Raw genomic sequence first — 57,227 nt, 5'->3', positions numbered from 1 at the left:
GTGGCCAGCGCCCCCCGGATCAGATGCTCGTCGTCGGCCAGCAGCAGCCGCACCGACCCGCTCATACGGTGACCTCCCGCACACCCGCCCCCGTCAACGGCACCTCCGCCACCAGCCGGAACACCTCCTCGTCCACACGACCGGCCTCCAAGGTGCCGTCCACCGCGGCCAGCCGCTCGCGCAGCCCGGCGAGGCCGGAGCCCCCACCCCCGTCGGAGGCTCCGGCAGCCCCGTCGTTCTCCACCGTCAGCACCACACGTCCCTCGCTCACCCGCACTCCCACCGCACACCGCTCGGCGTTCCCGTGCCGCAGCACATTCGTGGTCGCCTCGCGCACCACCCAGGCCAGCGCCGACTGCACCTCGACGGGCAGTCCGGCCGCCTCCCCGGTGACCTCGCACGCGATCCCCGCCGCAGTCAACACCCCTTGCGCACCCACGAGTTCGACCTCCAGGTCGGCCTCCCGGTACCCGCGTACGACGTCCCGCACCTCGCGCTGAGACTCCTGCGCGATCCGCTGCACCTCGATCATCTGCTCCACCGCCTCGGGCCGCCCGCGCCGCGCCAACTGCACGGCCAGTTCGCTCTTCAGGGCGATGACCGCGAGGTTGCGCCCCATGACGTCGTGCAGATCCCGCCCGAACCGCAGCCGCTCCTCGGCGACGGCGAGCCGGGCGCGGGTCTCGCGGGCCTCGTCGAGCTCGAAGACGGACCGGAGCAGCCAGACGGAGAAGACGGCGGTGAAGGCGAGGAAGCCGCCGCCGAGCAGCACGACCAACGCGGTGACCAGCGCGCCGAGCGGTGACCGGGTCATCACGAGCACGATGACCCCGGCACCCGCCGCGAAGCCCGAGACGACGGCGTACACATGCCTGCGCGCCTTCACGCCGAGCGCGATGATGCCCGCCCCGAAGATCATGGTGACTCCGAAGACGCTGCCCGCCGCCGAGTCGACGTCGCCGCCCTTCGGGCCGTACTCGGCGATGGCGAGAGCCGTGACGGCGACCGCGGCGGTGGCCGTGGCGAGCGTCCACATCAGGCGTACGGGCTGCTCCCGCCGACCGCGCACCCAGTCCACCGCCCGTGACACGGTCAGCAAGCAGGTCGCCGCGTGCGCGCACACCAGGAGGATCAGCCAGGCACCAGGCCCACCCCCGATCTGACCGGCGACCGGCAGCCCCGCCCCGGCGACCTCGATCACCGCGAAGAAGTGGAAGGACCCCCTCGTGTACGTCTCCACCTTCGCCGGGGTGCTCTTCCCCCGCCACCACGTTCCCGGCCCGCGCATCCGCCGCTCTCCCCCTGGATCAACGCCGTGGTTCCCAGCGGAACCACCGCCGTACAGCAAACACGCCCAGGACCGTCCAGACCAGCGCGACGAGTACGGCGCCCAGCGCCTCGGACGCCGACAGGTCGCCGGTCCAGCCACCCCGCAGCAGGGTGATCGCCGGGGTCAGCGGCAGGAGCTCGCACACCGACGCCACCCGGTCCGGCAGCATCTCCAGGGGGATGAACATCCCGGAGAAGATCATGGAGAGGAACACCACGGGCAGTGTCGTGACCTGCGCACTCTCGACGCTGCGGGTGAACGACGCGGTCACGGCGCCCAGCGACGCGCACAGGACGAGGCCCAACAGCAGGCCCAGCACGGCGAGATGGGGAGCGCTCGGCGCGCCCACGTCGAGCAGGACGGCGCAGCCGACCGTCAGCACCAGGCTCTGTGCGATCCCCGTGGCCACGGCCGGCAGCGCCGCCCCGGCCAGGATCTCCGCGTCCTTCAGCTCGCCCGTGCGCAGCCGTTTGAGGACGAGTTCCTCACGCCGGGCGGTGTAGACGGAGACGAGCGTCGCGTACACCGCGTAGAGCAGTGAGAAGCCGATCGAGGCGGGCAGGACGACGGTGCCGAGGGAAAGGCCGGCCTCCGCCAGGTCCATCCCCTTCGCCGCCTCCCGCACGCTGAAGGGCAGCAGCAGCGGCACGAACAGCGCCGCGAACAGCGTGCCTCTGCTGCGTCCGAGCAGCGTCACCTCCGCGCGGGCCAACGCCGTCATGCGTCCCACCGGGGTGGTCATCGCCGTACTCATGCCGCGTACTCCTTCTTCTCGGCGGCGCCGGCCGCCTCCCGCGCGATCCCCAGGAACGCCTCCTCCAGCGACGCCGCCCGCACGTCCAGCCGCCGCAGCTCCACCCCGGCCCCCTCGGCCCACACCAGCAGCCGGGTCGCCGCCCGCTGGAGCTGATGGGTGCGCAGCCGTACGACCCGCCCGTCGACCTCGTGCCCGCTCACGCCCAGCTCACCGAGCGGCGGCAGGTCCCCCAGGAAGTAACCCTCGGGCAGCTCGAAGACGATCCGCGACGGCTGGGCCGCGGTCACCTCGGCCGGCGTCCCGGCGGCCGCGATCCGCCCCTGGTGCAGGATCGCGAGCCGGTCGGCGAGACCCTCGGCCTCCTCCAGATAGTGCGTGGTCAGCAGCACGGTCGTACCGGCGTCACGCAGTTCCCGCACCAACTCCCAGGTGTCCCGGCGCCCTTCGGCGTCGAGCCCGGTCGTGGGCTCGTCCAGGAACAGCACCTCGGGATCCCCGAGCAGCGCGAGCGCCAGGTCCAGCCGCCGCCGCTCACCCCCGGACAGCTGCTTCACCCGTACGCCGGTCTTCCCGCCCAGCCCGACCCGGTCCAGCACCTCGCCCTCGGGCCGCGCCCCGCTCACGCACCCGGCCCACATCCGGGCGGTCTCGCCGACGGTCAGCTCGGACGGGAAGCCGCCCTCCTGCAGCATGACCCCGGTCCGCGGCCGTACGACGCCCCGCTCGGCGTGGGGATCGTGCCCGAGCACCCGTACCCGTCCTCCGGCGGGCTCGGCGAGCCCCTCCAGCAGTTCGACGGTCGATGTCTTGCCCGCGCCGTTGGTGCCGAGCAGTGCGAAGACCTCGCCGCGGTCCACGGAGAAGGTGATGCCGCGCACCGCCTCGAACCCGCCCCCGTACACACGCCGCAGGTCAGTGACCTCAATCACGTGTTCGTGTTCGTTGAAGTTCATGCACTCAGCGTCCCCGCGGCCGGAGCCCGGGAGCAGTGCGCGCTGTCATCACTCGGCATGACAAATGTCAGGCGGACAGGCATGGCACAAGAAAGACCCCGGTCCATTGGACCGGGGTCTCTATCAAGAGCGGACGACGAGGCTCGAACTCGCGACCTCAACCTTGGCAAGGTTGCGCTCTACCAACTGAGCTACGTCCGCATTGCCCCCGACCGGCTCTCACCGATCGGTGCGAGCACCAGCCTACCTGATCCACATCTGTGGTCGGACCGGCGGTGCAGAGCGGGTGACAGGAATTGCACACTGCGCCTTCCCCCTGGAAGGGGGATGTTCTGCTACTGAACTACACCCGCATGCTCGGCGAGCTGGGCTTTTCTGCCCCGCCCGGCGGCGTGCTCCAGACATTAGCTGATCAGCAGGGGGGTAGCGCAAGTCGGTTGTCGCACCGGCCCAAGTCCGCGGTCCTCAAGGCCCGCTGACGGACCCTGAGGACGCGCTCCTCGCGGGGCACCTCACTGCGCCGAGGCGAATGCCTCGTAGACCTTCTTGGGGATGCGGCCGCGGGCCGGCACCTCCATCTTGTTGGCCTGGGCCCAGGCCCGGACGGCCGCCGGGTCCGGGGCGACCTCGGTCTGCTTGTACGCCTTGCCTGACTTCGACCGCTTGCGGCCGGCGTCCACGTAGGGCGCGAGCGCCTTACGCAGTTTCTTGGCATTGGCTTCATTCAGGTCGATCTCGTACGACTTGCCGTCGAGTCCGAAGGCGATCGTTTCCGCCGCTTCCGAGCCGTCGATGTCGTCAAAGAGAGTGACCACGACCTTCTGCGCCACGAATATCGGTCCCTTCGTCCGGCATGTCATACACCTCAGCTGGGATGACGTACCGAGTCTCGGCTATTTGCCAATTCATTTGTACAGTGCCCGGCAATGCAATGTGAAGCCCGACTAAATCTGTCCGCGTGTCCGAGCGCAATACCTATCTGCGGCTGATCGGGGATCTTTCCCGTAACTTTTCGTGAACGCACCCCTCCAGTACCTCATCGTGATGGCTGTCACGTAGCTTCCTACAACTCTACCCGCGTAGAAATTTTGTGCGGGTAGTCTGAAGGAACCTGCTCAGCACCACACACCGGGAGTGCCAGTGGCACGCGTCGTAGTCGACGTCATGCTCAAGCCGGAGATCCTCGACCCCCAGGGCCAGGCGGTGCAGCGCGCACTGCCGCGGCTGGGATTCGAAGGTATCTCCGACGTACGTCAGGGAAAGCGTTTCGAACTGGAAGTTGACGGGCCGGTCGACGAGGCCGCGCTCGCCCGCATCCACGATCTTGCGGAATCCTTCCTCGCCAACACCGTGATCGAGGACTTCACCGTCAAGGTGGAGGAAGTCGCGGAGGCCGCGAAGTGACCGCTCGTATTGGCGTCGTCACTTTCCCGGGGAGTCTCGACGACAGGGACACCCAGCGTGCGATCCGCCTCGCGGGTGCCGAACCGGTCGCCCTCTGGCACAAGGACAAGGACCTCAAGCAGGTCGATGCCGTGGTGCTGCCCGGCGGTTTCTCCTACGGCGACTATCTGCGGGCCGGCGCCATCTCCCGCTTCTCGCCGGTGATGGACACGGTCATCGAGCAGGCGAAGGCCGGCCTTCCGGTCCTCGGTATCTGCAATGGCTTCCAGGTCCTCACCGAGGCGCACCTGCTGCCCGGCGGGATGCTCGGCAACGACCACCTGCACTTCATCTGCCGCGACCAGAAGCTGCGGGTGGAGAACGCGCAGACCGCCTGGACCAGCGACTACGAGAGCGGGCAGGAGATCCACATCCCGCTCAAGAACATGGACGGCCGCTACGTCGCCGACCAGTACACGCTGGACAAGCTGGAGGCCGAGGGCCGCGTCGCCTTCCGCTACCTCGACTTCAACCCGAACGGCTCGCTCAACGACATCGCCGGCATCACCAACGAGGCCGGGAACGTCGTGGGCCTGATGCCGCACCCGGAGCACGCCGTCGAGCCGCTCATCGGCACCGGCCGCACCGACGGTCTCCCCTTCTTCACCTCGATCCTCAAGAAGCTGGTCAACGCATGAGCCGGACGCCTCTGGACACGGTCGAGCACGCGGCCGCGACCCCCGACGTCGAGCTGCCCTGGGCCGAACTCGGTCTGAAGAAGGACGAGTACGAGAAGGTCGTGGAGATCCTCGGCCGCCGGCCCACCGGCGCCGAGCTCGCCATGTACTCCGTGATGTGGTCCGAGCACTGCTCGTACAAGTCGTCGAAGGTGCACCTGCGCCAGTTCGGCGAGAAGGCCCCCCAGTCCGATGCGCTGCTCGTGGGCATCGGCGAGAACGCCGGTGTCGTGGACGTCGGCCAGGGCTACGCCGTGACCTTCAAGGTCGAGTCGCACAACCACCCGTCGTACGTGGAGCCCTATCAGGGTGCGGCCACGGGTGTCGGCGGCATCGTCCGCGACATCATCGCCATGGGGGCGCGGCCCGTCGCGGTCGTCGACCCGCTGCGTTTCGGTGCCGCGGACCACCCGGACACCAAGCGCGTCCTCCCCGGCGTCGTCGCCGGCATCGGCGGGTACGGCAACTGCCTCGGCCTGCCGAACATCGGCGGCGAGGTCGTCTTCGACTCCTGCTACCAGGGCAACCCGCTGGTGAACGCCGGTGCCATCGGCGTCATGCGGCACGAGGACATCCACCTCGCGAAGGCGTCCGGCGCGGGCAACAAGGTCATCCTGTACGGGGCCCGGACCGGCGGCGACGGCATCGGCGGCGCCTCGATCCTCGCGTCCGAGACCTTCGACGACGCCAAGCCGTCGAAGCGCCCGGCCGTCCAGGTCGGCGACCCCTTCCAGGAGAAGCTCCTCATCGAGTGCACCCTGGAGGCCTTCCGGGAGAAGCTCGTCGTCGGCATCCAGGACCTGGGCGCGGCCGGTCTGTCCTGCGCCACGTCCGAGCTCGCCTCGAACGGCTCCGGCGGCATGCGCGTGACCCTGGACGACGTACCCCTGCGTGACTCGACGCTCTCGCCCGAGGAAATCCTCATGAGCGAGTCGCAGGAACGCATGTGCGCGGTCGTCGAGCCGGCGAAGGTCGACCGGTTCCTGGAGATCTGCGAGAAGTGGGACGTCATCGCCACCGTCATCGGTGAGGTGACCGACGGCGACCGCCTGGAGATCTACTGGCACGGCGGCAAGATCGTCGACGTCGACCCGCGGACCGTGGCGCACGAGGGCCCGGTCTACGAGCGCCCGTACGCCCGCCCCTCCTGGCAGGACGAGCTCCAGGCCGACGACGCGAACAAGCTGCCGCGGCCCACGACTTCGGCTGAGCTGAAGGACCAGGTCGTGAAGCTGGTCGGCTCCCCGAACCAGGCGAGCAAGAAGTGGATCACCTCGCAGTACGACCACTTCGTGCAGGGCAACACCGTCCTCGCCCAGCCCGAGGACTCGGGCATGATCCGCATCGACGAGGAGACCGGCCTCGGCGTCGCCATCGCGACGGACGGCAACGGCCGGTACGCCAAGCTGGACCCGTACACGGGCGCCCAGCTGGCCCTCGCCGAGGCCTACCGCAATGTGGCGACGACGGGTGCCAAGCCGCTCGCCGTCTCCGACTGCCTGAACTTCGGCTCGCCCGAGGACCCGGCCGTCATGTGGCAGTTCGCGGAGGCGGTGCGTGGACTCGCCGATGCCTGCCTGCAGTTGGGCACCCCGGTGACCGGCGGCAATGTCTCCCTCTACAACCAGACGGGCGAGGCGGCCATCCACCCGACCCCGGTGGTCGCGGTCCTCGGCGTCATCGACGACGTGGCCCGCCGCACGCCGGTCGCCTTCCAGGAGGAGGGCCAGCTGCTGTACCTCCTCGGTGACACGCGTGAGGAGTTCAGCGGCTCGGCCTGGTCGCAGGTGGTGCACGACCACCTCGGCGGCCTTCCCCCGAAGGTCGACCTGGAGCGTGAGCGCCTGCTCGCCGAGATCCTGATCTCCGCCTCCCGCGACGGCATGATCGACTCCGCGCACGACCTGTCCGACGGCGGTCTGATCCAGGCGGTCGTCGAGTCGGCGCTGCTGGGTGAGAAGGGCGCGCGACTCGTCGTACCCGACGGCCTGGACGCGTTCACCTTCCTCTTCTCCGAGTCGGCGGGCCGCGCGGTCGTCGCCGTGCCGCGCTCCGAGGAGCTCCGCTTCAACGACATGTGCGGGGCGCGGGGGCTGCCCGTCACCCGCATCGGTGTCGTCGACGGTGACGCCGTGGAGCTTCAGGGCGAGTTCGCGCTCTCCCTGGAGGAGCTGCGCGAGACCCACGAGGCGACGATTCCGGCGCTGCTGGCGTAGCCGGCGGTACGACTCGTACGACCCTCAAGCCCCCGCCCGGTCCGCCGGGCGGGGGCTTTGGCGTCTGCGCCCGTGTCGCTTGCACGTAATTACGTAGTTCCGTAATATCGAAGGGTGGATCTCGAACAACGCGTCGCCGACCTGGAGCGACGGCTCGCCGCGCTGGAGAGCGCGCAGCACACCGCCCCCCGCCTCGGCGACGGCGACTTCTGGGCCCTGCAGGGGTTCAAGGACCAGCTGACCGAGCTGGGGGCGGCCGACGGAGGCGTCCTGTTCACCGGGGCCGTACGGCTGCCGACCGGGGAGCAGTACGAGTGGCAGCACGGCGCGCTGACCGAGGGCCTGCTGGACGGGGACTGGGCCGAGCCCGCCGAGTCGTTCGCGGCGCTCGGGCACCCGGTCCGGCTGCGGCTGCTGCGCGAGGTCATCGGCGGCCGGCGCACCGCGGCCGAGCTCGCCGAGCTGGAGGAGATCGGCACGACCGGCCAGATCTACCACCACCTGCGCCAACTCACCGCCGTGGGGTGGCTGCACACCACCGGCCGAGGCCGCTACGAGGTGCCGCCGGGGCGGGTCGTCCCGCTGCTGGTGGCGCTGTCGGCGGCCCGGCCGTAAGTCATCGAAACAGGGGGAACAGTGTCCGCACGCAAGCTCGCCATGATCGCCTTCCGGCTCCTGCTGGTGGCCTTCTTCGCCGTGATCATCGCCGACGCCTGGCTCGACCTCGGGTATCCGCACTGGTGGAACTTCCTGCCGCTGGTCCTGGCGTACACCCTGGTCGCCGTCGTCAACCGGTCGGGCCGCACACCCGACGGCCCGCTGAAGGAGCGCGAGCCGATCGAGGTCGCCCCGCCCGTCACCGGCCGCTGGTCGGCGCTCAACAGCCCGGCCGACCGCACCCCGAGCCATGGCACGCACGCCTACGGCCAGACCTACGCCATCGACATCGTCGCCGAGCCCGAGCCGGGCGCCCGCCCCGGGTTCCGCGCGGTGTGGCCGCTCGCCCGCAGGAACGCCGACTTCCCGGCCTTCGGCGCCCCGCTGCTCGCGGTGGCCGACGGCACGGTCGTACGGGCCGACGACCGGCAGCGCGACCATCTGAGCCGTACCTCGCTGCCCGGGCTGCTGTATCTGATGCTCTTCGAGGGGGCGGTGCGCGAGATCGGCGGCGTCCGGCGAATCGTCGGCAACCACGTGATCCTCGACCTCGGCGACGGCACCCACGCCCTCTACGCCCACGTGCGCCGGGGCTCGCTCACCGTCCGCGAGGGTGACCGGGTGCGCGCCGGCCAGGAGCTCGGCCGATGTGGCAACTCCGGCAACTCGTCGGAGCCGCATGTGCACTTCCAGCTGATGGACGGCCCCGACCCGGACACCGCCCGCGGCATCCCCTTCACCTGGCGGGGAATCGGGGTGCCCCGCAACCAGGAGGTCTTCGAGTCGCCCACGACCGCCTCCCAGCCCGCATAGGCTGCCGCTCATGTCCCCGGCCAAGAAGCGCGCCCGCACCTACGACCCCGCCAGAATCCGTACCGCGGTGCTCGCCCAGTTCGGGCATGTGCGGCAGGCCGTGGGCACCCTCACCGACGAGCAGCTCGCCCTTCCCACCCGCCTGGCGGGCTGGACCGTCCGGGACCTGGCCGCGCACGTGACCATGGCCGTGGCGACCGTCGGCCGCAACCTCGACCGCGACGAGCCGGCGAAGGCGGAGCTCACCCTCCTTCAGTGGCCCTTCGCCACCGCCGCCCGCGCCCGCGACATCGCCGACGGCACCCGGGACCTCGCCGCGGCCAACCCCGACGTCGACGCCCTGTACGCCGGCACCGAGGAACGGCTCGCGCGGAACCTGGCGGACGCACCCGGCGACCGCCTCCTCGCCACGCGGACCGGCGCCATGACCCTCGCCGACCACCTGGTCACCCGCACCGTCGAACTCGTCGTCCACACCGACGACCTCAACGACGCCGTCCCCGCCCTCGACATCCCCTACGACCGCCAGGCCCTCGCCGCCTGCACCCGGCTCCTCGCCGACGCGCTCGCCGCGAAGGCGCCCGGCGGTTCGACCGAGGTGCGGATCCCGCCGTACGCGGTCGTGCAGTGCGTCGAGGGGCCGAGGCACACCCGGGGCACCCCGCCCAACGTCGTCGAGACCGACCCGCTGACCTGGATCCGGCTCGCGACCGGGCGGCTGGCCTGGGCGGACGCCCTCGCGGAGGCCAAGGTGAGCGCGAGCGGGGAGCGGGCGGACCTGGGCGGGCTGCTGCCGCTCATGGGGTGACAGGCGACGACCGCGGACCGTGGCCGAGAACCGGAATCGAGCGGAACCGGTCCCGCGTCCCTCCCGTCCCACCGGCATGGACACACTCGGCATGGACACCAAGCGACTGACCGCACTCGCCGCGCTGACCCTCCTCCCGCTCGCCGTCGCCTGCGGCAGCGAGGACGCGGGCAGTGACACGGTCGGTGCCGGGGCGGCGGCCTCCGTCACCGGCGTCCACTGGGCCGTCGACGACGTCACCGTCGACGGGAAGAAGAGCGCCGCCCCGGTCGGCGCCTACCTGCGCATTGCCGACGGCGGCAAGGTCAAGGGCAACCTCGGCTGCAACCACTTCGGCGCCGACGCGGCCTTCGCCGACAGCCACGTCACCTTCGACGGGATGCAGTCGACCGAGATGGCCTGCGAGGGCGTCCCGGCGGACTTCGAGCAGACCCTCGCCCGCACCCTCGCCGACGGCGACCTCACCACCGAGGTCGACGGCGACAAGCTGATCCTCACCACGGGGAACGGCGACCGGGTGGCCCTCAGCAAGCAGGAAGCCGCCCCGCTCAAGGGCACGAAGTGGACCGTCACCAGCCCCGACGCCGACGGCAAGGCCCACCTCACCTTCGACGAGAAGACCGGAGAGGTCAGCGGAAGCCTCGGCTGCAACAAGGTGAAGGCCACGGCAACGATCCGCGACGGCAGCATCACCCTTGGCACCGCGTCCACCACGCGAATGATGTGCGACACCTCACTCATGAAGACGGAGAAGGCCCTCCTCGGCCTCTTCGACGGCACGGTGAAGTACGGCATCGATCACCGCAACCTCACTCTGACCAGCGAAAACGGCGAGCAGGTGAACGCAGCCGCCGCAGAGTGATCGTTTACAGGCGCGTATCCCCAATTCGGACCAGTGGTCGATCTCGCCTACACTCGGTGCCGTGCCACGTGGTGACGGTCGACTCAATCACGATCTGCTCCCCGGCGAGAAAGGCCCCCAGGACGCTTGTGGCGTCTTCGGTGTCTGGGCTCCGGGCGAAGAGGTCGCAAAGCTCACGTACTTCGGGCTCTACGCCCTCCAGCATCGGGGCCAGGAATCCGCGGGAATCGCGGTCAGCAACGGCTCCCAGATCCTCGTCTTCAAGGACATGGGCCTCGTCTCCCAGGTCTTCGACGAGACCTCGCTCGGATCGCTCCAGGGTCACATCGCAGTGGGCCACGCCCGCTACTCGACCACCGGCGCCTCCGTGTGGGAGAACGCGCAGCCGACGTTCCGCGCCACCGCGCACGGGTCCATCGCGCTCGGCCACAACGGCAACCTGGTCAACACGGCCCAGCTGGCCGAGATGGTCGCCGACCTGCCCAAGCAGGAGAACGGCCGCACCCCGCGCGTCGCGGCCACCAACGACACCGACCTGCTCACCGCGCTGCTCGCGGCCCAGGTCGACGAGGACGGCAAGCCGCTGACCATCGAGGAGGCCGCTCACACGGTCCTTCCGCAGGTCAAGGGCGCCTTCAGCCTCGTCTTCATGGACGAGAACACCCTCTACGCCGCCCGTGACCCGCAGGGCATCCGCCCGCTGGTCCTTGGCCGCCTGGAGCGTGGCTGGGTCGTCGCCTCCGAGTCCGCGGCCCTCGACATCTGCGGCGCCAGCTACGTCCGTGAGGTCGAGCCGGGCGAGTTCATCGCCATCGACGAGAACGGCCTGCGCACCTCCCGATTCGCGGAAGCGAAGCCCAAGGGCTGCGTCTTCGAGTACGTGTACCTGGCCCGCCCGGACACCGACATCGCCGGCCGGAACGTCTATCTCTCCCGTGTGGAGATGGGCCGCAAGCTCGCGAAGGAAGCCCCGGTCGAGGCCGACCTCGTCATAGCGACCCCGGAATCCGGCACCCCGGCCGCCATCGGCTACGCGGAGGCCAGCGGCATCCCGTTCGGTGCGGGTCTGGTGAAGAACGCCTACGTGGGCCGGACCTTCATCCAGCCCTCGCAGACGATCCGCCAGCTCGGCATCCGGCTGAAGCTGAACCCGCTGAAGGAAGTCATCAAGGGCAAGCGCCTGGTCGTCGTCGACGACTCGATCGTGCGCGGCAACACCCAGCGCGCCCTGGTCCGCATGCTCCGCGAGGCCGGCGCGGCCGAGGTCCACATCCGGATCTCCTCGCCGCCCGTGAAGTGGCCCTGCTTCTTCGGCATCGACTTCGCCACGCGCGCCGAGCTCATCGCCAACGGCATGACCATCGACGAGATCGGCACCTCGCTCGGCGCCGACTCCCTGTCGTACATCTCCATCGACGGCATGATCGAGGCGACCACCATCGCCAAGCCGAACCTGTGCCGCGCCTGCTTCGACGGCGAGTACCCGATGGAGCTCCCGGACCCCGAGCTGCTCGGTAAGCAGCTCCTGGAGACCGAGCTGGCCGCGGGTCCCGCAGCCACGGCCGCGGCCGACGCGATCCGTCGCCCGTAAGCCTCGTAGAAACCAACCCGAAAGATCCCAGGCAATGTCTGAGACTCATGCTGCTTCCGGTGCTTCCTACGCGGCTGCCGGCGTCGACATCGAAGCGGGCGACCGCGCCGTGGAGCTCATGAAGGAGTGGGTGAAGAAGACCCAGCGCCCCGAGGTCCTCGGCGGCCTCGGCGGTTTCGCCGGCCTCTTCGACGCCTCCGCCCTCAAGCGCTACGAGCGCCCGCTGCTGGCCTCCGCCACCGACGGTGTCGGCACCAAGGTCGACATCGCACGCCAGATGGGCGTCTACGACACCATCGGCCACGACCTGGTCGCGATGGTCATGGACGACATCGTGGTGTGCGGCGCCGAGCCGCTGTTCATGACCGACTACATCTGCGTCGGGAAGGTCCACCCCGAGCGGGTCGCCGCCATCGTCAAGGGCATCGCCGAGGGCTGTGTGCTCGCAGGCTGCGCCCTGGTCGGCGGCGAGACGGCCGAGCACCCGGGTCTGCTCGGCGAGGACGACTTCGACGTCGCCGGCGCCGGTACGGGCGTCGTGGAGGCCGACCGACTGCTCGGCCCCGATCGCATCCGTACGGGTGACGCGGTGATCGCCATGGCGGCGTCCGGGCTTCACTCGAACGGGTACTCGCTGGTCCGGCACGTCCTGCTCAACCAGGCCGGTCTCGCGCTGGACGCGCAGATCGAGGAGTTCGGCCGCACCCTCGGCGAGGAGCTGCTGGAGCCCACGAAGATCTACTCGCTGGACTGCCTGGCCCTCACCCGCACCGCCGATGTGCACGCCTTCAGCCACATCACCGGCGGCGGCCTCGCGGCCAACCTGGCCCGGGTGATCCCCGACGACCTGCACGCGATCGTCGACCGCTCCACCTGGACCCCGGCCCCGGTCTTCGACCTCGTCGGCAGGACCGGTCAGGTCGAGCGCCTGGAGCTGGAGAAGACGCTGAACATGGGCGTCGGCATGATGGCGATCGTCCCGGAGGAGTCCGCGGACGTGGCCCTGGCGACGCTGGCCGACCGAGGCGTGGACGCCTGGATCGCAGGCGAGATCACGGACAGGGGCGAGCACACCACTGGCGCCGCCCTGGTCGGCACGTACTCAAACTGAGCGCGCCGCGGGCTCAGACCGCGAAAGGCAGTGCAAAACCCGGTCCGGCGGTAGACCGCTCAGGACCGGGTCAGGCACTGCTGGATAGTCAAGCGCCGCGGCGTTGTTGCGACGTGGGACCGGACTCGTCGTCCTCTTCGTCCTCATCGTCGTCGTTGTACAGATCCGCGTACTGGGCGTACGGGTCGTCTTCTTCTTCGTCGTCCTCGAACGGCTCGCCGTTCGGCGGCTGGTTCGAAGTCGAAGCGCCCAGCTCGTTGGCCAGACGCGACAGGTCAGTCCCGCCGCTGTTGTACTTCAGCTGGCGGGCGACCTTCGTCTGCTTGGCCTTGGCCCGGCCGCGCCCCATGGCTCGACCCCCTCGGTGACGGGGCTCGACGGCCCCAGAGTCTTGACACGCGTTCATGATCTGGAACGGGCTCTCCGCGGAGAGACCGGTCCGTAGGGCTTCCACGGTACCTGAGCCCGCGCCCATACGGTACGTCGCCCGCAGCACGTGCCTCGGGCCGGAACCCTCGGGGCGCCCTGTCCCCGCTGGTCAACCCCGATTTTAACCACTTCTTGGCGACCGACCCGCCGACGGACGTGAGAGTTCTCTCTAAGTGTGCGCCGACGGGTACCGGTCAAACCCGTCAGCGCGTCCTGCGCGCCTCCGCGGCCTCGTGCATCCGCTGCTCGGCGATCCGGTCGGCAGCGGCGGCCGGCGGAATTCCATCTGCCTTCGCACGTGCGAATATGGCCAGCGTGGTGTCGTAGATCTTCGCGGCCTTCGCCTTGCAGCGCTCGAAGTCGAAGCCGTGCAGTTCGTCGGCCACCTGGATGACACCGCCGGCGTTCACCACGTAGTCGGGCGCGTAGAGGATCCCGCGGTCGGCGATGTCCTTCTCCACTCCCGGGTGGGCGAGCTGGTTGTTGGCCGCGCCGCACACCACCTTGGCGGTCAGCACCGGCACGGTGTCGTCGTTCAGGGCCCCGCCGAGTGCGCAGGGGGCGTAGATGTCGAGCCCGTCGACACGGATCAGCTCGTCGGTGTCCTTGACGGCCAGGGCATTGCGGTGCCGTTCGGTGATCCGGCGCACCGCCTCCTCGCGCACATCGGTGACGAAGACCTCGGCGCCCTCGGCCATCAGGTGCTCCACGAGGTGGTGGCCGACCTTGCCGACGCCGGCGATGCCGATCCGCTTGGCGCGCAGCGAGGGGTCGCCCCACAGGTGCTGGGCGGAGGCGCGCATGCCCTGGTAGACGCCGAAGGCGGTCAGGACCGAGGAGTCACCGGCGCCGCCGTTCTCGGGGGAGCGTCCGGTCGTCCAGCGGCACTCGCGGGCCACGACGTCCATGTCGGCGACGTACGTACCGACGTCGCACGCGGTGACGTAGCGGCCGCCCAGCGAGGCCACGAACCGGCCGTAGGCCAGCAGCAGCTCCTCGGACTTGATCAGATCGGGGTCTCCGATGATCACGGCCTTGCCGCCGCCGTGGTCGAGCCCGGCCATGGCGTTCTTGTACGACATGCCGCGCGCGAGGTTCAGCGCGTCGGCGACGGCCTCTTCCTCGGTCGCGTACGGGTAGAAGCGCGTACCGCCGAGGGCGGGGCCCAGGGCGGTGGAGTGGATGGCGATGACGGCCTTGAGGCCGCTGGCGCGGTCCTGGCAGAGCACGACTTGCTCATGACCGCCCTGGTCCGACTGGAACAGGGTGTGCAGGACGCCGTGTGTTACGTCGGTCACTGTGGTGACTCCTGAGTACTGGCGGCGGTTGGAGCGAGCTCCCGTACAGGTGGCGGGGGCTGTTGAGCATGAGATTAGACCCGCGAGCGCCCGTCCAACCCGCAGTGCTCAGGATCACCTACTCGCGGAGTACGGCCGTGCGACGATTTGCATAGTTTTCCCGCACGTTTGTAAGCGGGTTTCGCAGGTTTCCCTGGCAGACGGCGGGGGAGGGAGCAGGCGTGCCCAAGGTGTCCTCGGTGATCGTCCCGTACGCGACGTATTTGCGGGTCTATGAACCGCTGGCGGCCTTCCCGGAGCCGGAGCGCGGCCACTGGTCCCGTTACTCCCGCCGCCCGGACCGCCCCTCGTACCAGGACGAACTGCGCCGTTCCCTGGCGGACTTGCTGCCGACCCCGCCCGTCCCGGTGCCGGTGCACGAGAGCGGCGACGCCTTCGTGCTGGAGATCGACGGGGTGCTGTGCGTGTGCCCGTGGCGCACCCGGCTGCGCGGCTGGCAGGCGCTCGGGGAGCTGGCCGACGAACTGCCGGGGCCGGTCCTGGAGGCGGTGCTGCCCGAGTTCGTACGGCGCCAGGCGGCCCAGGACTACGAGCGCTGGCTGGCCCGCAATCCGGACGCCCGGCCGTGGATCCGCACCTCGACCTGGCAGGTGCCGCTCCACTGGTTCGTGCTGGTGTCGGACGAGGAGCGGCGGTTCGACAAGGGCTCGGGCGAGGTTCCCCCGATGCTGCGCTACCGCACACCGATGGTGCAGGCGCGGCGGCGGGTGGCGCGGGCCCTGAGGACGCTGAAGGACACCATCGACGAAGGGCCGCTCATCGACGGCCTGGTGGACGTCGGGCGCTGGCTGGAGGAGTTCCATCCGCGCTCGCTGGTCGAGTTGGACTACGGCGGTCTGGTGCACACCCTCCCGGCCGGCGAGCTGGAGGACGACCACTCGGCGGCCGACGTGGCCGACGGCATCGAGGCGCTGCGGCAGGGCGACGGGGCGGGGGCCGGGGAGGCCTACGCCCGGCTCGTGGAGCGGTGGCGGTCGGTGCGGGACCGGCGCTCGGCCAACTGAACCCCCGCGAAGTGACCTGGAGCACTCCGGTCGGAGTGATCTGACGCCCTGTGTGACGTAACGAACTGGCGTTTGACGGGACGCCCGTTTTGGGGTTTCGTGCTCGTTCTGAGGTCCTTGATGTCTCGTCAACAAGGGACGTAGGTCCCGATCCGGGCGTATGCATCAAGGATGTGTCAACACCCGCAAGCGTGACGGAATGCACGTACGCGGCTCTTGCGCCCCGAACCCCCCCTCGTGCCAAAATAGGACAAGGAGTCCGGGGAGGACTCCATCTCGACATTGCACTATTTGGGGGGTCTTGAGACTCCTGCACGTCACTGTGACTGATCGTCACAGCGGCGTGACTGTCCGCTATGGCATGGTCCATCGGCTTCCGTCGCTGATGAACACCTGGAGGGGCAATTCCATCGGTTTGGCCGACGCGGCTGGACAGATGGTGTAGTTGTAGTGCCGAGGACAAGCCGTTCGTCCTATAACCGACTCGACTCGCGTCCGCCATTTCGGGCAACGCGGGTCAAGGTGCAGAATTTAGAGGAAAGAACCGAGAAGGTTCGGTTCTCCCGAGGAGGCCGCTCATGACCGCTCGCACCCCTGATGCCGAGCCGCTGCTGACCCCGGCTGAGGTCGCCACCATGTTCCGTGTCGACCCCAAGACGGTCACGCGGTGGGCGAAGGCCGGGAAGCTTACTTCCATCCGCACGCTCGGCGGTCACCGCCGTTACCGCGAGGCTGAGGTCCGTGCTCTGCTCGCGGGTATCCCGCAGCAGCGCAGCGAAGCCTGAACAACTCCATAACCGGGCAAAACGGCTGTTCCCCCAACTTGCCGTGGCGCCCGAACCTTAGCTACAAGCGACGCGGGTTCTGCCCCAACAGAGCTCACGCCCAAGCCGACAGAGCACTTCAGGCACGCAGCAAGGGTGCGTCGTAGATCGCGCTGGACTCCGCCGGGTCCAGCGCGATCTTTTTTGTGTGCGGAGTGTGCGCCGGCGGGGCTCCTGTGAGCGGGCTTGTCGGAGTCTGGGGAGGGCTGTCGGATCTCCTGTGGACTCACTCTGAGTGTTCGCCGGGTGTGAGCTGTGTGCGCGCCGGGAACGGGGTGGGTGGGTGCCGGACGAGTCCCGGAACCTACCCCGATGCTGGTGCAATTGCACATATTAAATTGACCAGTTGTAGGAGAGGTGTAAGACCTACTCCCCAGGAAACTTATGCGGTGACACCCGTCACATGCACCGGTGCTTGTTGCCTCCGGCACATGTGCGCTAAAGGGAGTCCTGCCCTCCAGCGGCCCATGATCGGGCGGCAGTTGGCGGGGTGGCAGTCACGCCGAGTACGGGGCCTCGTCCTGCGCGACCTCGTCCGCAACCACCGGCTGGTAGCCACGTGTGCCGGAGTCCATCGCCAGGCGCAGCAGGCGCAGGCATATCGGGCAGTGGCGGGTGCGATGCCGATAGGAGGAGGCGGCCGCCAGGTGCGCGCGGAGCAGCGCCCGCGTTTCGTGCCTAGCCGATGCCGCCATACGCCACCTCCAGGGGGCCACAGGGGAAGGGCCCTGATTTCTGGGTACCGAGCGAATGTGACTCCGTCAAGGCGGCAGGGCCGGCGCCCGGCGGCGGAGAGCCTGGCCGGGAGCACGAGAAAGGGCCCGCATCCTCATCGGATACGAGCCCTTCACTCACTGCGGTCCTGACGGGATTTGAACCCGCGGCCTCCACCTTGACAGGGTGGCGAGCACTCCAAACTGCTCCACAGGACCTGGTTTCGCTGCGCCATTCGTGCGTTGCGCTGCGAGAAGAGACTGTACAGGAGCGCGAGCCCCCTGGTCGAACTCACTCAGCGTGCACGGACCGTTACGGCGCCAGCGCGTCGATCGCCTTCACGATCCGCTTGTCGGAGACGGCGTACGCCGTGCCGAGCGCGTGGGCGAAATAGCTCACGCGGAGCTCCTCCAGCATCCAGCGCACGTCCAGGACCGGCTGCGGGACCGGACGCCCCTGCGGCATCTGCTCCAGCAGCCAGGCGTACTCGTCCCGCATCTCGTGGACCTTCTCCATGCGCGTCGTGTCCCGCTGGACGTTCGTCGGCATCTGCTGGAGCCGGCGGTCCACCGCGATCAGATAGCGCATCAGATCGGGCAGCCGGCGCAGGCCCGCCGCCGTCACGAAACCGGGCTTCACAAGGCCGTCCAGCTGCGCCCGCACGTCCGCGAGGTTCGCCAGCAGCGCCGGGCTGCGTGTGGCCTTCAGACGGCGCTCGGCGGCCTGCCAGGCGGCGAGGACCTGCTGCACCTGGCCCACCGCACGGACCGTCGTGTCGACGATCTCGGCGCGCACCTTGTCGTACAGCTTCCGGTACGACTCCTCGTCCCACGCGGGCCCGCCGAAGTCCCCGATCAGCTTGTCCGCCGCCGCCATCGCGCAGTCGTCGAAGAGGGCCTGGATCGAGCCGTGCGGGTTCGCCGACAGCGCCAGCTTCTGGGCGTTCGTCAGCTTCTCGGAGGCGAACTTCGACGGGTTGACCGGGATGTTGCGCAGGATCAGCCGGCGGGTGCCCTTCCACATCGCCTGCTGCTGCTCCGCCTCCGTGTCGAAGAGGCGCACCGACACCGTGTCGCCGTCGTCCACCAGCGCCGGGTACGCCTTGACGGGCTGGCCGGCGCGGCGGGTCTCGAAGACGCGGGTGAGGGTGCCGATGGTCCAGTCGGTCAGGCCCTTGCGCTCCAGGGACTCGCCGCCCTCGCGGGAGGCGGTGGCCGCCGCGGCCTGGGAGAGGGCCTTGCGCGCCTTCGGCTTCAGCTGGAGCTTCAGGGCCTCCAGGTCCTTGTCCTCGGCCAGCTTGCGGCGCCGCTCGTCGACGATGCGGAAGGTGATGCGCAGATGTTCCGGGACCTTCGCCCAGTCGAAGTCGTCCGCCTCGAAAGGCACGCCCACCATGCGCTTCAGCTCGCGGGCCATGGTCACCGTCAGCGGTTCCTGGAGCGGGGACGCCGAGTCCAGGAAGCGCCCGGCGAAGTTCGGCGCCGGTACGTAGTTCCGGCGGATCGGCTTCGGCAGGGAACGGATCAGCTCCGTCACCAGCTCCTCCCTGAGGCCCGGGATCTGCCAGTCGAAGCCCTCGTCCGTGACCTGGTTGAGCACCTGGAGCGGGACATGGACCGTCACACCGTCCGCGTCCGCGCCCGGCTCGAACTGGTAGGTCACCCGGAACTTCAGCTGCCCCTGGCGCCACGAGTCGGGATAGTCGGCCTTGGTGACCGCCTCCGCCGACTCCCGGATGAGCATCTCGCGCTCGAAGTCCAGGAACTCCGGCTCCTCGTGCCGCTTGTGCTTCCACCACGAGTCGAAGTGGGCGCCGGAGACGACGTGTTCGGGCACTCGCCGGTCGTAGAAGTCGAACAGCGTGTCGTCGTCCACGACGATGTCCCGGCGCCGCGCCCGGTGCTCCAACTCCTCGACCTCGCTGAGGAGTTTGCGGTTGTCGGCGAAGAACTTGTGGTGGGTGCGCCAGTCGCCCTCCACGAGGGCGTTGCGGATGAACAGCTCGCGGCTGACCTCGGCGTCGATACGGCCGTAGTTGACCTTGCGCTGGGCGACGATCGGGACGCCGTACAGCGTGACCTTCTCGTACGCCATCACCGCCGCCTGGTCCTTCTCCCAGTGCGGCTCGGAGTACGTGCGTTTGAGGAGGWGCTCGGCGAGCGGCTCGACCCACTCGGGCTCGATCCTGGCGTTGACACGGGCCCAGAGGCGGGAGGTCTCGACGAGTTCGGCCGACATCACGAAGCGCGGGGGCTTCTTGAACAGGGCCGAGCCCGGGAAGATCGCGAACTTCGCGTTGCGGGCACCGACGTACTCGCCACGCCCGCCGTCCTTGCGCGCGCCCGGGCCGGAGTCCTTGGACTCCTTCACGTCCTTCATCCCGATGTGGGAGAGCAGACCGGCGAGGAGGGAGACGTGCACCCGGTCGGCGGGGGCGTCGTCCTCGTTGAGGTGGATGCCCATCTGCTTGGCGACCGTGCGCAACTGCGTGTAGATGTCCTGCCATTCGCGAATGCGCAGGAAGTTCAGGTACTCCTGCTTGCACATCCGGCGGAACGACGACGAGCCCCGCTCGCGCTGCTCCTCGCGGACGTAGCGCCACAGGTTGAGGAAGGCGAGGAAGTCGCTGGTCTCGTCCTTGAAGCGGGCGTGCTGCTGGTCGGCCTGGGCCTGCTTGTCGGCCGGCCGCTCGCGCGGGTCCTGGATGGACAGCGCCGCCGCTATGACCATGACCTCACGGACGCAGCCGTTCTTGTCGGCCTCCAGGACCATGCGGGCCAGGCGCGGGTCGACGGGCAGCTGGGCGAGCTTGCGGCCGGTGTCCGTGAGCCGCTTGCGTACGTCCTTCTCGGCCGGGTCGATCGCGCCGAGCTCCTGCAGGAGCTGGACGCCGTCGCGGATGTTGCGGTGGTCCGGCGGGTCGATGAACGGGAACTTCTCGATGTCCCCGAGCCCGGCCGCGGTCATCTGGAGGATGACGGAGGCGAGGTTCGTCCGGAGGATCTCCGCGTCCGTGAACTCCGGGCGGGCCAGGAAGTCGTCCTCGGCGTACAGCCGGATGCAGATGCCGTCGCTGGTACGTCCGCAGCGGCCCTTGCGCTGGTTGGCGCTGGCCTGGGAGATCGCCTCGATCGGGAGCCGCTGCACCTTCGTGCGATGGCTGTACCGGCTGATCCGGGCGAATCCGGGGTCGATGACGTACTTGATGCCCGGGACGGTCAGCGACGTCTCGGCGACGTTCGTCGCCAGAACGATCCTGCGGCCGGTGTGCTGCTGGAAGACGCGGTGCTGCTCGGCGTGCGAGAGGCGGGCGTAGAGGGGCAGGACCTCGGTGAAGCGGTAGTTCTTCTTCACGAGTGCGTCGGCGGTGTCCCTGATCTCCCGCTCTCCCGAGAGGAAGACGAGGATGTCGCCCTTGCCCTCGGCCTGGAGCTCCTCGACGGCATCGCAGATCGCGGTGATCTGGTCGCGGTCGGAATCCTCCGAGTCCTCCTCCAGCAGCGGCCGATAGCGCACCTCCACCGGATACGTCCGCCCGCTGACCTCGACGATCGGGGCCTCGCCGAAGTGCCGGGAGAAGCGCTCGGGGTCGATGGTCGCCGAGGTGATGACGACCTTCAGGTCGGGCCGCTTCGGCAGCAGCTGCGCCAGATACCCGAGCAGGAAGTCGATGTTGAGGGACCGCTCGTGGGCCTCGTCGATGATGATCGTGTCGTAGGCGCGCAGCTCGCGGTCGGTCTGGATCTCGGCGAGGAGGATGCCGTCCGTCATCAGCTTGATGAAGGTGCCGTCGGGATTCACCTGGTCGGTGAAGCGGACCTTCCAGCCCACGGACTCACCCAGCGGGGTGTCCAGCTCCTCCGCCACCCGCTCGGCGACCGTACGGGCCGCGATACGGCGGGGCTGGGTGTGCCCGATCATGCCGCGCACACCGCGTCCGAGCTCCAGGCAGATCTTGGGGATCTGCGTCGTCTTTCCGGAACCGGTCTCACCGGCGACGATCACGACCTGGTGATCGCGGATGGCGGCCGCGATCTCGTCCTTCTTCTGGCTGACCGGCAGCTGCTCGGGATATGCGACGGCCGGCACCCGGGTGCGCCGGGTGGCCATACGCTCCTCGCCCTTGGCGATCTCCGCCTCGATCTCGGCGAGCACGGCGTCCCGCGCCTCCGGCTTACGGATCTTGCGCGCACCTTCGAGCCGCCGCCCGAGCCGGTGCGCATCGCGCAGCGACAGCTCGGTCAGGCGGGGGGCGAGGAGCGTATGGCCACCCGGCGCACCCGGGTGCCGGCCGTCGCATATCCCGAGCAGCTGCCGGTCAGCCAGAAGAAGGACGAGATAGCTGCCGGTCAGCCAGAAGAAGGACGAGATGGGCGGGGGCGGSGTGCGTAGACATACGGGATCCAGGATCTCATCCCGGGGAAACAAGGGGCGAATGCTTTTGGGCGGCCATCCGTGCCGCCCACGCCTCCCACTGCGCGTCACCACGAAGATGTCCAACTGGGCACGCCGCCCCAGAATGGCGTTATCAGCTGTTTTGTGCGCTGGATCGGAGACGCCATGAAGGACCTCAAGATCGAGCAGAAGCGCTCGCTGTCCCGCCTTGAGGCGGCTGATCAGCTCGCGGCACTCGCGGCCGCGTTGAGGCAGGGTGAGGACGCCGAGCTGGAACTCGAGCCCTGGAAGCTGAGCCTGCGGATCCCGGCCGACCTTCGTGGCGAAATAGAGCTTGAGGTCGGTGACGGGGAGATCGAGCTGGAGATCGAGTTCAAGTGGTCGACCGCACCCGCTGCACCGACCACCAAGCGGACTGCCACGAGGCGGAGCGCCACGAAGCGGACCGCCGCGAAGAAGTCCTGAGCCGCCACACGAAAGAGCCCCTCTCCAGTAATGGTGGAGAGGGGCTCAACCCCTGGTCGGGGTGGTGGTGGCTGGGGCCGGGGTCGAACCGGCGACCTATCGCTTTTCAGGCGATCGCTCGTACCAACTGAGCTACCCAGCCGCGAGGCCTATGACAAGCCTCAGCGGTCCTGACGGGATTTGAACCCGCGGCCTCCACCTTGACAGGGTGGCGAGCACTCCAAACTGCTCCACAGGACCTTGCGTTGCGTACGACAGTGTCGCACACCGTACTGCGTGCCCCCAACGGGATTCGAACCCGTGCTACCGCCTTGAAAGGGCGGCGTCCTAGGCCGCTAGACGATGAGGGCTATCGGCCCGCCTGGGCGCTTCTCAGCGCGTCGGGGACGTGAGAAGCATATGGGATGGCGGGAGGTATCGCCAAAACGGTTTACGGGGACGGGCTGGGTGCGGGAGTCGGGGAGTCGGTGGCGCCCGGCTGGTTCTCCTCGACCAGGTGGCGCCTCACCTCCGCCGTGGTCAGGCCGAGGCCGCCCAGTTCGATCTCGTCCCAGGCCTGCAGGCGGCGGGTCTCGCGGTCGAAGTAGAGGACCGACGTCTGGATGGGGTCGGGGTGCTTGCCCTCGATCGCGCGCAGGCCGCTGCCGCCGGTGGAGCCCTCCAGGCGCAGCCGGGTGCCGAACTGCATGACCTCCATCTCCTGGTGGTGGAGGTGCCCGGCCAGGGCCAGCGGGACCTCGCCGTCGGTCTGGCGGGCCGCGACCGGCTCGTGGGCGATGGCCACGTCGACGGGGGTGCCGGCGGCCGCCTGGTCGCGCAGGGACGTGGCCAGGCGGGCGCCCGCGAGTTCGTTGGCGGCGTCGCCGCCCGGGACCTGGGAGCGGTCGGGGGTGAACTGGGGGTCGCCGATGCCGGCGAAGCGCAGGCCCGCGATGGTCTGTGCCTTGCCGTCGTCCAGGACGTGGACGTTCTTGAGGTCCTCCAGGTAGCGCTGGGTCAGGCCGGAGTCGTGGTTGCCGCGGACCCAGACGTAGGGGGCGCCGAGGTCCTCGATGGGGTCGAGGAAGCCGTTCTCGGCGGCGGTGCCGTGGTCCATGGTGTCGCCGGAGTCGACGATCACGTTGACCTTGTACTGGCTGACCAGCGAGGCGATGATCTTCCAGCTCGCCGGGTTGAGGTGGATGTCGGAGACGTGCAGGACGCGGACGGTGCTCGGGTCCGGCGTGTAGGCGGGGAGCGTGGAGGTGGCGTCGTAGAGCTTGGTCACGTTGGTGACCAGGCGGGCCAACTCCTTTTGGTAGACGTCGAATTCGGTGACGATGCTGCGCGCGTTGCCGACCAGGGACGGGGCGGAGGACAGCAGGCCCGAGAACTTCGGTTCCAGGACCGACTCGGGGTTCCACGTCGCGTAAGCCGTGCCGCCCGACGCGGCCAGGAGGGTCAGGGCCATGCCGCCGGCGGCCAGGGCGCGGCGGGGGCGGCGGTAGACCGCGAGGCCGAGGGCCGCGGCGCCGGTGACTACGGCCACGCAGCTGCGAACGGCGAGGTCGCGGGTGCCGCGGGCGACGTCCTGGGCGACCTCGTCCTGGAGGCCGGAGAGGCGCTCGGGGTGGTCGACCAGGGCCTGGGCGCGTTCGGGGTCGAGCTGGTCGACGTTGACGTCCAGGCGGACGGGCGCGATGTGGCTGTCCAGCTGGAGGGCGCCGAGCGGGGAGACGTTGATCTTCGTGCCGCCGGTGATGGACGGGCGCAGGGTCATCGTCGTGTTCATCGGGCCGACCGGCACGCGCACGTTGCCGACGATCAGCAGGCCCAGCCAGGCGCCCAGCAGGACGACGGTGACCAGGCCGAGGGCGCGCGTCCAGGGGTGGGGCTGGGTGACGAGCTCCAGGCTGGGCAGCGGGCGGCGCGTGGAGTAGCGGCGGGCGAGGGCGCGCGGTGCCCGGGGGATGTGGGCGAGGACTTTCATGACTGCGGCGGGGACGCGGGCCATTGGTCCCGTATGCCCAAGTGCGGGGTCGGATATGCGGGGCCGTTGGTGGCTCCTTTCCCGACCGTGTCGTACCCGACAATGGGCATGTGCTGGAGATGACGCGCGAGGAGTTCGAGGAACTGGTCGCCGAGGCGCTGGACCGGATTCCGCCGGAGCTGACGCGGCTGATGGACAACGTCGCGGTGTTCGTCGAGGACGAACCGCCCGCGGACGATCCCGAGCTGCTCGGCTTGTACGAGGGGACGCCGCTCACCGATCGCGGGGAGTGGTACGCCGGAGTGCTGCCGGATCGGATCACGATCTACCGGGGGCCGACCCTGCGGATGTGCGAGACGCGGGAGGAGGTCGTCGCGGAGACCGAGGTGACCGTGGTGCATGAGATCGCGCACCACTTCGGGATCGACGACGAGCGGCTGCACGCACTCGGCTACGGGTGAGCGAGGGCCGCACTCGGACGGGTGGCCGGGTGGTGCCGCGGGACGCGTGTCCTCTTGTGGGCGGCGGGAGTTGGGCAGGTTGACTTCTTCGCCCGCCACTGGAGGTGGCCCCCGTGCGCCCCTTGTACGTACCTGTCCGTCTGGCCGCCACGGTGGTGGCCGTCGCCGCTGCAGCCGGCTGTATGAGTGTGGGCGACGACGGTGGAGGCGGGAGCGCGAAGCCGTCGCACTCCGCGGGGCAGCGCGGTGGTGAGGCCCCGGACGGGGGGTCGGCCGTGTCGGGCGGTGGGTCCGGGTACGGGGCGCACGCGGACGACGGCAAGCGGGGGAAGGCGAAGGACAAGGCCAAGGGCGAGAAGGGGGCCGTGGCGTCGGCCTCTCCCGCCGCCTCGCCGTCGGCGGAGGTGAGCGCGTCCGCCCCGGCGGGGGGCGGCAGCCCGGACAAGCCGGGGCAGAGCGAGAAGCCCGGTCCCACCCGTACGGCCGAACCGACGCCGACCCGGACGGTGGAACCGGAGCCGACGCCCACCGAGGTGCCGACCACCGTCACGCCGYCGCCCACGGAGGCCGAGCCCTCGTCGTCGGCGCACGAGGAGACGGGGCCGCAGCTGGGGCAGCGGGAGCCGGCGCCGGCCGCGGGGGCGCCGGCGTGACGTTCGGGGCCGGGCGACGTGGTGGTGAGTGACGTTGCCTACACCGGCTTCGGTCGGTTTGCCTTGGGGGGCTGGGGGTGCGTATGGTGGTAGATCGTTTGATCCCATTTGCCCGGCGCCAACGCAGAGCGCGCCGTGTGGCGCGTACTCTCCCTTGCCGTGGCGGACCGCATTGAGGCGGTCGTATTGCGAATCACGGAGTTGACGGGCGCGTGCCGACGAGACTCCGGAAGGTTTCGCATACGCATGTCCATTTCCAGTACTGATCACGTTGTCGTGCCCGAGAACGGCGAGAACGACTCCGTCGAAGAGACCCCCGAGATCACCTTCTCGGACCTCGGCCTCCCCGAGGGCGTCGTGCGCAAGCTCGCGCAGAACGGCGTGACCACCCCCTTCCCGATCCAGGCCGCGACCATCCCGGACGCCCTGGCCGGCAAGGACATCCTCGGCCGCGGCCGCACCGGCTCCGGCAAGACGCTGTCGTTCGGTCTGCCGACGCTGGCGCGTCTGTCCGGCGGCCGTACCGAGAAGCACAAGCCGCGCGCCGTCATCCTCACCCCGACCCGTGAGCTCGCGATGCAGGTCGCGGACGCGCTCCAGCCCTACGGCGACCAGCTCGGCCTGAAGATGAAGGTCGTGTGCGGCGGTACGTCCATGGGCAACCAGATCTACGCCCTGGAGCGGGGCGTCGACGTGCTGGTCGCCACCCCGGGCCGACTGCGCGACATCATCAACCGCGGCGCCTGCTCCCTCGAGCACGTCGAGGTCGCCGTGCTCGACGAGGCCGACCAGATGTCCGACCTGGGCTTCCTGCCCGAGGTCACCGAGCTCCTCGACCAGGTTCCGGCGGGCGGTCAGCGGATGCTGTTCTCCGCGACCATGGAGAACGAGATCAAGACCCTCGTCGACCGGTACCTGACGGACCCGGTCCTGCACGAGGTCGACGCCGCGCAGGGTGCCGTGACGACCATGTCGCACCACATCCTGATCGTGAAGCCCAAGGACAAGGCGCCGGTCACCGCCGCGATCGCCTCCCGCAAGGGCCGCACCATCATCTTCGTGCGCACCCAGCTGGGCGCCGACCGCGTCGCCGAGCAGCTGCGCGACGCCGGCGCGAAGGCCGACGCGCTGCACGGCGGTATGACGCAGGGTGCGCGCACCCGGACGCTGGCCGACTTCAAGGACGGCTACGTCAACGTCCTCGTCGCGACCGATGTCGCCGCGCGCGGTATCCACGTCGACGGCATCGACCTCGTCCTGAACGTCGACCCGGCCGGCGACCACAAGGACTACCTGCACCGCGCCGGCCGTACGGCCCGCGCCGGCCGCACCGGCACGGTCGTCTCCCTGTCGCTCCCGCACCAGCGCCGCCAGATCTTCCGGCTGATGGAGGACGCGGGCGTCGACGCCGGGCGGCACATCATCCAGGGCGGTGCCGCCTTCGACCCGGAGGTCGCCGAGATCACCGGCGCCCGTTCGATGACCGAGGTGCAGGCGGAGTCCGCGGGCAACGCCGCGCAGCAGGCCGAGCGCGAGGTGGCTCAGCTCACCAAGCAGCTGGAGCGGGCGCAGCGGCGTGCCGCCGAGCTGCGTGAGGAGTCCGACCGGCTCGTCGCCCGTGCGGCGCGTGAGCGGGGCGAGGACCCGGAGGCCGCGGTGGCCGAGGCGCAGGCGGCGGCCGAGGCCGAGGCCGTCGAGAGCGTCGAGGCGTCCGTGCCCGAGCAGCCGGCGGCGCAGGACGTCGAGCGGGGCGACCGTGAGCGCGGTGGCTTCAACCGCGACCGCGACCGTTCCTACGACCGCGACCGTGGCGGGCGTTCCTTCGAGCGTCGGGACAACGACCGCGGCGGGTTCAACCGCGACCGCGACCGTGACCGTGGCTTCGAGCGTCGGGACCGTGACGGCGACCGTGGTGGCTTCCGTCGGGACGACCGGGGTGACCGTGGCGGTCGTTCCTTCGACGGTGACCGTGGTGGGTTCCGTCGGGACGACCGGGGTGACCGTGGTGGCCGTTCCTTCGAGCGCCGTGACGGCGACCGTGGTGGCTTCCGTCGCGATGACCGTGGTGACCGTGGTGGCCGTTCCTTCGACGGTGACCGTGGTGGGTTCCGTCGGGACGACCGGGGTGACCGTGGTGGCCGTTCCTTCGAGCGCCGTGACGGCGACCGTGGTGGCTTCCGTCGCGACGACCGGCCGGCCGCCGGGCGTTCCTTCGAGCGGCGTGACGAGCGTGGCGGTCACCGTGGCAGCGACCGTCCCTTCAACCGCGACCGCCGCGACGACCGTCCCGGTTTCCGCGCCGGCGGCCACGAGCGTCCCCAGGGCCGTCGTGACGACCACCGTGGCACCGGCGGCTCGTCCTTCGGCCGCCGCGAGGACAAGCCGCGTTGGAAGCGCAACGGCTGACACGGCCGTGACGGCTGACGCCTGACGCCTCTTGATTGCTGAAGGGCCCGTACGACTCCGGTCGTACGGGCCCTTCGTGCGTCGTGGGACGGCAGAGGGGCAGGGACAGCGCCGGCAACCTCTACCGCAACCCGGGCAAGGGGAACGGGACGTTCGGGCCCCGCGTGAAGATCGCGAGTGGCCGGCAGGGCTGCAAGGGCCTTTTCTAGCCAAGATGTGACGTGTGTCATGCCCCCGTCGGGGGAATTGCTGGGGGCATGACAGATGACGCCATAGCGAGTGGGCGGTCCTCCGGGAAAGTCTCGGACGAAGAGCGGCTGGCCCAGCTCGGCTACACGCAGGTTCTCGCCCGCCGCATGTCGGCGTTCTCCAACTACGCGGTCTCCTTCACGATCATCTCGGTCCTGTCGGGCTGCCTGACGCTCTACCTGTTCGGGATGAACACGGGCGGCCCGGCGGTGATCACCTGGGGCTGGGTGGCCGTAGGCCTGATGACCCTGTTCGTGGGGCTGTCGATGGCCGAGATCTGCTCGGCGTACCCGACCTCCGCCGGGCTGTACTTCTGGGCGCACCGGCTCGCGCCGCCGCGTACGGCTGCCGCCTGGGCGTGGTTCACGGGCTGGTTCAACGTGCTGGGCCAGGTGGCGGTGACGGCGGGCATCGACTTCGGGGCCGCGTCCTTCCTGGGCGCGTATCTGAACCTGCAGTTCGGCTTCGAGGTGACGCCGGGCCGCACGATTGTGCTGTTCGCGGGCATCCTGCTGCTCCACGGCCTGCTGAACACCTTCGGGGTGCGGATCGTGGCACTCCTCAACAGCATCAGCGTGTGGTGGCACGTGCTGGGTGTCGCGGTGATCGTCGGAGCGCTGACCTTCGTACCGGACGAGCACCAGTCGGCGTCCTTCGTGTTCGGCGAGTTCGTGAACAACACCGGCTGGGGCAGCGGGGTGTACGTCGTCCTGGTGGGTCTGCTGATGGCGCAGTACACCTTCACCGGGTACGACGCCTCGGCGCACATGACGGAGGAGACGCACGACGCGTCGACGGCCGGTCCGAAGGGGATCGTGCAGTCGATCTGGACGTCGTGGATAGCGGGTTTCGTTCTCCTGCTCGGCTTCACCTTCGCGATCCAGTCGTACAACGGTGCCCTCACGTCCCCGACGGGCGCGCCGCCGGCCCAGATCCTGCTCGACGCGCTGGGGGCGACGGCGGGCAAGCTGCTCCTCCTCGTCGTCATCGGGGCGCAGTTGTTCTGCGGGATGGCGTCCGTGACGGCCAACAGCCGCATGATCTACGCCTTTTCGAGGGACGGGGCGCTTCCCTTCTCTCACATCTGGCACACGGTCAGCCCGCGCACCCGCACGCCCGTGGCGGCAGTGTGGCTGGCGGCTGGTGGCGCGCTGGTGCTCGGCCTGCCGTATCTGATCAACGTCACGGCGTACGCGGCGGTGACCTCGATCGCGGTCATCGGGCTGTACATCGCGTACGTCATCCCGACGCTGCTGCGGCTGCGCAAGGGGGACGCGTTCGAGCGGGGGCCGTGGCATCTGGGCCGCTGGTCCGGGGKCGTGYGGGTGGTGGCGGTGGCGTGGGTCGGCCTGATCACGGTGCTGTTCATGCTGCCGCAGGTCTCGCCGGTGACCTGGGAGACCTTCAACTACGCCCCGGTCGCCGTCCTGGTCGTCCTCGGCTTCGCCGCCACCTGGTGGCTGGCCTCGGCCCGGCACTGGTTCCTCAACCCCGAGCACGAGCGGACCATCGCCCGTGAGGCGGGTCGAGTGACGGCGCCCGAACCGGTGGATCCGTAGCACTTCGGTGCGGCAGGGCTCATTCCGATGCCCTGTACCACCGCCGACGCGGCCGTGACCCCGATACCCGATCGGAAGCGCGGCCGCGTCCGGCTATGCTCGGGGTGGCAACATCGCCTGGGCCCTTAGCTCAATTGGCAGAGCAGTGGACTTTTAATCCATTGGTTGTGGGTTCGAGTCCCACAGGGCCTACGGCTGGTAGGCGGGGGATATGCCCTCTGACCTGCTACGCAGCGTCTGGGTCGGCTTCGGCTGGCTCGGGCGCTGCTTCGTTTTCGGGGCCGTGCGTGAGCGATGCGTGTGCGGGTGTCCGAGCCGGGTGGACGGACGTGCATCCGCGCGGCTACTGACACCACGGGTGACAGGCAGCTTTTGCCAGTCTGGCGTGGCCCTGTTCCGTCTACGGTATGAGCGCGAGACGTGCGCGATGGCAGTGACAAAGGGGGCGGTCGTGGATTCATTTGCGAAGAAGGTCGTCGTACTGACTGCCCTGCCTCTGGAGTACCGGGCGATGCGCCGCTTGTTGGAGGAGCCGAGGAGGGTCGACCACGCTGGCACCATCTTCGAGTGCGGGCGACTGGCTGGTACGTCCACGACGGTCTGCCTGGCCGTCACAGGAGCTGGAAACGACTCCGCAGCTGTTATCACCGAGCGAGCCATCAACTTCTTCCAGCCTGAGGCGGTCTTCTTCACCGGGATTGCGGGATCGCTCAAGGCGGATGTCTCCCCCGGCGACGTGGTGGTCGCCATTGAGGTGTACTCGTATCACGGAGGGAAGCAGGATCCGGACGGATTCAAGGCGCGCCCACGGGGTTGGGAAGCCTCCTACTCGCTTCAGCAAGTGGCGATGTACGTGGACAACGTGGGTGCCTGGGCCGCGAACCTGACACAGGACTCTGGGGAGTCTGCAGAAGTGCACTTCAAGCCCATCGTGACAGGTGACGTCGTGGTGAACGCCCCTGCTGGGTCGCCGCTGCGAGTCTTCTTGGACGAGCACTACAACGGCGCCGTCGCTGTCGAAATGGAGGCTGCAGGATTCGCCAATGCGGCTCACAAGGCCGAAGGGGTGCCTCACCTGATGATCCGGGGCATCAGCGATCTGGCGGACGGGACTAAACAGAGCACCGACCGCGTCGGTCTGCAAGGAATCGCGGCTCAGAATGCTGCGTCGTTCACGGCCGAAGTGATCGCTCACCTCACGCCTGCGGATGCCCCTTCAGGCCCAGAATCGGTTGTCACTGAGGGCGGGCCGAACGGTGAGCTGATCTGGCAGCCCCTCGATCAGCCAGCCGATGTGTCCTGGTACAGGGACCTCGTTCCTTCGAGTGCCTATACAAGCGGGCCTTCTCTGCTGGAGATTCACTTGGTGCCCGTACCTGTGACGAACCGAGTGCCGGCGGTGCGTATGCAGCAGCTGGCCGCCGAGCTGGTTGACCTGGGGCGTTCGGGAGGGTTGTTCACGAACCTCGAACACGTCGAGGTCCAGGACTCGGCCGAGATGATTGCGGTGACTGTGGCTGATCGGCGCGGTCGCTCGGCCGGGCTTGCAATCACGCGATCCGGTCAGCGCAGCGCTTGGGAAGCACTGCCGAATCCGGGCCTCACTTATGTGCTCGACGAGGACCATGCACGGGAGCGGATCACGGTTCTACTGGCCTTGTTGGAGGCTATTGACGGGCCAGCCTCTCCTTCCTACGCTCCCGCGGCTGGCATCGAGAAGACCATGCTGGTTACTGTCGAGCGCCTCAGCGAGGTCAACCCCAACTCCGCCGGGCTACGCGTGAGCGACACGCCCATCCGGGCAGAGCCCGAGGAGGCAGTCACCGCTGCGGTTGTTGCTGGCCGCGGCAGTGAATTGGCTAGGGAGCTGACCGCCCGATTGATCTACTCCTTCCGCTCTCCTCGCCGTTAAGGGCGGCTATGCCTGATGAGCGTCCTGCCACCCAGCTGATCAACGGGCCCGAGGGGCTACGTGGTGTCGGCTCGGCGACTACGTGGGATCAACGCCGCCGCCTTCTCCGCGATCTCGCGGTCCAGCTCCGGCAGTAGACTTGTGTAGGTGTCCGAGGTCAGCGTGATGGTGGAGTGCCGCAGCGTCTCCTTCACCGTGTGGATGTCACCGCCGCCTCCGTGCGTGAGCGTTGCGGAGACGTGGCGCAGGTCGCGGAGGGTGATGGGCGGCAGGTCGGTGGTGGCGAGGATGTGGCGGAAGGTCTCGGAGACCGTCTCGGGGTGGAGCCAGGAGCCGTCTTCCTTCGTGAAGACCTTGCCCGTGTCCTTCCAGGCGCTGCTCCACTGCGCCCGTTCCTTCTCCTGACGGACCTTGTGGTCTCGCAGGACGGCGATGTTCATGCTGTCGAGCGCGATCGTGTTCGCGCTGCCGTCCGTCTTCGGCTCGGACTCGTACGTGTCCCAGCCGCCACCACGATCTCCTTGGCTGGGGTGATGAGGCCGGCGTCTAGGTCGATCTCGTGCCAGTCCTGGCCGACCGCCTCGCCGCGACGGAGGCCGCGTGTACCCATGAGGTGGAAGGTCGCGTACAGCCGGTCGCCTTCGGCTGCGTCGAGGAAGGCGCCGAACTGCTGGGGCGTCCACACCATGACCGGGCCGGGGATCTCGCCCGTCTCACGCCACCGCCGGACCCGCTCGTTGGTCCACAGGAGGGGCTTCGGGCGCTTGCCGGACTCCAACTCGACGTGGGACGCCGGATTGAAGGTGATCAGCTGCTGGGCGATCGCGGAGTTCAGGGCCGCGCGCAAGGTACGGCGGATCGCCTGACGGGATGCCGGACCGGTGATCTTCCGGAACGGCTTCATCTCCGCCAGCTTGGCCCGTTCGACCGCGAGCAGCTTCCGCTCGGCTCCTACGGGGCGTCCGGGCTTACTCGGTTTGCAGCGGGCGATCTGCTCGCGGCGGGCTTCGTTCTCGGCCGCGATCACCTCGTTGTCGTCGGCGATCCCGTCGAACATCTCCACCAAGTGGCCGACGTTGAGCCGGTCGAGGCGTACGTGCCCGATGCGCGGCTTCAAGTGGACGCGGATGTGGGAGGCGTAGCCGTTGAGCGTGGTCTTGCGGCGCTTCTTCGCGGCGAACCACTCGCCGACGGTGAGGCTGCCGCGGAGGGCCAGGCCCGCCCTCAGGCGGCGCCGGGTCTCTTCTGCGTCGTCCGCGTACGGCAGCGCGACAGGTCCACGCCACCCTGACCGGCAGGGGCATCGGAGTCGGCGTGCACTACCCGCCCAACCACCTCCAGCCCGCCTTCGCCCCATGGCGGCGAGACCTGCCGGTCACCGAGCAACTCGGCCAGGAGATCCTGAGCCTGCCCTTCCACCCGGCCATGACCCCCACCGGACGCAGGTGCTGTGGTGTCACTGCTGGACCAGGCCCTGGAGCGGGTGCGATGAACCGCCGACGCATCCTGACCGTGTGCTACGGCAACATCTGCCGATCACCTCTTGCCGCCGCCGTACTCACTCAACTCGGCGGCGACACAGTCGAGGTACGGTCCGCAGGCATCCGGGACAAGTGGACCGGCAAACCCGCCCACCTCACCATGGCCGAGGCCGCCGCACCGCACGGCTACGACCTCAGCAGGCACCGCGCCCGCCAGGTCGACCGCGACCTGATGCACTGGGCCGACACCATCCTGGCCATGGGCGCCTCGAACCTGGCAGCCCTGCACGAGCTGGCCGACGAGGACACAGCCAGACGACTCGCGCTCTACCTGGGCGACCGCGACGTACCCGACCCGTTCGGCCAACCGGGCAGCGCGTTCAACGACTGCATCGAGATGATCGTCGCAGGCGCCGCCCGCCACCTTCAGTGTTCGGGCGGCTGACCCGCGACCGACAGGACTGCTTCGACGAGCCGCATCGCGCCACACGCGCTCGCTGAAGGTGTCGCCGCTGCGGCGGTAACAGTGCCGGGACCTCCAGTTCGAAGAACACACCAAGCCATACGGGCCTTGCGGCGGACCACCCATCCCACGAGAACCTCGCAAGGAAAACCAGGAGTTGGCTGCGAAGTACCGCGGCGGTCGCTACGCTCACAGCGTTGACTTGTCTAACCTGAGCGCAGAGGCTCAGGAGCTCCGACGTATGGACACCGGCCACAACCGTCGTCTCACGGGTGTATGTGCACTCACTCTGCGACAGCAGCGCAGCAGGCAGAAATTTTTGGCGTCCAACTCAAACGCCGACCGGTGCGGTGAGTGAGGTATTGGCGTGCCAAATTCTGTAAAGAAGCGAGCTGCGCACACACGCAAGGCATATTCGGGTGAGATTTACGAAGCTGCGCTTGCAGGGGTCTCGAACGATCGCACCCATGGGCTGGATTCGTGCGCGCCGGGACAGCGGAAGATGAACGCTTTGCTTGCTCTCGGTCTATTCAACCGTGGAGAAGACGGTGCACCTCCTGCAAAGTGGTTGTTGAGTACCCTTACCTGGTACACGATTACCGTGTCGCCCCGGTGGAATCAGCTGGTCTTCATCAGCGATGCCCCGGATAACGTCACCCGGTATCTGGTGCCGCATGGTGACAGCACCCCAAGGCTTCCGGGAATGCGATTGCGGGCTATCCACGACTACCGGACGTATGCATTGGAGCATGTCCCTACAGGGGCACGATTGGTAGTCACGAGCCGACTAGATGGAAAGCTGCAGGGGGTGCGAGAAGGTTCGCACTTCGATTTTCGCACGCTTGATGACCCACTGGACTCGGTAGAAGAGCGCCAGCTTGCCGACGTTCCGCCGATCGGTGACGCAGCCCAGACCCTGTTGGCTGGCATGGCTGCCCGTATGTCGATGACTGATCCTAAGGGGCGGTGGGCTACGGGGAACTGGTACTGGGACCCGTTGCGACGTGATGACGGCAGGGGTCGCGATGACGATTCGGATCCCCGGCGCAGGCTTTGGGGAGCAGGCGATGAATGGGAGGCCCAGTGGACAGGGCTTCCCTATCCGGAAGATGTCGCAGCGGCGCTAACGGATCCTATGGTCGGCATTTCTGGAGCGAGGCTCGCGAAAAGCGAGAGGGCGTACGACGTGACTTTCGGCGATTCGGTTCTCAAGATTCACATTTAGTGGAGATTTTAAGGACGGGTCCGCAAGTCGCCTTCGTGTAGAGAGTCATCGTCGTGCTTGAAATCCCCCAGAGTGCTCTTGCTGAAATGCCGTGGTGGGCTGCATTCTTCCTGGTTCTTCCGTTCTTTGTGCTGCGTTTTGCCCGCACTATCCTTCCAAAGGACTCGCGTGACCTCTACATGTGGTGGGTTGCCTTTTGGGAGCACCGCCGCAAGCGTGCGGCCTTAAAAAGGAGGAGGCGGGAGCGCCGTCGAGCCGTCGCGGAGGAAAGAAGGCAGGACCAGGAGCAAGGACCCCTTTCTCCTTGAGGGTGCGGGCGACCTCGCGGCGGATCTGCTCGTCGAGCCAATCCGGGTGCAGCGTGCGGATCTTGGTGTCGGTGCTCGCCGCTTCAGCTTGCATCAGGAGTGCGAGCTTCTGCGCGACGGCTTGCGGGTCTTTGCTCACCGTGTCGTCCCCGAAGCGCACCGGGGGCTGTACTCAGCGCTCACGGTGGACTGAACCCAAGGGAACGGTCGAGGTGCAGCAGGTGGTGCAGAACGTCGACGAGTGGCGCCACCCAATAGCGGGGATTCTTGTCTCAGGTGATCATGCTGCACCGTTCGTGGTCGGTGACTTCTTTCGCAGTAACGGGTGCGGTGTCGGCAGGCGCGAACGCGCTGGTCAGCAGGCTCTTCTGCGTGAGCGATGCGTGAGCGGATGGTGGAGCACAAGTCGTCATGAGGTGGATCGCGCCTCACGGCAGGTGTGTTCTGACCAGGTGGTTTCGGACCCTGAAGTGCTGCCCGGAACCACCCGGCATGCCATGGCCAGGACTTTTAAGCCATTGGTTGTGGGTTCGAGTCCCACAGGGCCTACGGTTCGCGGGCGGGGGATACCCCCTTTGACCTGCTGTGCAGCGCTCGGGTCGGCTTCGGTCGGGTCGGGCGCTGCTTCGTTTCTACGCCGACCTCGGCTGCCCTGACCTTGAGGGAGGGCATGCCGTCCGACCGCACTCGCAAGGCGATCCCGTCGCCGCGCTTCGCCCTCGCCATGTACCAGCGCCGCAAGGTGCGTTGCTGGATTGATGTGACCCTGTTCGCGATGGGCGGCGAAGCGCCACGCCGCGCCCGGACGAGACGGCCTACCCACATCGCCGTGCAACCTTCGTGATCGACGTCGGCACCCACTGGAAGCCCGGCGCCCAGCCCTCCGGCGTCGTAGCCGGTCTTGCCGTCCCCTACTTCTCACGTTTTTGGTTGCGTCTATCCGTGAGGAGTGACTAACCTCCCCTCACGGATGCATTCTCTCTCAACCGTGAGGTCTGACGATGGTCGACACCCGCACCACCACCGAGCAGGTCCCCGCCCCCGTCCCCGTCCGCGTCTTCGGTGGTCCCACCGCCCTCATCGAGTACGGCGGTCTGCGACTCCTCACCGACCCCACCTTCGACGCCCCCGGCGACTACCCCCTCGGCGGCGGTCGTGCGCTGATCAAGACCGCCGCCGCCTCCGCCGCACCCGCCGAACTCGGCCGTATCGACGTGGTGTTGCTCTCGCACGACGAGCACCCCGACAACCTCGACGTCTCCGGCCGTGCCCTGCTGGCCGACGTTCCGCTCACGCTGACCACGCCGAGCGGGGCGGGGCGGCTGGGTGGAGCCGCTCGGGGGTTGGCGGACTGGGAGGTCGTGGAGGTGGAGCGGCCCGGCGGGGGTGTGATCACCGTGACCGGGGTGCCCGCGCTGCACGGCCCGGGAGAGCGCGAGGAGCTCGAAGCGGTCGTCGGGCAGGTCGTCGGGTTCGTGCTGACCGGGGACGGGCTGCCCACCGTCTACGTCAGCGGGGACAACGCCCAGCTCGGGCCGGTCAAGGAGGTCGCCGAGCGGTTCGGGCCGGTGGACCTCGCCGTGCTGTTCGCCGGGGCCGCCCGTACCCCTGTCCTCGACCGGCAGTTGCTCACCCTCGACAGTGCGCAGGCCGTGGAGGCCGCCCAGATCCTCGGGGCGCGGCGGATCGTCCCCGTCCACTTCGACAGCTGGGCCCACTTCACCGAGGGGCGGGAGGAGTTGGTGGCCGCCTTCACCGGGGCGGGGTTGATCGACCGGGTGCAGTTGGGCTGAGTGGCAGCCCTCCGTCAGCCCGTCACGCCCAGGTCGGCCAGCAGGCCTCGGACCCGGCGCGAGATCTCGTCGCGGATCGGCCGTACGGCGTCCACGCCCTGCCCCGCCGGGTCGTCCAGCGTCCAGTCCAGGTAGGTCTTGCCAGGGAATACGGGGCAGGTGTCGCCGCAGCCCATGGTGATCACGACGTCGGAGGCCCGGACGGCCTCGGTGGTCAGGATCTTCGGGGTCTCGGCGGAGATGTCGATGCCGGCTTCCCGCATCGCCTCCACGACAGCGGGGTTCACCGTGTCGGCGGGCGCAGAACCGGCCGACCGGACCTCGACCGCGTCACCGGCGAGGTGCGTGAGGAAGGCCGCGGCCATCTGGGAGCGGCCGGCGTTGTGGACGCAGACGAAGAGAACGGAGGGGCGTTCGGCGGGGGTGCTGCTCATGGCGGCGGCTCTCTCTTTCGGGAGTCCGGTGACGGTGACGGTGGCGGTGGCGGTGGTCGTGGCGGCCGGTCAGGGGAGGGCGGGCGTGGTGAGGCCGCCACCGTCACCGTCACCGGACTCCCGAAAGAGAGAGCCGCCGCCATGAGCAGCACCCCCGCCGAACGCCCCTCCGTTCTCTTCGTCTGCGTCCACAACGCCGGCCGTCGTCGGCACGGGTGTCGTAGGCACGGGTGTCGTCTCCCGCCGCCCGAACACCCCCGCCACCAGCATCAGTCCGAGCACGCCCCCAACCAACTGCGCCGCCACGAACCCGGCGACCGACGCGGGTGCAATTCCGGCGAAGGTGTCGGTGAAAGCGCGGCCGACCGTCACCGCCGGGTTCGCGAAGGACGTCGATGACGTGAACCAGTACGCCGCGCCGATGTACGACGCCACCGCGACGGGCGCGAGCCGATCGCGGCCGATCCGGGACAGGCCGAGGATCAGCAGCACGAGGCCACCGGTGGCGACGACTTCGCCCAGCCACAGATGCCCGGCCGAGCGGTCGTGCGTGGACCACTGGACCAGCGGTCTGCCGAACATGGCGTCGGCCAGCAGCGCGCCGGTGACCGCACCCGCCACCTGGGCCGGAACGTAGGCGGCCACGTCCCGCCCCGTCGGCCCGTCGCCGCCCCGGCGCCCGGTGAACCAGGCCACGAGTGTGACGACCGGATTGAAATGGGCGCCGGAGACCGGGCCCAGCAGCGCGATGAGTACGCCCAGGCCGAAGACGGTCGCCAGCGAGTTGGCCAGCAGCTGCACGCCGACGTCCCGGGACAGCTCGGTGGCCTGGATGCCGGAGCCGACGACCACCGCGACCAGGGCGGCCGAACCGACGGCCTCGGCCGCGGCACGCCGGGCCAGCGGTGCGTTCACGCGAGGGCTCCGGCCGCCTGCGGAGACGGAGGCAGAGACGGAGACGGAGGCAGAGACGGAGGCGGAGGCGGAGGCGGAGTCTTCAGTACCAGTGCCAGCCGGTCCAGCACGCCCGGCAGCACCCAGTAGTAGACCCACGTCCCTCGGCGCTCGCAGTCGATCAGGCCCGCCTGCCTCAGCAGCTTCAGATGGTGGGAGATCGTCGGCTGGGACAGCTCGAACGCCGGGGTCAGCTCGCACACGCAGACCTCGCCACCGTCCTGTGAGGCCGAGGCGATCATCGACAGCAGGCGGAGCCGCACCGGGTCGCCGAGTGCCTTGAACTGCTTCGCCAGCTCGGTGGCGCGGTCCGGCTCCAGGGGTGCGCCGGCCAGTCCCGTGCAGCAGGCGGCGGGGGCGTCCTGGTCGAGCACCGCCGGCTCTTGTTTCGACATACTTCTATGTTGACATCCTTCGATGCAGGGCACAAGGTTGCATCAAAGAACGTCAATACAGCCACGTCAGTAAGGGCTTGATCGGGAGAAGAGTCATGAGTGACCAGTCCACCGACCTGCGTGAATCCGTCCGCCTGCGCTACGCCGCGGCAGCCCTGCAAGTCACCCAGGGCGCCAGCGCCTGCTGCGGCTCCGGCACCGCCTGCTGTGGCCCCGAGCCCGTAGACGTCGACGACATCTTCGGCTCCACCCTCTACCCCGCCGACGCCCGCGACACCCTGCCCGCCGAAGCCCTCGCCGCCTCCCTCGGCTGCGGCAACCCCACCGCCGTCGCCGAACTGCGTGCGGGCGAGCGCGTCCTCGACCTCGGCTCCGGCGGCGGCATCGACGTCCTGCTCTCCGCCCGCCGGGTCGGCCCCTCCGGCAAGGCGTACGGGCTGGACATGACGGAGGAGATGCTCGCTCTGGCCGTCGCCAACGCCGAGAAGGCCGGAGTGGCGAACGCCGAGTTCCTCAAGGGCGCCATCGAGGCCGTCCCGCTGCCCGCGAACACGATCGACGTCGTGATCTCGAACTGCGTCATCAATCTCTCCGTCGACAAGGCGGCCGTCTTCGCCGAGACGTTCCGGGTGCTCAGGCCCGGCGGCCGTATCGGCGTCTCCGACGTCGTCGCCGACGACACGCTCACCCCCGCCCAGCGCGCCGAACGCGGTGACTACGTCGGCTGCATCGCCGGCGCGCTGTCCTTCGCCGAGTACCGGGAAGGGCTGGAGGCCGCGGGGTTCGTCGACGTCGAGGTCACGCCCACCCATGCCGTCGCCATCGGCATGCACTCCGCCATCGTCCGGGCCGTGAAGCCGACCGCCACCGCGTGACCCCACCGGCGTCACCCTGCCGACTCGCGGGAATGTCACAGACGACCCGATAAGTCCCCCCTGGCGCATGGCGAATTCCCGCCAGCCCGCGATCTCCTCTCCGCGAACTATCCACAGAAATCGGTCCCTTGAGGAAAGCTGGGCGATCATCCGGAATCGCATTCCGGACCGCGGCGGTCGAAGGTGCTCGATCCGGCCGCCGACGTCTACATTCCTTCAGCACCAGGGATCACCATGCCCCCCACCCCCCACCCGGCCGCGATACCGGGGGCGCGACGCGTCGCCCGTACAGCCGTGGCCGCAGGCATCGTCGCCGCGCTCTGCGCGGCCGGCCCCATACCCGTCGCCCTCGCCGCAGACAGCCCGACCGCGGCCGACCCCGGCGTCAAGTCCGCCCACGACAAGCTCGGTTCGGACGACGCCGACCTCCTCGCCGAGGCCAAGGCGCAGCGCGCCAAGAACGTCACGATGATGATCGTCACGGCCCCGGGGCAGACCGAGAAGGTCGCCCAGGAGCTGGACGCGGTCAAGGGCGGCTCCGTGGGCCGTACGTACGACAAGCTCGGCTACGTACGGGCCACCGTGCCGACCGGCAAGGCGGACTCGGCCATCACCGCCGCCGCGCGGCTCTCCTCCGTGCAGGCCATCGACCTGCGCGAGGAGATACCCCTTGAGCAGCCGAGCCTCGGCAGCGGCGGCAAGTCGACTGCCTCCGCGGCCGCTTACCCGGGCCCGGACAAGAACACCCCCGCGAAGAACCCGTACAACCCGTCCTTCGAGACGGGCGCCGTCGACTTCGTGAAGAAGAACCCGAAGGCGGACGGCCGGGGCGTGACCATCGGCGTCCTCGACACCGGCGTCGACCTCGCGAGCCCCGCGCTCCAGAAGACCACCACCGGTGAGCGCAAGATCGTCGACTGGGTGACCGCCACCGACCCGATCGTCGACGGCGACGGCACCTGGCGCGCGATGACCACCTCCGTCTCCGGGCCGTCCTTCACCTACGGCGGCAAGAGCTGGAAGGCGCCCGAGGGGGCGTATCTGATCAGCACCTTCCGGGAGGCCGTCACCGCGCAGGGCAAGGTCACGGACGGCGACGCCGACGGTGACGTCAACCGCGACGGCGACACCACCGACGACTGGGGCGTCCTGTACGACGCCGCGGCCGGCAAGGTCACCGTCGACGTGAACGACAACGGCGACTTCACCGACGACACCCCGATGAAGCCGTACAAGGACGGCCACCAGGTCGGCCGCTTCGGCACGGACGACCCGGCCACCGCCATCCCGGAGACCCAGGACTTCGTCGTGGAGGTCCGCAAGGACGTCCCGATGGACCCGCTGGGCGGCGACTGGGCAGGCAAGAAGGCGGACTTCGTCAACATCGGCCTCACCGCCGGCGCGCACGGCAGCCACGTGGCCGGCATCACCGCCGCCAACGGCCTGCTCGGCGGCAGGATGAACGGGCAGGCCCCCGGCGCGAAGATCGTCTCCTCGCGGGCCTGCATCTTCGGCCCCGGCTGCTCCAACGTCGCGCTCACCGAGGGCATGATCGACCTCGTCGTCAACCGCGGCGTCGACGTCGTCAACATGTCCATCGGCGGCCTGCCCCCGCTGAACGACGGCAACAACGCCCGCGCCGAGCTGTACACACGGCTCATCGACACCTACGGCGTCCAGCTCGTGCTCTCCGGCGGCAACTCCGGGCCCGGCGCCAACACCATCGGCGACCCCGGCCTCGCCGACAAGGTCATCTCGGTCGGCGCGGGCGTCTCGAAGGAGACCTTCGCCGCCAACTACGGCACCGGCGTGGCGAACAAGTACCAGCTGTTCAACTTCTCCTCGCGCGGCCCGCGTGAGGACGGCGGCTTCACCCCGACCGTGGTCGCCCCCGGCTCCGCGGTCAGCACCATCCCGGCCTGGATGCCCGGCGCGCCCATCGCCGAGGCGGGCTGGAAGCTGCCGGCCGGCTACGCCATGTACAACGGCACGTCGATGGCGTCCCCGCAGGCCGCGGGCGCGTCCGCGCTGCTGCTGAGCGCCGCCGAGCAGAAGGGCATCGACCTGACGCCCGAGAAGCTGCGCACCGCGCTCACCTCCACCGCCCACCACATCGAGGGACTCCAGGCGTACGAGGAAGGCGCCGGCCGCATCGACGTCGTCGACGCCTGGAAGGCCGTCAAGGCGGGCGCCACCGCTCACGACTACGCCGTCAAGGCCCCGGTCGACACCGCGCTCGACCAGGCACTGAAGACGCCGGGCTTCGGCACGGGCCTGTACGACCGCGAGGGCGGCCTGAAGGCCGGCCAGAAGAAGACGTACGACGTCACGATCACCCGTACGTCCGGCCCCGCCGGCTCGCTCCCGCACATCCTGCGGCTGGCGAACAACAAGGCCCGCACCTTCTCGATCGCCGGCCCGAAGGTGGTCGACCTGCCGCTGGGGAAGCCGGTGACGGTCAAGGTGCAGGCCGCGCCGCGGCACGCGGGCATCAAGAGCGCCATCCTTGAGGCCGACGACCCGAGGACGGTCGGCGTCGACCAGCAGATCCTCGCCACCGTCGTGGTCTCCACCCCGGCCAAGTACACCTTCACCGCCTCGGGTTCCGTGCAGCGCAACAACGTCAGGTCGTACTTCGTCACCGTCCCCGAGGGCACGAAGTCGCTCCAGGTCACGCTCGGCGGGCTGAAGGAGGGCAGCCTGACGAAGTTCAGCGCCATCAGCCCGTACGGCGTCACGGCCGCCGACGACGACCCGGACACGACGGACATCGCCGCCTACGCCGACCCGCTGCCCGGCGTCTGGGAGATCGAGGTCGACTCGCGCCGTACGTCGGCGCTGCTGGACAACCCGTTCAAGCTGAACGCCACGGTGTACGGCGCGTCCTTCGACCCGGAGGCCGTGAAGGTGCCGGKGGCCGAGGTCGGCTCCCCGGTCGCCGCGTCCTGGACGGTGACCAACAAGCTGGAGTCCGTCGAGGGCAGCCTCAAGGGCGGCGCGCTCGGCTCGTCGAAGACCGCGCGGCCGACCATCGCCGGCGGCGAGACGCACACCAGCACCATCGAGGTGCCCGAGGGCACCACCTCGCTGGACGTCGCCATCGGCAACGTCTCCGACCTGGGCGCCGACCTCGACCTGTCGGTGTACGACGCCCAGGGCAAGCTGGTCGGCCAGTCCGCGGACGGTGACGCCGACGAGTCCGTCTCCATCGCCGACCCGGCCGCCGGCAAGTACACCGTCGAGGTGGCCGGCTTCGAGGTGCCGTCCGGCTCGACCGCGTACGACTACCGGGACGCGTACTTCTCCTCCGCGCTCGGCTCGGTCAAGGTCGACGAGTCGACGCCGGTGAAGCTCGCGACGGGCGACTCGGCGAAGGTGGCGGCCGAGGTCACCGTCGCACGGGCCGTGCCCGAGGGCCGGCAGCTCTTCGGTGAGGTGCGGCTGGTGAACACGCGCGGGACGACCGCGGGTGTGGGCGGGGTGACGATCGAGAAGGTCACGCCGTAGCGGTCGTAGGTACGACAGTGGGGCGGGCGCCCGGTGCCGGGTGCCCGCCCTTCGTCATGCCGTGCGCGCTCAGCCCGCGCTGAGCTTCGCCAGGTCGCCCAGCGGCAGGGTGTGCTGGGTCTGGAGGACCTTCGCGCGCAGGTAGCGGACGTTGTCCGGGGTGGCGAAGACGCCGGTGGGGACGCGGCCCTGCACGTCGATGCCGAGGGTGCGCAGCTGGTCGGCCTTGTCGGGGTTGTTGGAGAGCAGGTCCAGCTCGCCGATGCCGAGGGCGGTGAGCATCTGGGCGGCGGCCGTGTAGTCGCGGGCGTCCTCGGGCAGGCCCAGGGCGGCGTTCGCGGCGTAGGTGTCGAGGCCCTCGTCCTGGAGGGCGTACGCGTCGAGCTTGTTGTAGAGCCCGATGCCGCGGCCCTCCTGGCGCAGGTACAGCAGTACGCCGCCGCGCTCGGCGATGCGCTCGACGGCCTCGCGCAGCTGGGGACCGCAGTCGCAGCGGGCCGAGCCGAAGACGTCGCCGGTCAGGCACTCGGAGTGCAGACGGACCAGCGGGGTGGTGCCGGGGGCCGGGTCGCCGAGGACGACGGCCACGTGTTCCAGGCCGTCGGTCAGGCCGTGGAAGGTGACCAGTTCGGCGTCGACGCCGTATCCGTCCTGGAAGCGCAGCGGGACCCGGACGCGGGCGCGCTGGGTGGCGGCGGCGGTGAAGTCGGGCATGCGGGTTCTCCGGGTTCCGTACGTGGGTGTCTGCTTCAGATTTGAAGCAGGTCCTCGGTCCAGGACCCTACCCCATGCTTTAAATTTGAATCAACAAAATTGTGGTCCAGGTCATGAACAGGGCTTGCCGGAGCGTCGCCGCCAGGGCACGTCCTCCGCGGTGGCGTGCGCCGTGTCTCCCTGGAAGCCCTCGCTGACCTGCGTGAAGATCTCCTCCAGCTGCCCGACCTGCTCCGGGCTCAGCCGGTCGAAGAGCATCGACCGCACGGTCTCGACATGGCCCGGCGCCGCGCTCTCCAGGACCGTCATGCCCTCGTCGGTGAGCGCCGCGATGCTGCTCCGCTTGTCCCAGCGGCAGTCCTCGCGCAGGACCAGGCCGTCCTTCTCCAGCCGCGTCACGGCGTACGTCAGCCGGCTGCGGGTGATCTTCAGCCGTTCCGCGAGATCGGTCATCCGAAGTCGGCGTTCCGGGGACTCGGACAGGGTGGAGAGGATGGAGTAGTACATGTGCGGCATGCCGGTCTCCTGCTGGAGCTGCCGGTCCATGGCGTCCTCCATGAGGTGGACGGCGCCGATGTATGCGCGCCAGGCGCGCTGCTCCTCGGGGGTGAGCCAGCGAGTCGTCATACGACCAGTGTAGGTTTGTTTCAAACTTGAACCAAGACCGAGTCTGCCGAGCCGGAGAGCGCGCCGATGCCGTCGTACCCCTACGTCCTGCTGTCCGCCGCCGTCTCCCTGGACGGCTACCTCGACGACACCACCCCCGAGCGCCTGCTCCTGTCCAGCCCGGCCGACTTCGACCGGGTCGACGAGGTCCGTGCGTCCGTGGACGCGATCCTGATCGGCGCCGGCACGATCCGGGCGGACAATCCGCGGCTGCTGGTGAACTCGGCCGATCGGCGGGCCGCGCGGGTGGATGCGGGCAGGCCGGAGTATCCGCTCAAGGTCACGGTCAGCGCGTCCGGCGAGCTGGACCCCGCGGCGAACTTCTGGCACACCGGCGGCGAGAAGATCGTCTACACGACGGAGAAGGGCGCGGAGCGCCTGCGCCGGGCGCCGGTCGCGGCGGACGTCGTCGCGCTGGGCCCGGAGCTGGACTGGCGGGGGCTGCTGGCGCACCTGCGCGAGGCGCGCGGCGTGGAGCGGCTGATGGTCGAGGGCGGCGGCACGATCCACACGCAGCTGATGCGGCAGGGCCTCGCTGACGAGTTGCAGCTCGTGCTGGCGCCGCTGTTCGTGGGCGACCCCGAGGCACCGCGGCTGTTCGGGCCGGGCGGCTACCAGGGCGGGCGGCTGCGCCTGCTGGAGTCGCGCCGTATCGAGGACGTCGTGCTGATGCGCTACGCGCCGACGGCGCCCGGCACCGGCACCCTCCCCGCTGCCGCGGACCGGCACTGGATGGCGCTGGCGTGCGAGCTGGCCGCGCAGTGCCCGCCGTCGGAGACGGCCTTCAGCGTCGGCGCGGTGGTCGTGGCGGCCGACGGGACCGAGCTGGCGCGCGGGTACTCCCGGGAGGGCGGCGACCTCGTGGTGCACGCCGAGGAGGCAGCACTGGCGAAGATCGCGACCGGGGATCCGAGGCTTGCCTCCGCGACGGTGTACACCAGCCTGGAGCCGTGCACGCACCGCTCGTCCCGGCCCCTGCCCTGCGCGCGGCTGATCCTTGCGGCGGGGGTCCGCCGGGTGGTGACGGCCTGGCGGGAGCCGGACACGTTCGTGGCGGGGGCCGACGGGAGCGGGATGCTCGCGGCGCAGGGCGTGGATGTCCTGGTCCTGCCGGAGTACGAGGAGCGGGCCAAGGCGCCCAATGCCCACCTGCTGCCCTGAGGCGCCCAGGTGCCGCCCGGGTGCCGTGACGTGACTTGGGTCGCACGAGTGCCCGAAAAGTCCCTGTTCAGGGCAGTGCCCGGGAAACGTGTGTGCTTCGGGCCTCGCGGATGGCGTACTATTGAGTCAACGACGCGGGGTGGAGCAGCTCGGTAGCTCGCTGGGCTCATAACCCAGAGGTCGCAGGTTCAAATCCTGTCCCCGCTACTGAAGACTCAGGGCCGGAACTCATCAGTTCCGGCCCTGAGTGTTTTCCCGGTCGGCTCTCAGCGCTCGCTCCCCGCCCCGGCTTCGGCAACCCTGGTCAGGTGGAGGAACGGCGGATCTCCTACGCACGCCGGTTCGTCCGGCTGCTCCCCGCCCTGCTGATCGCGGCCGGAGCGGTGTACGACCACGCCACGCCCACGGACTTCACCGGCGCCCCCTTCTTCACCGCCGCGCCCCTGGTCGCCGCCCCCCTCTACTCGAAGCGCGGCACGGTGATCACGGGCGTCGTGGCCGTCGCCGTACTGCTCGTGATGCGCGGCCTGCGTGGCGGCCTCCCGCGCGCGGAGGTGATCACCGAGGTGGTCACCGTCGTGGTCGTCTCCGTGCTCGCCGTCCTCATCAACCTCCTCGTGCGCCGCAGCGACGAGCGCCTCGCGTCCGTCCGCGAGATAGCCGAGGCCGCCCAGCGCGCCGTGCTGCCCGAACCCGCCGAACGGATCGGCGGGTTCCGGATCGCCGCGCGCTACGAGGCGGCGCAGACGGGCGCCTCCATCGGCGGGGACCTCTACGCGGTGCAGGACAGCCCGCACGGCGTCCGGCTGGTCGTGGGGGACGTGCGCGGCAAGGGCATGGGGGCGGTCGGGGCGGTCGCCGTCGTGATCGGGGCCTTCCGGGAGGCCGCGGAGCAGGAGGCCACGCTGGAGGCGGTCGCACAGCGACTGGAGCGGGCGCTGGCGCGCGAGCGCACCCGGCGGGACGGGGACGAGTCCCGCGAGGGCTTCACCACCGTCGTGCTCGCCGAGCTGCCCCACGGCGACGGGATCGTCCGGCTCGTCAACCGCGGGCATCCGACGCCCCTGCTGCTGTACGCCGACGGCACCGTACGCCCGCTGCCCGCCACCGAGCCCGCCCTGCCGCTCGGCATGGACGAGCTCGGCACCTGGCCCGACCGGGCCGACGAGGCCGGCTTCCCGGGCGGGGCCACGCTGCTGCTGTACACCGACGGGCTCTCCGAGGCGCGGGACGGCAGCGGGCGGTTCTACGACCCCGAGACGGGCCTCGCGGGGCGCGCCAACGCGCTGCGCGATCCGGGCGAGCTGCTCGGTGTGCTTTCGGTGGAGGTCCGCCGGCACTCCGGAGGAGGAATGGCGGACGACATGGCCCTCATGGCCGTACGGCGACCTTGATCGTCATCACCCGGGGTGATCGAGTGACCGCCCTCCGCATAACAACTGACATACCGTCAATACCTGTGTGGCTGCTGAACCTTGGCCAACTCGCCCGTTTTGGGCCGGTCATGACCCGTAAGTCCAGGCGAAAATCGTTAATGATCAAGAGGAACAGCTTGGAATCCACACCCCGCGTCTATTAACGTTCGATAACGCAGCGCGGTCGTCCCAGCCGTCACAAGAGTCGGCTCCGTGCGCACGCGCCGAATCCCGCAAGGGAACCGGGGAACCACCACCTTGGGGTGAATCGCACGGATTCCACCGTGGAAGCACGGTTGGTATACGCGCGTAGGAGACCTTCCTGCTCCGAACCCGTCAGCTAACCCGGTAGGCGAGAAGGAAGGAAAGGAGTACGCCCACGTGGCGTCCAACCGGCCTGCCCCGCAAGCCCCGTTCGTGCCGAGTCAGCGCAACACCGACACCTTCGGCTACGACAGCTACCGCACCGACGAGGGCCCGTACGAGGAGTGGAACCCGACCTCGGAGTCCCTTCGTCCCGTACGTGGCAGGCACCGCGTCTCCAAGCAGCGTGGCGGGGGACTCGCCCGCAGCTCCACAGTCCTCGGCGTAGGCGTCATAGCCGCCGTCGGCGCGGGCGGCATGGCCAGCGCGAACAGCGGCAAGCCGCCGGTCGCCATCACCATGCCCGACCTGCCCCTGATCTCCGACGACTCCTCCGACGAGCCTGCCGAGGACACGGCCACCGCGCTCAGCACCATGGGCGAGACCGTCGAGGAGACCTCGCAGGGCACCTCCGACGCCGGTGAGGCGCTGCGCAGCCGGATCATGGCGCAGGCCGAGCTCCAGCAGGACCAGATCGACAGCAAGGCCGCGGCCGCCGCCGTCGCCGCTGCCGAGAAGGAGGCCACCGCAGCGGCCGCCAAGGCGGAGCAGGAGGCCAAGGAAAAGGCCGCCGCCGCGAAGGCCGCCGCCGAGGAGGAGGCCCGCAAGAAGGCGGAGGCCGAGCGCCTTGCCGAGCTGGCCAAGCAGTACACGCTGCCGACCTCCTCGTACACCATCACCTCGACCTTCGGTGAGGCCGGCGCCTACTGGTCCTCCGGGTACCACACCGGCCTCGACTTCGCCGCCCCCACCGGCACGCTGATCAAGGCGATCCACTCCGGCACGGTCACCTTCGCCGGCTGGGACGGCTCGTACGGCTACAAGACGGAGATCACCCTCGACGACGGCACCGAGCTCTGGTTCGCGCACCAGTCCTCGCTCAGCGTCAGCGTGGGCCAGAAGGTCAACACGGGCGACGTCATCGGCCGCGTGGGCGCGACGGGCAACGTGACCGGCGCCCACCTGCACCTCGAGGTGCACCCCGGTGGCAGCACGAACGGCATCGACCCGATGGCGTGGCTCCAGGGCAAGGGGCTCACCCCCTGAGGCACCCCTCGACGGGTATCCACTTCTGATCCCCGGCGGTCCTGGCGACGACCCCCCGACGCCAGGGCCGCCGGTTCGGTGTGCGCGGCTCCCTCGCTCTTCCCGGCGGCGCCGAAGCTTCCGCGACCCGACCCGACCCGACCCGGTCAGGTCCGATACGGGTTGTACGCGGGGTACGGCACCGTCTGTCCGTACGTGGGCCCGTACGAGGGCGCGTTGACCTGGCCGTACGACTGCCAGTGGACCGGCATCGGGAGCGGCGCCGGGTGGCCGTACCCATGGCCGTACCCGTGCTCGTGCCGCGGCCAGGCCTGTGCGGCGGCCGCGTGTTCCAGGGCCGGGCGGGCGAACTCCCGGCGGTGCCACAGCTCGTGCAGCAACTCCTGTTCCCGTACGACGAAGTCCGCGCCGGCCCGTCCGCGGCGCCCCCGGTGCCGTAGGAACGCCAGCGACGTGGCGTAGGCCTCGTACTGCGCCACCGCCCGCGCCGCCGGCCGCCCCCCACGGTGCCGCGCGTACTGCCGGGCCACCCGCCGGTCCCGCATCGAGCCCAGCACGAACGGTTCGCTCGGTGAGAGCCACCCGGCGACGACGTAGGCGGGCAGCTCCTCGCGCACCGTCCGCAGCTCGCGCTGCCGGGTCCAGATCACCAGCCAGGTCAGCAGGCCGAACGCGGGCACCATGAAGGCGGCGTACACGGCGAAGAAGCCGTACTCGCCGAAGGCCGAGGAGCCGTTCCACATGGCGTGCATGCCCATGGCGAGCAGGAGCCCGAGGAACGGGAGCAGGACGCGCCGCACGTGCTGGCGTTCGCCCGACAGCGCGGCGATGCCGAAGCCGATGCCGGTCAGGACGGTGAAGAGCGGGTGCGCGAAGGGCGACATGATGACGCGGACGAAGAAGGTCGCCGCCGTGACGGAGGCGATGCCGCGGTCGCCGGTGAGCTGGTCGGTGCCGAAGGCGGTACCGAGGTAGAGGATGTTCTCGGTGAAGGCGAAACCGGTGGCGGTGACCCCGGCTATCACCACGCCGTCGACGATCCCGGTGAAGTCCCGTCGCCGGAAGAGAAAGACCAGCAGTATGGCCGCGGCCTTGGCCAGCTCCTCCACGATGGGCGCTATGACGGTCGCGCCGAGGGTGTCCGCGTGCGACGGATCGGCGGTGGCCGTCGCTATCCATCGGGTCGCGAAGCTGTTGGCGACGATCGCTATCAGCGCCGCCGCGCAGGCGCCCCAGGCGAAGGAGAACAGCAGATTGCGCCAGGGGCCCGGCTCGACCCGGTCCAGCCAGCGGAAGGCGGCGACCAGCAGCGGCACGGGCAGGACGGCGAGCCCGAGCCCGACCAGGAACCCCTCGGTGCCGGTCTGCTCGCGCACCAGGGCGAGGATGACCAGCCCGGAGAGCGCGAGGAGGGTGACGAGCGCGCTGTAACGCACCCATCGCTTCTGCCACCAGTGCGCGTGCCGCAGTGCGCCGCCGGTGGGACCGGTGGGGTGCGTCGGGTACGGGGGACAGGTGGCCACGGCATTGACCCTAACGAGGCAGGGGCGCCGCCCGCAGCAGCGCGAGGGGGCTCGGGCGCCGGTGGGGGTGGCTGTCGGTGCTGCTGTCGGTGGTGTCGTCGGTGCTGTTCTTCCCGCTGCTCCTACCGCTGTACGCGGCGGAAGAGCAGGTCGTTCACCACATGACCCTTGTCCAGTCCCTGGCCCTCGAAACGGGTCAGCGGCCGGAACTCGGGACGGGGCGCGAAACCGCCGTCGGAGCAGGTGTTCTCGAAGTCGGGATGCGCGGTCAGCACTTCGAGCATCTGTTCGGCGTACGGCTCCCAGTCGGTGGCGCAGTGCACCAGGGCGCCGGGCTTCAGCCGGGTCGCGGCGAGGCCGAGGAACTCGGGCTGGATGAGCCGCCGCTTGTGGTGCCGCTTCTTGGGCCAGGGGTCCGGGAAGTAGACGCGCAGCCCGTCGAGGGAGTCGGGGGTGAGCATCTCGCGCAGCAGGATGATGGCGTCGCCGTTGCCCACGCGGACGTTGTCCAGGCCGTGGTGGTCGGCGAGGTTGAGCAGATTCCCCTGCCCGGGGGTGTGGACGTCGACGGCGAGGATGTTGGTGCCGGGGTCGCCGGCGGCCATCTGGGCCGTGGCCTCGCCCATGCCGAAGCCGATCTCCAGCACGACCGGATTGCCGTTCCCGAACAGCTCGCCCAGGTCGACGACACTCTGCCCGTCGATGTCCAGCCCCCACTTGGGCCACAGCCGCTGCAACGCGTCCGCCTGCCCCGCGGTCACCCTGCTGCGCCGCGGCTGAAAACTCCGGATCCGCCGCTCGAAGTGCGACCCGGCCGGATCGGCCTTGGGCCCATCCGGGAACCGTGGCTCACCCTTGGCCCGGGTATGCCGAACGGACACACCGGGAAGGTGATGATCATGCTCCCCCGGCACCTCGGACTCACGGAGGCTGCCGGGCTGGGGGGCTTCGGGGGCGTTGAGGAAATCAGACACAGTGGGGTCGATTTTACGGGGGGCGGGACTTCGTGGTGCCGGTGCGCACATGTCAGCCCGTCCGGCCTTGGAGGACGAGGCCCGTCAGGCCCCCTCCAACACCGCCAACGCCCGCCGCGCAACCTCCCGCCCGATCGGCAACGAAGCCGTCGCCGCGGGACTCGGCGCATTCAGCACATGCACAGCCCGAGCGCCCTCCCGAATCAGAAAGTCATCCACCAGCCCCCCGTCCCGCAACACCGCCTGCGCCCGCACCCCCGCGGCCGCAGGCACCAGGTCATCGGCAGTCACCGCCGGCAACAACCTCCGCACCGCCACAGTGAACGCCCCCTTGGACACCGACCGCCGCAGCTCCCCCACCCCGTACCGCCAGTGCCGCCGAGCCATCCGCCACACCCCGGGCCACGCCACCGTCGCCCCGACCTCCCGCGGCCGCACGACACCCCACCCGTACCCCTCCCGGGCCAGCGCCGGCACAGCATTCGGCCCGATGTGCACGCCCCCGTCGATCCCGCGCGTGAGATGCACCCCGAGGAACGGAAACGCCGGATCCGGCACCGGATACACCAGCCCCCGAACCAGCTCGGGCCGCGCCAGCGAGTAGTACTCCCCCCGGAACGGCACGATCCGCACCTCCGGCTCGTCCCCCGTCATCCGGGCCACCTCGTCGCAGTACAGCCCGGCACAGTTCACCAGGACCCGCCCGCGCACGACGTCCCCGCCCGCCGTCCGCACGGCGACCCCGAGGTCCGCACGCCGGTCGACGCGCTCGACCCGCGCGCCGTACCGGATCTCCGCCCCCGATCCCTCGGCCAGCTGCCGGGCGACCCCGACGAAGTCACAGACGCCCGTCGTCCCGACGTGTATCGCGGCGAGGCCCCGCACCTGCGGCTCGTACTCCTCGATCTGCCCGGCACGCAGCTCCCGCACCGGAATGCCGTTCTCCCGGCCGCGCTGGATCAGGGCGTGCAGCCGCGGCAGCTCCTCCCGCTCGGTCGCGACGATCAGCTTGCCGGTGACGGCGTGCGCGATGCCGTACTCCGCGCAGAACTTGACCATCTCGGCGGCGCCGCTCACCGCGTACTGCGCCTTGAGGGACCCCGGCCGGTAGTAGATCCCGCTGTGGATGACCCCGCTGTTGCGCCCCGTCTGATGCCGGGCGGGCCCCTGCTCCTTCTCCAGCACGGTCACCCGGGTGCCCGGCGCGGCACGCGTGATCGCGTACGCCGTGGCCAGCCCGACGATTCCACCGCCGACCACGAGCACGTCACAGTCGTAACCGATCGCCCGCACCTGCCCCACCTCCCGGTTTCGATAATGCACTGCGCCACTGACACCGCGGTCAAACCCAGGGAACCCCGCGCTCCGCTCACCTCGCCGGATTCCTGCGCCCGCGGCGGGGTGATTTCGAGGGAGAACCTTTGGCAAGCGCGGGACATCCGGCCACGCGCCTGGCGTGATTCAGCCACGGCGAGTTCACGCGCCGCTCGGACGATGCGGCGGATGACCCCGGTCTGCCGCATGGGCGCGACGCAGCGGCACTGAACGAAACGGCACATCAATGAGACGCCTCACCCCGGCCGTGGCGCTCGGCCTCGCCGCCCTGCTGATCGCCGCCCCCGCCTCCGCGGGCACGAACACCGGCACCCGCGACAGCTACGACGAGAAGGAGACCGCCTTCAGGGCGGACTGCCGTCCGATCGCCGGGAACAGCTCCTTCTACGACCTCGACGAGCTGGAGCGCTGCTTCGGGCGCACGGACAGCGCGTCGTAACCGCCGGGTCCGGGCAGGACGGAGGCGACGGCGGCTCGGGTCTGCCGAGCCGCCGCGTACTCCACGCGCGCGTGCGGGCGCGCTCAGGCCGGCGCCATGAGCAGCGGCCTTGCTCGCTCCCGCAATTCGACGACCTGCGGTTCGTCGCCGTAGGGCTCAAGGCGGTGCAGCAGGTCCTTCACGTACTCCGTGGTGCGCGCGGACGATATCCGCCCCGCGACCTCCACCGCCCTTACGCCCTGCTCGCACGCCGCGTCGAGATTGCCCGACTCCAGCTCGGCGACCGCCGAGACGACGAGCCGCAGCCCGTGCGAGCGCACGAACTCCTCCGTCGGCTTCGACAGCGCCTGCTCGGTGAACCGCCGTACCTGGCGCGGTGCCTTCAGGTCCCGGTAGCACTCGGCGGCGTCCGCGGCGAAGCGGTCGTAGGAGTAGAAGCCGAGCCAGGACGGGTCGTTGTCGCCCTCCCGGGACCGCTCCAGCCAGCCCTCCGACGCCTTCAGGGCCGCACCGGCGGCCTGCGCGTCATTCGCGCGCGCGTGTGCGCGTGCTTCGACGAGCCGGAAGAAGCTCATGGTGCGGGCCGTGGCGAGACCACGGTTGCGCTCCAGCGCGGCCTGGGCGAGGTCGACGCCCTCGTCGCCGAAGCCCCGGTAGGTCGCCTGCAGCGACATGGACGCCAGGACGTACCCGCCCAGGGGTACGTCGGCCGCCGCGCGGGCGAGCCGCAGCGCCTGGATGTAGTACCGCTGCGCGGCCTCCTGCTGCCCGGTGTCGAAGGCCATCCACCCGGCGAGGCGCGTGAGTTCGGCACTGGCGCCGAACAGGGCTCTGCCGACCTCGTCGGAGTAGGAGCCGAGCAGCAGCGGTGCCGCTTCCACTCGTAAGCACTCGGGCACCATGGACGAACGCCAGTCGCCGCCTCCGTACTTGGAGTCCCAGCGCCTGGCGTCCTCGGCGGCCTCACGCAGCTTCTGCACATCGCTGTGGCCGACTTTGAGCGGTGCGCCGGAGCTCTCGGACGGGCTCACCTCGCGCGCGACCGAACTGTCGGCCGGGGTTATCAGCCACCGTGAGGCGGGCGTTGCGTATGCGCTGACCGCGAATGATCCGGCCAGCGACTGCCAGATGCCGCCGGAACCGGCACGGCGGCCGGCGAGGTCGAGACGGTAGAGCTCCGTCGCCGACTTCACCGCCTGTCCGACGTCCCGGGGGAAGGCGAGGCCCACTTCGGGTGCGGGGTCCGCGTCCGCCAGGCCGATCTCGTGGAGCGGCACAGGGCGGCCGAGCTTCTGGCCGATCGCGGCGGCGATGAGGTGCGGCGCGGCGCCCTGCGGCACCATGCCTTTCGACACCCAGCGCGCCACCGAGGTCTTGTCGTAGCGAAGAGTCAGGCCCCGCTGAGCGCCAAGGTCGTTGACGCGTCGAGCGAGTCCTGCGTTGCTGATTCCCGCGAGGGCGAGAACGGCGCCGAGTTTTTCGTTCGGCCCGCGTTGCTCCCTGGACATGCGCCACCCCTCGACACAGACGGCTGCCGCGCTGGCATAACCACGCGGCATTCGTAAACCCAGCGTAGTTCGCCGCATCCCAAGCGTTAAGGGGCATTCTTCCGGATGGCGGGATTGTGGTCCGTACTCAAGTGCGCACCCCCTACGCACAGTTGTGACGTGCTCCCAGTGTGTGGCTGTGCGCCCGTCCGTGCGCTCTTCTCCAGCCACCGGGGGAGCGGTTCCATGGCTTCTGCGTGGGTCGGCCCGCTGTACTGGATCCAGCGGGCTGGGGGATTCCGCCGCCTACATCCCCGCGGGTGGCGGAACGGTCCGGGGGGCGCACTCCGTTCCCCGGACTGCGCGCGCGGCGAGCACGGCGAGTAGTGCGGAGGGCTTGCACGGAGTGTGCGTGAGCCTGTCCCTGCGACGCTGATTTGGCCGAAAATCGACCCCGCCCTTCGCGGGTGATTGCCCTTCCCACCATGGCAGTTGAGGGCGCGAAGGGAGTTTTTGGGGAGTGTATCGGGGGCGCATTCGCGCCGCGCATACAGCTCGATCCGTTCGTTCCGCGCAGGTGGATCTCATGGTCACGCTCGTGTGGATCGCCTTGCCCCGTCCGGGCGTTCAGGGTGGGTGCCGTCCGCCACGCGGGCGCCCTCGCGTGCGTGATTGCCCGAGCCCGAGAGGCTCCGCCGCCCCTCCGGCACGCTTCCTTCATGGCAGCATGGTGAACCGGTTCATACGGTGCACTGGTTGTCCACAGCCTGTGGAGGCGTCCATGCGGTGGTTGGTGGGATGGAGCAGCACCACCGCGGTGGCCGCCGGAACGGGCTCCGCGGGTGCCGCCGGAAGCGACGGCGAGACCGTGCATCCGGTGGGGTCCCAACTCCTGTGGGGCGACCCCGATCCGCTGTGGGCGGTCGGCGACTGGCGCCCCGACGAGGTGCGCGTGGTGAAGGCCGACGCGCAGAACCGGATCGCGGTACTGGGCACCTGCGGGGCGAGCGACGAACAGCTGCGCCTCGGCCTGTTCGCCGCGCGCGGAGGGGCACTTCGGCATCTGACGGCCTGGTCCGGCAGCTACACGGCCGTCGTCCAGGTCGGCCGCAGGCTCATGGTCTGCGGCGATCTGGCGGGCGCACGGCCGGTGTTCTACACCCCCTGGGCGGGCGGTACGGCGTACGCGACCGCCGCGCTTCCCCTCGCCGACCTCATCGAGGCCAACCTCGACTTCGGGCACCTGGCCGCCCTGCTCGCCGCCCCCGACGTACCGGCGGCACTGCACGACTCCACCCCGTACGACGGCGTACGGCGCATCCCGCCGGGGCATGCGCTGATCCTGCGCGCCGGAGCACGCGAGATTGCCGGGTACGAACCGGTCGCCTCGCTCGCGGTGGCGGCGCCGTCGGCCGACCCGGACAGCGCGGTGGACGCCGTACGCGACGCCTTGGTGGAGGCGGTACGCGCGCGTCTGTCCGCGCCCCGCCACGTCCCCGACATCGACCCCGGCCCGGTGCCCGGGATGGGCCCGGCCGAGCGGCGGGCCGCGCGCGGGATGCCGGTTCCGGGCATCGGCGCGGACCTGTCCGGAGGCCCCGCGTCGGGCACCCTGGCGCTGCTGGCCGCCGGCCTCCCGGGCATGCCGGGCACGGTGCTGGGCCACGGCACGGGCGCGGGCGAACGCCTCCTGGCGGTCACCTTCAACGACCTCGCGGTCGCCGGCCGCGAGGCCGAGCTGGAGCGGGCGGGTGCCCTGGCGGCCAACCCGCGCCTGCACCACGTGGTGGTGACCGGCGGCGAGGAGACCCTGCCGTACGCCGACCTGGACGGCCCGTTGACCGACGAGCCCGGTCCGAGCCTGGTGACGGCGGCGAGGCACCGAGCCCGCCTCGCATCCGGCAGCGCGGACCACTTCACGGGCTACGGCGCCCGCCAGGTCCTGGACGCGCACCCGGCCCGCCTCGCGGACCTCCTGGTGGACCGCAAACGCCGCCACCTGGTCCGCCCGGTCGCGGCCCTGGCGAAGGCGGACGGCTCGGTGCTCGTCCCCGCGCGCGTGTACGGCGCGGCCCGCAAACTGGCCCGCACCCCGTACCGAACGGGCCTGGAGACCCTGGCCGACCGGTTGCTGCACCGCCGCTTCGACGAACCCGGAGGTGCGGTCGGGGCGTCGCTCGCCGCCCTCACCTGGGCCAGACCGGGCCCGGCGGCCCGCTGGCTGACCGGCGAGGCCCTGGCTGAAGTATCGGTTCGCCTCCAGACGGCGACGACCCGCAACGGAGTGGGCCCTGGCCAACGCCCCGGCGACTACCGCGCGCGTGCGGCACTGGCCCGCCACGCCGCAGACATCCGCATCCTGGAGCAAGCCGTCGAGATCCGCTCCCAGCGCCTGCACACTCCCTTCCTGGACAACCAGGTCGTCCGCGCCTGCCGAGCCCTCCCCGAGGCCCTGCGCGTCCAGCCCGGCGCCCGCGCCGCGATCCTCCGTACGGTCCTGGAGGGCGCCGGCGTGGCCGACCTCCCGCCCGGTTGGGGCGCCCCCTCCCACGCGTCGGCGGCGGTGGCGGCCCGCACGGGCCTGAGGGTGGCCACCGACTCCCTGATGGCCCTCTTCGGCACCCCCCTCCTCGCCCAGGCGGGCCTGGTGGAGGCCCGAGTCGTCCGCAAGGCCCTCCGCGCAGCGGCCGAGGGCGAGCCACTCCCCCTCGACGGCCTCGCAGACCTGGTCTCCCTGGAACTCTGGCTACACCGCCTACTGGCCCGCCGAGGCACCTGCTGGACAGGAACCCCCGCCCGCCAACGAGCGGTACCGGCGGGGATCACACCGCAGAGGGGGGCGTTGGGGGCGGGAAGACGCTGACGCGGAACGCTGCCGCTCACCCAACAGCACGCCAGTTCCGAGCCCGCCGGGCACTGAAGGAGAAGACCTGACCGTCCCCAGGGGCGTCACCTCTGGGCGCGGGCTCGCATACTCCGGCCCGCGCGGCGTTCGAGGACGGGTCTCGCCGGTCAGCCAGCGGGCCGCCGGGCCCGGTCTGGCCCAGGTGAG

Annotated in this window: 48 protein-coding genes, 8 tRNA genes, 2 pseudogenes and 1 riboswitch (1 of these 59 cut by a window edge); of the genes and pseudogenes, 31 read left to right on the top strand and 27 right to left on the bottom strand. The window is 69.8% G+C overall.

The features are described from left to right. The 7 genes from EAO75_RS41480 to EAO75_RS41450 all read right to left on the bottom strand — a co-directional run. Window positions 1–65: the beginning of a response regulator transcription factor gene (locus EAO75_RS41480; RefSeq protein ID WP_148000190.1), read on the bottom strand. Its footprint begins 550 nt before the window's first position; 65 of the gene's 615 nt are visible here — the first part of the coding sequence; it begins with the start codon at window positions 63–65; its stop codon lies off the left edge, out of view. After that, entirely contained in the window at window positions 62–1,288 is a 1,227-nt protein-coding gene (locus tag EAO75_RS41475; protein WP_148000189.1) for a sensor histidine kinase, read from the bottom strand. Before EAO75_RS41475 ends, EAO75_RS41480 begins: the two co-directional genes overlap by 4 nt. 19 nt (window positions 1,289–1,307) lie before the next feature. After that, entirely contained in the window at window positions 1,308–2,084 is a 777-nt protein-coding gene (locus EAO75_RS41470; RefSeq protein WP_148000188.1) for an ABC transporter permease, read from the bottom strand. After that, window positions 2,081–3,040 carry an ABC transporter ATP-binding protein gene (locus EAO75_RS41465; protein WP_148000187.1) on the bottom strand — a complete coding sequence of 320 codons (960 nt, stop codon included), beginning with the start codon at window positions 3,038–3,040 and terminating at the stop codon, window positions 2,081–2,083. Before EAO75_RS41465 ends, EAO75_RS41470 begins: the two co-directional genes overlap by 4 nt. Window positions 3,041–3,168: 128 nt before the next feature. After that, window positions 3,169–3,241, bottom strand: a tRNA-Gly gene (locus EAO75_RS41460). An 80-nt stretch (window positions 3,242–3,321) separates the two neighbouring features. Beyond that, window positions 3,322–3,393 (bottom strand) — tRNA-Gly (locus tag EAO75_RS41455). Window positions 3,394–3,552: 159 nt separating this feature from the next. Continuing rightward, a complete protein-coding gene (locus EAO75_RS41450) occupies window positions 3,553–3,870 on the bottom strand; it encodes a histone-like nucleoid-structuring protein Lsr2 (RefSeq protein WP_148000186.1) in 318 nt (105 codons plus the stop codon). Between the two features lie 310 nt (window positions 3,871–4,180). Here EAO75_RS41450 and purS point away from each other — a divergent pair, with 310 nt between their 5' ends. The 9 genes from purS to purM all read left to right on the top strand — a co-directional run bounded on the left by purS (window position 4,181) and on the right by purM (window position 13,218). After that, window positions 4,181–4,444 carry a phosphoribosylformylglycinamidine synthase subunit PurS gene (gene purS / locus EAO75_RS41445; RefSeq protein WP_015659417.1) on the top strand — a complete coding sequence of 88 codons (264 nt, stop codon included), beginning with the start codon at window positions 4,181–4,183 and terminating at the stop codon, window positions 4,442–4,444. Next, the gene (gene purQ, locus EAO75_RS41440; RefSeq protein ID WP_148000185.1) at window positions 4,441–5,121 is read left to right on the top strand and encodes a phosphoribosylformylglycinamidine synthase subunit PurQ; all 681 of its coding nucleotides are present in this window, start codon (window positions 4,441–4,443) and stop codon (window positions 5,119–5,121) included. The genes purS and purQ overlap by 4 nt, the downstream gene beginning before the upstream one ends. Continuing rightward, window positions 5,118–7,376, top strand: coding sequence for a phosphoribosylformylglycinamidine synthase subunit PurL (gene purL / locus EAO75_RS41435; protein ID WP_148000184.1), 2,259 nt, complete (start codon window positions 5,118–5,120; stop codon window positions 7,374–7,376). Before purQ ends, purL begins: the two co-directional genes overlap by 4 nt. 114 nt (window positions 7,377–7,490) lie before the next feature. After that, entirely contained in the window at window positions 7,491–7,991 is a 501-nt protein-coding gene (locus EAO75_RS41430) for an ArsR/SmtB family transcription factor (RefSeq protein ID WP_148000183.1), read from the top strand. A gap of 21 nt (window positions 7,992–8,012) precedes the next feature. Then, window positions 8,013–8,846, top strand: coding sequence for a M23 family metallopeptidase (locus tag EAO75_RS41425; protein WP_148000182.1), 834 nt, complete (start codon window positions 8,013–8,015; stop codon window positions 8,844–8,846). Between the two features lie 10 nt (window positions 8,847–8,856). Next, window positions 8,857–9,654: a maleylpyruvate isomerase family mycothiol-dependent enzyme gene (locus EAO75_RS41420; RefSeq protein WP_148000181.1), complete on the top strand. Its 798-nt coding sequence runs from the start codon at window positions 8,857–8,859 to the stop codon at window positions 9,652–9,654. Window positions 9,655–9,745: 91 nt separating this feature from the next. Further along, window positions 9,746–10,516, top strand: a complete 771-nt coding sequence (locus EAO75_RS41415) for an META domain-containing protein (protein WP_148000180.1) — start codon at window positions 9,746–9,748, stop codon at window positions 10,514–10,516. Between the two features lie 61 nt (window positions 10,517–10,577). After that, a complete protein-coding gene (purF, locus tag EAO75_RS41410; RefSeq protein ID WP_148000179.1) occupies window positions 10,578–12,107 on the top strand; it encodes an amidophosphoribosyltransferase in 1,530 nt (509 codons plus the stop codon). A gap of 34 nt (window positions 12,108–12,141) precedes the next feature. Next, on the top strand, window positions 12,142–13,218 hold the full coding sequence (gene purM, locus EAO75_RS41405; RefSeq protein ID WP_148000178.1) for a phosphoribosylformylglycinamidine cyclo-ligase: 1,077 nt from the start codon (window positions 12,142–12,144) through the stop codon (window positions 13,216–13,218). Between the two features lie 88 nt (window positions 13,219–13,306). On the opposite strand, the gene EAO75_RS41400 is transcribed toward purM, so the two are convergent. Together EAO75_RS41400 and EAO75_RS41395 are read right to left on the bottom strand one after the other, a co-directional pair. After that, complete coding sequence (locus EAO75_RS41400; protein WP_148000177.1) at window positions 13,307–13,567, bottom strand: DUF3073 domain-containing protein; 261 nt, start codon at window positions 13,565–13,567, stop codon at window positions 13,307–13,309. 283 nt (window positions 13,568–13,850) lie between these two features. After that, window positions 13,851–14,945: a Leu/Phe/Val dehydrogenase gene (locus EAO75_RS41395; RefSeq protein ID WP_148000176.1), complete on the bottom strand. Its 1,095-nt coding sequence runs from the start codon at window positions 14,943–14,945 to the stop codon at window positions 13,851–13,853. Window positions 14,946–15,166: 221 nt separating this feature from the next. Here EAO75_RS41395 and EAO75_RS41390 point away from each other — a divergent pair, with 221 nt between their 5' ends. Together EAO75_RS41390 and bldC are read left to right on the top strand one after the other, a co-directional pair. After that, complete coding sequence (locus EAO75_RS41390; RefSeq protein ID WP_148000175.1) at window positions 15,167–16,009, top strand: hypothetical protein; 843 nt, start codon at window positions 15,167–15,169, stop codon at window positions 16,007–16,009. A 578-nt stretch (window positions 16,010–16,587) separates the two neighbouring features. Continuing rightward, window positions 16,588–16,794: a developmental transcriptional regulator BldC gene (bldC, locus tag EAO75_RS41385; RefSeq protein ID WP_003949541.1), complete on the top strand. Its 207-nt coding sequence runs from the start codon at window positions 16,588–16,590 to the stop codon at window positions 16,792–16,794. Between the two features lie 536 nt (window positions 16,795–17,330). On the opposite strand, the gene EAO75_RS41380 is transcribed toward bldC, so the two are convergent. From EAO75_RS41380 to hrpA, 3 genes are all read right to left on the bottom strand, one after another. After that, the gene (locus EAO75_RS41380; RefSeq protein WP_148000174.1) at window positions 17,331–17,528 is read right to left on the bottom strand and encodes a DUF6274 family protein; all 198 of its coding nucleotides are present in this window, start codon (window positions 17,526–17,528) and stop codon (window positions 17,331–17,333) included. A 162-nt stretch (window positions 17,529–17,690) separates the two neighbouring features. Further along, window positions 17,691–17,765: transfer RNA gene (locus tag EAO75_RS41375), tRNA-Asp, on the bottom strand. A gap of 94 nt (window positions 17,766–17,859) precedes the next feature. Then, entirely contained in the window at window positions 17,860–21,849 is a 3,990-nt protein-coding gene (hrpA, locus tag EAO75_RS41370) for an ATP-dependent RNA helicase HrpA (RefSeq protein ID WP_148000588.1), read from the bottom strand. A 258-nt stretch (window positions 21,850–22,107) separates the two neighbouring features. On the opposite strand from hrpA, the gene EAO75_RS41365 reads away from it, so the two are divergent. Next, entirely contained in the window at window positions 22,108–22,407 is a 300-nt protein-coding gene (locus EAO75_RS41365) for an amphi-Trp domain-containing protein (protein WP_148000173.1), read from the top strand. A 65-nt stretch (window positions 22,408–22,472) separates the two neighbouring features. On the opposite strand, the gene EAO75_RS41360 is transcribed toward EAO75_RS41365, so the two are convergent. The 4 genes from EAO75_RS41360 to EAO75_RS41345 form a co-directional block, all read right to left on the bottom strand. Continuing rightward, window positions 22,473–22,549 (bottom strand) — tRNA-Phe (locus EAO75_RS41360). A 23-nt stretch (window positions 22,550–22,572) separates the two neighbouring features. Then, a tRNA-Asp gene (locus EAO75_RS41355) sits at window positions 22,573–22,647 on the bottom strand. A gap of 37 nt (window positions 22,648–22,684) precedes the next feature. Beyond that, window positions 22,685–22,757: transfer RNA gene (locus EAO75_RS41350), tRNA-Glu, on the bottom strand. Between the two features lie 80 nt (window positions 22,758–22,837). Next, entirely contained in the window at window positions 22,838–24,400 is a 1,563-nt protein-coding gene (locus tag EAO75_RS41345; RefSeq protein ID WP_148000172.1) for a metallophosphoesterase, read from the bottom strand. Between the two features lie 86 nt (window positions 24,401–24,486). Between EAO75_RS41345 and EAO75_RS41340 the strand changes: the two genes are divergently transcribed. The 6 genes from EAO75_RS41340 (at window position 24,487) to EAO75_RS41315 (ending at window position 31,616) form a co-directional block, all read left to right on the top strand. After that, window positions 24,487–24,837, top strand: coding sequence for a metallopeptidase family protein (locus EAO75_RS41340; protein ID WP_055723322.1), 351 nt, complete (start codon window positions 24,487–24,489; stop codon window positions 24,835–24,837). Window positions 24,838–24,950: 113 nt separating this feature from the next. Further along, window positions 24,951–25,490: a hypothetical protein gene (locus EAO75_RS41335; protein ID WP_148000171.1), complete on the top strand. Its 540-nt coding sequence runs from the start codon at window positions 24,951–24,953 to the stop codon at window positions 25,488–25,490. A 246-nt stretch (window positions 25,491–25,736) separates the two neighbouring features. Next, window positions 25,737–27,896, top strand: a complete 2,160-nt coding sequence (locus EAO75_RS41330; RefSeq protein ID WP_148000170.1) for a DEAD/DEAH box helicase — start codon at window positions 25,737–25,739, stop codon at window positions 27,894–27,896. 257 nt (window positions 27,897–28,153) lie between these two features. Beyond that, a complete protein-coding gene (locus EAO75_RS41325; protein WP_148000169.1) occupies window positions 28,154–29,704 on the top strand; it encodes an amino acid permease in 1,551 nt (516 codons plus the stop codon). A gap of 119 nt (window positions 29,705–29,823) precedes the next feature. Then, window positions 29,824–29,896: transfer RNA gene (locus tag EAO75_RS41320), tRNA-Lys, on the top strand. 235 nt (window positions 29,897–30,131) lie between these two features. Further along, window positions 30,132–31,616: a 5'-methylthioadenosine/S-adenosylhomocysteine nucleosidase gene (locus EAO75_RS41315; protein WP_187284785.1), complete on the top strand. Its 1,485-nt coding sequence runs from the start codon at window positions 30,132–30,134 to the stop codon at window positions 31,614–31,616. A gap of 56 nt (window positions 31,617–31,672) precedes the next feature. Here EAO75_RS41315 and xerC read toward each other — a convergent pair. Further along, window positions 31,673–32,862 (bottom strand): annotated as a pseudogene (gene xerC, locus EAO75_RS47930) (tyrosine recombinase XerC); the annotation flags it as partial. 68 nt (window positions 32,863–32,930) lie between these two features. Here xerC and EAO75_RS47925 point away from each other — a divergent pair. From EAO75_RS47925 to EAO75_RS41295, 3 genes and pseudogenes are all read left to right on the top strand, one after another. After that, a pseudogene (locus EAO75_RS47925) lies at window positions 32,931–32,990 on the top strand (hypothetical protein); the annotation flags it as partial. A gap of 114 nt (window positions 32,991–33,104) precedes the next feature. After that, window positions 33,105–33,542 (top strand): low molecular weight protein-tyrosine-phosphatase, encoded by a 438-nt coding sequence (locus EAO75_RS41300; protein WP_148000587.1) that lies wholly within the window; start codon window positions 33,105–33,107, stop codon window positions 33,540–33,542. A 520-nt stretch (window positions 33,543–34,062) separates the two neighbouring features. Beyond that, window positions 34,063–34,785, top strand: coding sequence for a hypothetical protein (locus EAO75_RS41295; protein WP_148000167.1), 723 nt, complete (start codon window positions 34,063–34,065; stop codon window positions 34,783–34,785). A 147-nt stretch (window positions 34,786–34,932) separates the two neighbouring features. Here the strand turns inward: EAO75_RS41295 and EAO75_RS41290 are convergent, their stop codons facing one another. Beyond that, the gene (locus EAO75_RS41290) at window positions 34,933–35,232 is read right to left on the bottom strand and encodes a hypothetical protein (protein WP_148000166.1); all 300 of its coding nucleotides are present in this window, start codon (window positions 35,230–35,232) and stop codon (window positions 34,933–34,935) included. 531 nt (window positions 35,233–35,763) lie between these two features. Between EAO75_RS41290 and EAO75_RS46280 the strand changes: the two genes are divergently transcribed. Further along, window positions 35,764–35,937, top strand: a complete 174-nt coding sequence (locus tag EAO75_RS46280) for a hypothetical protein (protein WP_187284783.1) — start codon at window positions 35,764–35,766, stop codon at window positions 35,935–35,937. Between the two features lie 157 nt (window positions 35,938–36,094). Further along, on the top strand, window positions 36,095–36,886 hold the full coding sequence (locus EAO75_RS41285; protein WP_148000165.1) for an MBL fold metallo-hydrolase: 792 nt from the start codon (window positions 36,095–36,097) through the stop codon (window positions 36,884–36,886). A gap of 14 nt (window positions 36,887–36,900) precedes the next feature. Here the strand turns inward: EAO75_RS41285 and EAO75_RS41280 are convergent, their stop codons facing one another. From EAO75_RS41280 to EAO75_RS41270, 3 genes are all read right to left on the bottom strand, one after another. Continuing rightward, window positions 36,901–37,320: an arsenate reductase ArsC gene (locus EAO75_RS41280; protein ID WP_148000164.1), complete on the bottom strand. Its 420-nt coding sequence runs from the start codon at window positions 37,318–37,320 to the stop codon at window positions 36,901–36,903. Window positions 37,321–37,389: 69 nt separating this feature from the next. Beyond that, on the bottom strand, window positions 37,390–38,235 hold the full coding sequence (locus EAO75_RS41275) for an aquaporin (protein WP_148000163.1): 846 nt from the start codon (window positions 38,233–38,235) through the stop codon (window positions 37,390–37,392). Beyond that, complete coding sequence (locus EAO75_RS41270; RefSeq protein WP_148000162.1) at window positions 38,232–38,669, bottom strand: ArsR/SmtB family transcription factor; 438 nt, start codon at window positions 38,667–38,669, stop codon at window positions 38,232–38,234. Before EAO75_RS41270 ends, EAO75_RS41275 begins: the two co-directional genes overlap by 4 nt. A gap of 95 nt (window positions 38,670–38,764) precedes the next feature. On the opposite strand from EAO75_RS41270, the gene arsM reads away from it, so the two are divergent. Continuing rightward, complete coding sequence (gene arsM, locus EAO75_RS41265) at window positions 38,765–39,544, top strand: arsenite methyltransferase (RefSeq protein ID WP_148000161.1); 780 nt, start codon at window positions 38,765–38,767, stop codon at window positions 39,542–39,544. A gap of 234 nt (window positions 39,545–39,778) precedes the next feature. Then, on the top strand, window positions 39,779–43,051 hold the full coding sequence (locus tag EAO75_RS41260) for a S8 family serine peptidase (protein WP_148000160.1): 3,273 nt from the start codon (window positions 39,779–39,781) through the stop codon (window positions 43,049–43,051). Window positions 43,052–43,120: 69 nt separating this feature from the next. Here EAO75_RS41260 and ribA read toward each other — a convergent pair whose 3' ends face one another. Continuing rightward, window positions 43,121–43,765 (bottom strand): GTP cyclohydrolase II, encoded by a 645-nt coding sequence (ribA, locus tag EAO75_RS41255; protein WP_148000159.1) that lies wholly within the window; start codon window positions 43,763–43,765, stop codon window positions 43,121–43,123. 111 nt (window positions 43,766–43,876) lie between these two features. Continuing rightward, entirely contained in the window at window positions 43,877–44,392 is a 516-nt protein-coding gene (locus EAO75_RS41250; protein ID WP_148000158.1) for a MarR family winged helix-turn-helix transcriptional regulator, read from the bottom strand. A gap of 66 nt (window positions 44,393–44,458) precedes the next feature. On the opposite strand from EAO75_RS41250, the gene EAO75_RS41245 reads away from it, so the two are divergent. The 4 genes from EAO75_RS41245 (at window position 44,459) to EAO75_RS41230 (ending at window position 48,417) form a co-directional block, all read left to right on the top strand. Then, entirely contained in the window at window positions 44,459–45,592 is a 1,134-nt protein-coding gene (locus tag EAO75_RS41245; protein ID WP_148000157.1) for a dihydrofolate reductase family protein, read from the top strand. Window positions 45,593–45,725: 133 nt separating this feature from the next. Beyond that, window positions 45,726–45,799 (top strand) — tRNA-Met (locus EAO75_RS41240). A 101-nt stretch (window positions 45,800–45,900) separates the two neighbouring features. After that, window positions 45,901–46,986, top strand: coding sequence for a PP2C family protein-serine/threonine phosphatase (locus tag EAO75_RS41235; protein ID WP_148000156.1), 1,086 nt, complete (start codon window positions 45,901–45,903; stop codon window positions 46,984–46,986). A gap of 233 nt (window positions 46,987–47,219) precedes the next feature. Next, window positions 47,220–47,377, top strand: a riboswitch (cyclic di-AMP (ydaO/yuaA leader). 11 nt (window positions 47,378–47,388) lie between these two features. After that, entirely contained in the window at window positions 47,389–48,417 is a 1,029-nt protein-coding gene (locus EAO75_RS41230) for a M23 family metallopeptidase (RefSeq protein ID WP_148000155.1), read from the top strand. Between the two features lie 146 nt (window positions 48,418–48,563). Here the strand turns inward: EAO75_RS41230 and EAO75_RS41225 are convergent, their stop codons facing one another. From EAO75_RS41225 to lhgO, 3 genes are all read right to left on the bottom strand, one after another. Continuing rightward, on the bottom strand, window positions 48,564–49,940 hold the full coding sequence (locus EAO75_RS41225) for a PrsW family intramembrane metalloprotease (RefSeq protein WP_148000154.1): 1,377 nt from the start codon (window positions 49,938–49,940) through the stop codon (window positions 48,564–48,566). A gap of 122 nt (window positions 49,941–50,062) precedes the next feature. After that, entirely contained in the window at window positions 50,063–50,914 is an 852-nt protein-coding gene (gene trmB / locus EAO75_RS41220; RefSeq protein ID WP_187284782.1) for a tRNA (guanosine(46)-N7)-methyltransferase TrmB, read from the bottom strand. An 84-nt stretch (window positions 50,915–50,998) separates the two neighbouring features. Beyond that, a complete protein-coding gene (gene lhgO / locus EAO75_RS41215) occupies window positions 50,999–52,207 on the bottom strand; it encodes an L-2-hydroxyglutarate oxidase (protein WP_261989626.1) in 1,209 nt (402 codons plus the stop codon). A gap of 268 nt (window positions 52,208–52,475) precedes the next feature. On the opposite strand from lhgO, the gene EAO75_RS41210 reads away from it, so the two are divergent. After that, window positions 52,476–52,688 carry a hypothetical protein gene (locus tag EAO75_RS41210; protein WP_148000152.1) on the top strand — a complete coding sequence of 71 codons (213 nt, stop codon included), beginning with the start codon at window positions 52,476–52,478 and terminating at the stop codon, window positions 52,686–52,688. An 83-nt stretch (window positions 52,689–52,771) separates the two neighbouring features. On the opposite strand, the gene EAO75_RS41205 is transcribed toward EAO75_RS41210, so the two are convergent. Next, window positions 52,772–54,196, bottom strand: a complete 1,425-nt coding sequence (locus EAO75_RS41205) for an MFS transporter (RefSeq protein ID WP_148000151.1) — start codon at window positions 54,194–54,196, stop codon at window positions 52,772–52,774. Window positions 54,197–54,956: 760 nt separating this feature from the next. Here EAO75_RS41205 and EAO75_RS41200 point away from each other — a divergent pair. Beyond that, window positions 54,957–57,038 carry an asparagine synthase-related protein gene (locus EAO75_RS41200; RefSeq protein WP_148000150.1) on the top strand — a complete coding sequence of 694 codons (2,082 nt, stop codon included), beginning with the start codon at window positions 54,957–54,959 and terminating at the stop codon, window positions 57,036–57,038. Window positions 57,039–57,227 lie beyond the last annotated feature (189 nt).

It is taken from the genome of Streptomyces sp. UW30 (genome assembly GCF_008042075.1).
In the GTDB taxonomy this organism is placed as follows: domain Bacteria; phylum Actinomycetota; class Actinomycetes; order Streptomycetales; family Streptomycetaceae; genus Streptomyces.
This window is presented reverse-complemented; position numbering and strand designations above follow the sequence as displayed.

Coding starts and splice junctions, on each gene's coding strand:
- EAO75_RS41475 (WP_148000189.1), bottom strand. CDS start 1,288: ATGCGCGGGCCGGGAACGTGGTGGCGGGGGAAGAGCACCCCGGCGAAG.
- EAO75_RS41470 (WP_148000188.1), bottom strand. CDS start 2,084: ATGAGTACGGCGATGACCACCCCGGTGGGACGCATGACGGCGTTGGCC.
- EAO75_RS41465 (WP_148000187.1), bottom strand. CDS start 3,040: ATGAACTTCAACGAACACGAACACGTGATTGAGGTCACTGACCTGCGG.
- purL (WP_148000184.1), top strand. CDS start 5,118: ATGAGCCGGACGCCTCTGGACACGGTCGAGCACGCGGCCGCGACCCCC.
- EAO75_RS41420 (WP_148000181.1), top strand. CDS start 8,857: ATGTCCCCGGCCAAGAAGCGCGCCCGCACCTACGACCCCGCCAGAATC.
- EAO75_RS41415 (WP_148000180.1), top strand. CDS start 9,746: ATGGACACCAAGCGACTGACCGCACTCGCCGCGCTGACCCTCCTCCCG.
- purM (WP_148000178.1), top strand. CDS start 12,142: ATGTCTGAGACTCATGCTGCTTCCGGTGCTTCCTACGCGGCTGCCGGC.
- EAO75_RS41400 (WP_148000177.1), bottom strand. CDS start 13,567: ATGGGGCGCGGCCGGGCCAAGGCCAAGCAGACGAAGGTCGCCCGCCAG.
- bldC (WP_003949541.1), top strand. CDS start 16,588: ATGACCGCTCGCACCCCTGATGCCGAGCCGCTGCTGACCCCGGCTGAG.
- EAO75_RS41380 (WP_148000174.1), bottom strand. CDS start 17,528: ATGGCGGCATCGGCTAGGCACGAAACGCGGGCGCTGCTCCGCGCGCAC.
- EAO75_RS41365 (WP_148000173.1), top strand. CDS start 22,108: ATGAAGGACCTCAAGATCGAGCAGAAGCGCTCGCTGTCCCGCCTTGAG.
- EAO75_RS41345 (WP_148000172.1), bottom strand. CDS start 24,400: ATGGCCCGCGTCCCCGCCGCAGTCATGAAAGTCCTCGCCCACATCCCC.
- EAO75_RS41330 (WP_148000170.1), top strand. CDS start 25,737: ATGTCCATTTCCAGTACTGATCACGTTGTCGTGCCCGAGAACGGCGAG.
- EAO75_RS41315 (WP_187284785.1), top strand. CDS start 30,132: ATGGCAGTGACAAAGGGGGCGGTCGTGGATTCATTTGCGAAGAAGGTC.
- EAO75_RS41300 (WP_148000587.1), top strand. CDS start 33,105: ATGAACCGCCGACGCATCCTGACCGTGTGCTACGGCAACATCTGCCGA.
- EAO75_RS41295 (WP_148000167.1), top strand. CDS start 34,063: ATGAACGCTTTGCTTGCTCTCGGTCTATTCAACCGTGGAGAAGACGGT.
- EAO75_RS46280 (WP_187284783.1), top strand. CDS start 35,764: ATGCCGTCCGACCGCACTCGCAAGGCGATCCCGTCGCCGCGCTTCGCC.
- EAO75_RS41285 (WP_148000165.1), top strand. CDS start 36,095: ATGGTCGACACCCGCACCACCACCGAGCAGGTCCCCGCCCCCGTCCCC.
- EAO75_RS41280 (WP_148000164.1), bottom strand. CDS start 37,320: ATGAGCAGCACCCCCGCCGAACGCCCCTCCGTTCTCTTCGTCTGCGTC.
- EAO75_RS41270 (WP_148000162.1), bottom strand. CDS start 38,669: ATGTCGAAACAAGAGCCGGCGGTGCTCGACCAGGACGCCCCCGCCGCC.
- arsM (WP_148000161.1), top strand. CDS start 38,765: ATGAGTGACCAGTCCACCGACCTGCGTGAATCCGTCCGCCTGCGCTAC.
- ribA (WP_148000159.1), bottom strand. CDS start 43,765: ATGCCCGACTTCACCGCCGCCGCCACCCAGCGCGCCCGCGTCCGGGTC.
- EAO75_RS41250 (WP_148000158.1), bottom strand. CDS start 44,392: ATGACGACTCGCTGGCTCACCCCCGAGGAGCAGCGCGCCTGGCGCGCA.
- EAO75_RS41245 (WP_148000157.1), top strand. CDS start 44,459: ATGCCGTCGTACCCCTACGTCCTGCTGTCCGCCGCCGTCTCCCTGGAC.
- EAO75_RS41210 (WP_148000152.1), top strand. CDS start 52,476: ATGAGACGCCTCACCCCGGCCGTGGCGCTCGGCCTCGCCGCCCTGCTG.
- EAO75_RS41205 (WP_148000151.1), bottom strand. CDS start 54,196: ATGTCCAGGGAGCAACGCGGGCCGAACGAAAAACTCGGCGCCGTTCTC.
- EAO75_RS41200 (WP_148000150.1), top strand. CDS start 54,957: ATGCGGTGGTTGGTGGGATGGAGCAGCACCACCGCGGTGGCCGCCGGA.